Source organism: Aquimarina algiphila (genome assembly GCF_007489275.1).
GTDB classification, from domain to species: Bacteria; Bacteroidota; Bacteroidia; order Flavobacteriales; family Flavobacteriaceae; genus Aquimarina; species Aquimarina algiphila.
Genome location: NZ_VLNR01000023.1, coordinates 1 through 57,671, shown reverse-complemented (window position 1 = coordinate 57,671; position 57,671 = coordinate 1). Strand labels below are relative to the sequence as shown.

General features: G+C 33.1%; 50 protein-coding genes, 1 tRNA gene and 1 pseudogene. 19 read left to right on the top strand and 33 right to left on the bottom strand.

Annotated features, from left to right (window positions below):
* Positions 1-15: 15 nt before the first annotated feature.
* From porK to FOF46_RS12595, 4 genes are all read right to left on the bottom strand, one after another.
* Positions 16-1,389 (bottom strand): T9SS ring complex lipoprotein PorK/GldK, encoded by a 1,374-nt coding sequence (porK, locus tag FOF46_RS12610; RefSeq protein WP_109434107.1) that lies wholly within the window; start codon positions 1,387-1,389, stop codon positions 16-18.
* Between the two features lie 110 nt (positions 1,390-1,499).
* Positions 1,500-2,663, bottom strand: a complete 1,164-nt coding sequence (locus FOF46_RS12605) for a formimidoylglutamase (RefSeq protein ID WP_143916680.1) — start codon at positions 2,661-2,663, stop codon at positions 1,500-1,502.
* Positions 2,664-2,671: 8 nt separating this feature from the next.
* Positions 2,672-5,173: a type I DNA topoisomerase gene (topA, locus tag FOF46_RS12600; protein ID WP_143916679.1), complete on the bottom strand. Its 2,502-nt coding sequence runs from the start codon at positions 5,171-5,173 to the stop codon at positions 2,672-2,674.
* Between the two features lie 107 nt (positions 5,174-5,280).
* Entirely contained in the window at positions 5,281-6,072 is a 792-nt protein-coding gene (locus FOF46_RS12595; protein ID WP_109434110.1) for a hypothetical protein, read from the bottom strand.
* Between the two features lie 132 nt (positions 6,073-6,204).
* Between FOF46_RS12595 and miaB the strand changes: the two genes are divergently transcribed.
* The 7 genes from miaB (at position 6,205) to groL (ending at position 12,939) form a co-directional block, all read left to right on the top strand.
* A complete protein-coding gene (gene miaB, locus FOF46_RS12590) occupies positions 6,205-7,650 on the top strand; it encodes a tRNA (N6-isopentenyl adenosine(37)-C2)-methylthiotransferase MiaB (RefSeq protein ID WP_109434111.1) in 1,446 nt (481 codons plus the stop codon).
* A gap of 43 nt (positions 7,651-7,693) precedes the next feature.
* Positions 7,694-8,959, top strand: a complete 1,266-nt coding sequence (locus FOF46_RS12585) for a sigma-54 interaction domain-containing protein (protein WP_109434112.1) — start codon at positions 7,694-7,696, stop codon at positions 8,957-8,959.
* A 4-nt stretch (positions 8,960-8,963) separates the two neighbouring features.
* Positions 8,964-9,470, top strand: a complete 507-nt coding sequence (locus FOF46_RS12580) for an LptE family protein (protein ID WP_109434113.1) — start codon at positions 8,964-8,966, stop codon at positions 9,468-9,470.
* A gap of 21 nt (positions 9,471-9,491) precedes the next feature.
* Positions 9,492-10,445, top strand: coding sequence for a hypothetical protein (locus FOF46_RS12575; protein WP_143916678.1), 954 nt, complete (start codon positions 9,492-9,494; stop codon positions 10,443-10,445).
* Positions 10,446-10,460: 15 nt separating this feature from the next.
* A complete protein-coding gene (secG, locus tag FOF46_RS12570) occupies positions 10,461-10,790 on the top strand; it encodes a preprotein translocase subunit SecG (protein WP_109434115.1) in 330 nt (109 codons plus the stop codon).
* Positions 10,791-10,938: 148 nt separating this feature from the next.
* On the top strand, positions 10,939-11,214 hold the full coding sequence (locus FOF46_RS12565; protein WP_025663354.1) for a co-chaperone GroES: 276 nt from the start codon (positions 10,939-10,941) through the stop codon (positions 11,212-11,214).
* 87 nt (positions 11,215-11,301) lie between these two features.
* Positions 11,302-12,939, top strand: a complete 1,638-nt coding sequence (groL, locus tag FOF46_RS12560; RefSeq protein ID WP_109434116.1) for a chaperonin GroEL — start codon at positions 11,302-11,304, stop codon at positions 12,937-12,939.
* A 130-nt stretch (positions 12,940-13,069) separates the two neighbouring features.
* Here the strand turns inward: groL and FOF46_RS12555 are convergent, their stop codons facing one another.
* Positions 13,070-14,551, bottom strand: coding sequence for a helix-turn-helix domain-containing protein (locus tag FOF46_RS12555; protein WP_109434117.1), 1,482 nt, complete (start codon positions 14,549-14,551; stop codon positions 13,070-13,072).
* A 121-nt stretch (positions 14,552-14,672) separates the two neighbouring features.
* Between FOF46_RS12555 and aceB the strand changes: the two genes are divergently transcribed.
* Both aceB and FOF46_RS12545 read left to right on the top strand, forming a co-directional pair.
* Positions 14,673-16,271, top strand: coding sequence for a malate synthase A (gene aceB, locus FOF46_RS12550; protein WP_143916677.1), 1,599 nt, complete (start codon positions 14,673-14,675; stop codon positions 16,269-16,271).
* 313 nt (positions 16,272-16,584) lie between these two features.
* Positions 16,585-17,883 carry a hypothetical protein gene (locus FOF46_RS12545; RefSeq protein WP_109434119.1) on the top strand — a complete coding sequence of 433 codons (1,299 nt, stop codon included), beginning with the start codon at positions 16,585-16,587 and terminating at the stop codon, positions 17,881-17,883.
* A gap of 2 nt (positions 17,884-17,885) precedes the next feature.
* Here FOF46_RS12545 and FOF46_RS12540 read toward each other — a convergent pair whose 3' ends face one another.
* Positions 17,886-18,716: a M15 family metallopeptidase gene (locus tag FOF46_RS12540; protein WP_235010884.1), complete on the bottom strand. Its 831-nt coding sequence runs from the start codon at positions 18,714-18,716 to the stop codon at positions 17,886-17,888.
* Positions 18,717-18,893: 177 nt separating this feature from the next.
* Positions 18,894-19,460: a DUF3347 domain-containing protein gene (locus FOF46_RS12535; protein WP_143916676.1), complete on the bottom strand. Its 567-nt coding sequence runs from the start codon at positions 19,458-19,460 to the stop codon at positions 18,894-18,896.
* Between the two features lie 177 nt (positions 19,461-19,637).
* Between FOF46_RS12535 and FOF46_RS12530 the strand changes: the two genes are divergently transcribed.
* A complete protein-coding gene (locus tag FOF46_RS12530; protein ID WP_109434121.1) occupies positions 19,638-20,093 on the top strand; it encodes a GAF domain-containing protein in 456 nt (151 codons plus the stop codon).
* A 42-nt stretch (positions 20,094-20,135) separates the two neighbouring features.
* Complete coding sequence (gene galE / locus FOF46_RS12525; protein ID WP_109434122.1) at positions 20,136-21,152, top strand: UDP-glucose 4-epimerase GalE; 1,017 nt, start codon at positions 20,136-20,138, stop codon at positions 21,150-21,152.
* A 78-nt stretch (positions 21,153-21,230) separates the two neighbouring features.
* Here the strand turns inward: galE and FOF46_RS12520 are convergent, their stop codons facing one another.
* The 7 genes from FOF46_RS12520 to FOF46_RS12490 form a co-directional block, all read right to left on the bottom strand.
* Positions 21,231-23,345 carry a peptidylprolyl isomerase gene (locus tag FOF46_RS12520; RefSeq protein WP_143916675.1) on the bottom strand — a complete coding sequence of 705 codons (2,115 nt, stop codon included), beginning with the start codon at positions 23,343-23,345 and terminating at the stop codon, positions 21,231-21,233.
* A gap of 353 nt (positions 23,346-23,698) precedes the next feature.
* Positions 23,699-24,988 carry a hemolysin family protein gene (locus FOF46_RS12515; protein WP_143916674.1) on the bottom strand — a complete coding sequence of 430 codons (1,290 nt, stop codon included), beginning with the start codon at positions 24,986-24,988 and terminating at the stop codon, positions 23,699-23,701.
* 3 nt (positions 24,989-24,991) lie between these two features.
* Positions 24,992-25,186, bottom strand: a complete 195-nt coding sequence (locus tag FOF46_RS12510; protein ID WP_109434125.1) for a hypothetical protein — start codon at positions 25,184-25,186, stop codon at positions 24,992-24,994.
* Positions 25,187-25,195: 9 nt separating this feature from the next.
* The gene (lptC, locus tag FOF46_RS12505) at positions 25,196-25,726 is read right to left on the bottom strand and encodes an LPS export ABC transporter periplasmic protein LptC (protein ID WP_160114010.1); all 531 of its coding nucleotides are present in this window, start codon (positions 25,724-25,726) and stop codon (positions 25,196-25,198) included.
* A 26-nt stretch (positions 25,727-25,752) separates the two neighbouring features.
* Positions 25,753-27,123 carry a tetratricopeptide repeat protein gene (locus tag FOF46_RS12500; protein WP_109434127.1) on the bottom strand — a complete coding sequence of 457 codons (1,371 nt, stop codon included), beginning with the start codon at positions 27,121-27,123 and terminating at the stop codon, positions 25,753-25,755.
* Positions 27,124-27,143: 20 nt separating this feature from the next.
* Positions 27,144-28,388, bottom strand: coding sequence for a BamG family beta-barrel-assembly machinery protein (bamG, locus tag FOF46_RS12495; protein ID WP_109434128.1), 1,245 nt, complete (start codon positions 28,386-28,388; stop codon positions 27,144-27,146).
* A complete protein-coding gene (locus tag FOF46_RS12490; RefSeq protein WP_143916673.1) occupies positions 28,385-29,116 on the bottom strand; it encodes a type III pantothenate kinase in 732 nt (243 codons plus the stop codon). The genes bamG and FOF46_RS12490 overlap by 4 nt, the downstream gene beginning before the upstream one ends.
* Positions 29,117-29,214: 98 nt before the next feature.
* On the opposite strand from FOF46_RS12490, the gene FOF46_RS12485 reads away from it, so the two are divergent.
* The 4 genes from FOF46_RS12485 to FOF46_RS12470 all read left to right on the top strand — a co-directional run bounded on the left by FOF46_RS12485 (position 29,215) and on the right by FOF46_RS12470 (position 33,342).
* Positions 29,215-29,287 (top strand) — tRNA-Phe (locus FOF46_RS12485).
* A gap of 964 nt (positions 29,288-30,251) precedes the next feature.
* Complete coding sequence (locus tag FOF46_RS12480; protein WP_143916672.1) at positions 30,252-30,434, top strand: hypothetical protein; 183 nt, start codon at positions 30,252-30,254, stop codon at positions 30,432-30,434.
* Between the two features lie 41 nt (positions 30,435-30,475).
* Positions 30,476-31,567, top strand: a complete 1,092-nt coding sequence (locus tag FOF46_RS12475; protein WP_143916671.1) for an N-acetyltransferase DgcN family protein — start codon at positions 30,476-30,478, stop codon at positions 31,565-31,567.
* Positions 31,549-33,342 (top strand): alanine racemase, encoded by a 1,794-nt coding sequence (locus FOF46_RS12470; protein ID WP_143916670.1) that lies wholly within the window; start codon positions 31,549-31,551, stop codon positions 33,340-33,342. Before FOF46_RS12475 ends, FOF46_RS12470 begins: the two co-directional genes overlap by 19 nt.
* 25 nt (positions 33,343-33,367) lie before the next feature.
* Here FOF46_RS12470 and FOF46_RS12465 read toward each other — a convergent pair whose 3' ends face one another.
* The 8 genes from FOF46_RS12465 to FOF46_RS12435 form a co-directional block, all read right to left on the bottom strand.
* Positions 33,368-33,670 (bottom strand): co-chaperone GroES, encoded by a 303-nt coding sequence (locus FOF46_RS12465; RefSeq protein WP_143916669.1) that lies wholly within the window; start codon positions 33,668-33,670, stop codon positions 33,368-33,370.
* Between the two features lie 25 nt (positions 33,671-33,695).
* Entirely contained in the window at positions 33,696-33,890 is a 195-nt protein-coding gene (locus FOF46_RS12460) for a hypothetical protein (protein WP_143916668.1), read from the bottom strand.
* An 8-nt stretch (positions 33,891-33,898) separates the two neighbouring features.
* Positions 33,899-34,942 (bottom strand): beta-1,6-N-acetylglucosaminyltransferase, encoded by a 1,044-nt coding sequence (locus FOF46_RS12455; RefSeq protein WP_208746774.1) that lies wholly within the window; start codon positions 34,940-34,942, stop codon positions 33,899-33,901.
* A 49-nt stretch (positions 34,943-34,991) separates the two neighbouring features.
* A complete protein-coding gene (locus FOF46_RS31540) occupies positions 34,992-35,159 on the bottom strand; it encodes a hypothetical protein (protein WP_167571823.1) in 168 nt (55 codons plus the stop codon).
* An 18-nt stretch (positions 35,160-35,177) separates the two neighbouring features.
* Positions 35,178-35,528, bottom strand: coding sequence for a cupin domain-containing protein (locus tag FOF46_RS12450; protein WP_143916667.1), 351 nt, complete (start codon positions 35,526-35,528; stop codon positions 35,178-35,180).
* 366 nt (positions 35,529-35,894) lie between these two features.
* The gene (locus tag FOF46_RS12445) at positions 35,895-36,434 is read right to left on the bottom strand and encodes a helix-turn-helix domain-containing protein (protein ID WP_143916694.1); all 540 of its coding nucleotides are present in this window, start codon (positions 36,432-36,434) and stop codon (positions 35,895-35,897) included.
* 67 nt (positions 36,435-36,501) lie between these two features.
* On the bottom strand, positions 36,502-36,843 hold the full coding sequence (locus FOF46_RS12440) for a hypothetical protein (protein ID WP_143916666.1): 342 nt from the start codon (positions 36,841-36,843) through the stop codon (positions 36,502-36,504).
* A 201-nt stretch (positions 36,844-37,044) separates the two neighbouring features.
* Positions 37,045-37,239, bottom strand: a complete 195-nt coding sequence (locus FOF46_RS12435) for a cold-shock protein (protein WP_143916665.1) — start codon at positions 37,237-37,239, stop codon at positions 37,045-37,047.
* 1,351 nt (positions 37,240-38,590) lie between these two features.
* On the opposite strand from FOF46_RS12435, the gene FOF46_RS12430 reads away from it, so the two are divergent.
* The 4 genes from FOF46_RS12430 to FOF46_RS12415 are packed head-to-tail and all read left to right on the top strand — an operon-like array spanning position 38,591 to position 48,586.
* Positions 38,591-40,411 carry an AAA family ATPase gene (locus FOF46_RS12430; protein WP_143916664.1) on the top strand — a complete coding sequence of 607 codons (1,821 nt, stop codon included), beginning with the start codon at positions 38,591-38,593 and terminating at the stop codon, positions 40,409-40,411.
* Positions 40,412-40,415: 4 nt separating this feature from the next.
* Complete coding sequence (locus tag FOF46_RS12425) at positions 40,416-41,045, top strand: 4Fe-4S single cluster domain-containing protein (protein ID WP_143916663.1); 630 nt, start codon at positions 40,416-40,418, stop codon at positions 41,043-41,045.
* A 2-nt stretch (positions 41,046-41,047) separates the two neighbouring features.
* The gene (locus FOF46_RS12420) at positions 41,048-47,245 is read left to right on the top strand and encodes a protein kinase domain-containing protein (RefSeq protein ID WP_143916662.1); all 6,198 of its coding nucleotides are present in this window, start codon (positions 41,048-41,050) and stop codon (positions 47,243-47,245) included.
* A complete protein-coding gene (locus FOF46_RS12415) occupies positions 47,246-48,586 on the top strand; it encodes a coiled-coil domain-containing protein (RefSeq protein WP_143916661.1) in 1,341 nt (446 codons plus the stop codon).
* A 125-nt stretch (positions 48,587-48,711) separates the two neighbouring features.
* On the opposite strand, the gene FOF46_RS12410 is transcribed toward FOF46_RS12415, so the two are convergent.
* The 11 genes and pseudogenes from FOF46_RS12410 to FOF46_RS32525 all read right to left on the bottom strand — a co-directional run.
* Positions 48,712-51,249, bottom strand: a complete 2,538-nt coding sequence (locus tag FOF46_RS12410; RefSeq protein WP_143916660.1) for a glycoside hydrolase family 2 TIM barrel-domain containing protein — start codon at positions 51,247-51,249, stop codon at positions 48,712-48,714.
* Between the two features lie 141 nt (positions 51,250-51,390).
* Positions 51,391-51,969: a uracil-DNA glycosylase family protein gene (locus FOF46_RS12405; RefSeq protein WP_109434141.1), complete on the bottom strand. Its 579-nt coding sequence runs from the start codon at positions 51,967-51,969 to the stop codon at positions 51,391-51,393.
* A 96-nt stretch (positions 51,970-52,065) separates the two neighbouring features.
* Complete coding sequence (locus FOF46_RS12400; RefSeq protein WP_109434142.1) at positions 52,066-52,539, bottom strand: YHS domain-containing (seleno)protein; 474 nt, start codon at positions 52,537-52,539, stop codon at positions 52,066-52,068.
* A gap of 70 nt (positions 52,540-52,609) precedes the next feature.
* On the bottom strand, positions 52,610-52,963 hold the full coding sequence (locus FOF46_RS12395) for a nuclear transport factor 2 family protein (protein ID WP_109434143.1): 354 nt from the start codon (positions 52,961-52,963) through the stop codon (positions 52,610-52,612).
* Between the two features lie 108 nt (positions 52,964-53,071).
* Positions 53,072-54,109 (bottom strand): helix-turn-helix domain-containing protein, encoded by a 1,038-nt coding sequence (locus FOF46_RS12390; RefSeq protein WP_143916659.1) that lies wholly within the window; start codon positions 54,107-54,109, stop codon positions 53,072-53,074.
* A gap of 171 nt (positions 54,110-54,280) precedes the next feature.
* Positions 54,281-54,445, bottom strand: a complete 165-nt coding sequence (locus tag FOF46_RS31535; RefSeq protein WP_160114014.1) for a hypothetical protein — start codon at positions 54,443-54,445, stop codon at positions 54,281-54,283.
* 67 nt (positions 54,446-54,512) lie between these two features.
* Positions 54,513-54,689: a hypothetical protein gene (locus tag FOF46_RS31530; protein ID WP_160114015.1), complete on the bottom strand. Its 177-nt coding sequence runs from the start codon at positions 54,687-54,689 to the stop codon at positions 54,513-54,515.
* A 67-nt stretch (positions 54,690-54,756) separates the two neighbouring features.
* The gene (locus FOF46_RS12385) at positions 54,757-54,936 is read right to left on the bottom strand and encodes a hypothetical protein (RefSeq protein WP_143916658.1); all 180 of its coding nucleotides are present in this window, start codon (positions 54,934-54,936) and stop codon (positions 54,757-54,759) included.
* Positions 54,937-54,972: 36 nt separating this feature from the next.
* Positions 54,973-55,143 (bottom strand): hypothetical protein, encoded by a 171-nt coding sequence (locus FOF46_RS31525; RefSeq protein WP_160114016.1) that lies wholly within the window; start codon positions 55,141-55,143, stop codon positions 54,973-54,975.
* 79 nt (positions 55,144-55,222) lie between these two features.
* Entirely contained in the window at positions 55,223-56,926 is a 1,704-nt protein-coding gene (locus tag FOF46_RS12380) for a response regulator transcription factor (protein WP_167571821.1), read from the bottom strand.
* A 633-nt stretch (positions 56,927-57,559) separates the two neighbouring features.
* Positions 57,560-57,671: pseudogene (locus tag FOF46_RS32525) on the bottom strand (IS982 family transposase); the annotation flags it as partial.

Sequence of the window (57,671 nt, the reverse complement as noted above, 5' to 3'; positions counted from 1 at the left end):
AGAAAATTTTGGGACTTATTTTTGATTCTGAGTATTATCTTCTCCAGTAACGTCAGTACCCATATAGTCCTGAACAGTTCTAAATCCGATATAACTTCTCGCAGAATCCGCATATTCGTAATCTCTGGTACTTACCTGTAGGAAATAAGCAACATCTTTCCAAGATCCACCACGCACAACTTTACGTTTGTTTTCATCATCATTGACATTTGGGTTCATTGATGCAACGTATTCATAAGCTGAAGGATCATAGGACGACTGTACCCACTCAGAAACATTACCTGCCATATTATATAAATTATAATCGTTTGGCTCAAATGTTTTGGCTTCTACAGTATATAGAAAGTTATCTGCGGCGTAATTTCCTCTAAGAGGCTTAAAGTTAGCTAAGAAACACCCTCTATCATTTAACGCATACGGGCCTCCCCATGGATACGTTGCTGATTCGAGACCACCTCTAGCTGCATATTCCCATTCTGCCTCTGTAGGCAGTCTGAAATAGTTAACGAATTCTTTACCTTTCTTTTTCTGGAAGGTATTCTTTTCGATAGTTCTCCAACGACAGAAGGCTTTAGCTTGTTCCCAAGAAACTCCTACTACCGGGTAATCATCATATGCACTATGCCAAAAATAATCATTGTGCATAGGCTCATTATATGAATAATTAAAATCTTTTATCCATACCGTAGTATCAGGATATATTTTAATTACTTCTTCTTTTACAAAATCTTTTCTTCCTCCTTTTCGAGCTCGGGCAGCAGCCTGAATATCCATCCAAGTAAATCTAAATTCAAATTTACTCACATCAAGAGTACGTCTACCATTATATGATTCTTCTAATGGTATATAAAGAGTATCCATTACTTCAGCATAAAACTCATCTGGATAATCCTCGATATCCCATTCGATATCTACATCCTTATTTAGTCTTCTACCTTCGTAACCGGTTTCTCCAGTACCACTATAATTATCATACATGTATTTTTCGTAAACAGACATGTTTTCGGTATCTGCATCTAAGAATGCATACTCTCCAATACCATCATCACCAGGAGTTTTCCCTAGTTCATCTGCCATAATAGCGAGTTTCATTCTAACTACAGAGTCACGAACCCAGTTTACAAATTGTCGATACTCGCTGTTCGTGACTTCAGTTTCATCCATATAGAAAGAACGAACCGTTACCATCCTCGTTGGCGCATTGGCCAGTGCAGCTTTATCATCATCCGACTTACCCATAATGAATGATCCTCCGGGGATGAGGGCCATGCCATAAGGCTTCTGCGGGTGCCATTTTTTTCCTTGTGCTCCTACCAGTTCTCCACGGTTCCCACCGCCACAACTATAGAGCATTGCTAAAATAGCAAAGAGTGATACAAATTTCTTCATAACGTGTTTTAGGTTAAGATCTTCTAGATTTAAGGACGTAAACCTATTTATTTATTTCCAGAAAAACAATTTTTTTCTAAAAAAAACCTTAAATCTGCCTAATAAAAATGTTAAACTTCGTTTTTTCGTTTTGCCTTATACCATCTTTCAGGTATCTCTTGATTACAAGCACGCTCATAATCACTGTATGTGCAAGGTAATAACGTATGTCTTTTCAATTTATTATTACCAGATGAAATAAAAGGTATTTCAATCCACCATCTTCCTGTCATTGGACTCTTATAAAAAGACAATATTTCATCTTCTACAGGAACATTATAATGCAATGTGCTTTTTAAATTTTTGATATTAAGCTCATTAGACCTAAAATTAACTCCTTCAACAAAATACCATATGATTTGAGCAATTAATAATGAAGATGTTTCTTCATTTTTGAAATTTTTAAATTCATAAATCCCAAAACTTTTTACTTTATCACTAATTCCTGCATATCTGGAGATAGCGCAGATTTCTCGACCATCAAAACCATTAGGAGAAACTACCGTACCATTTAGACTTGTAGAATTCATAACCCCTAAATCAATAGATACAATATCTGCATCTCGCATAATAGGTTCTACAATGGTCACATCTGAAATAACCTCTCCTAAACGATAAGCGTCAAAGTATAATTTTTCTATAAGATCTATTTCTTCTTGAGAATTAAAATAGGTTTGATACCCTATATTACTATAATTAAACAAATTATAAGGTTGCTCTACTATAATCTTACCTACAAATGATGTATTTGTTATTGACTCTGAAGAATTTCCTAGATCAAACTTACTGTCCACGTTAGCCAAATTCACCATTCGCTCTAAAATATCAAAAGATCTATATTGAGCATAAACTAAATCCTGACTTCCTCCTATTATAATAGGTATAATATTTTTTTGAAGCAATGTAGACAACACCTCCTGTACCAAATAATAGGTATCACTAACCTCATTTCCTGGTTTAATATCACCCAGGTCCACTATATTAGAATTCCAATTTCCTGGATAGAGCTCATATAGTGCTTTACGGATAGCATCAAAATTTAATTTCTCTCCCAGAAAATTAACATCATTTCTATTCTCCTGAATACCTATAATAGCGAGATCAATTTTACTTAAATCAGGAATCCCATCATTACTTGTATGAATTTTGATCTGTTTCCCTAATGATTGATCTGAAAGTAAATTTGTATGCGCGGCTACTAAATCACTAACTGGCGCAAGAAATTCGAAAGACATATATTGATTTATTTCTTTTTAGTAGTCTTTTTTGTAGTTTTCTTCTTTGCTGCGGCTTTTTTCTTAGGAGCATTTTTCTCAATAAGATCCTTTACCTTGTCAAGAGTCAGTTTTGAAGCATCTACTGTTTTAGGCAGTTCTATTTTAACCTTACCTTTTATAATATTACTTCGACCCCATCTGGCTTTTTCTACTCGAATCCCTTCTTCTTCCCAATTATGAATTACCTTATCAATTTCTTTTTGCTTCTTTTCTTCAATAAGAGTTACAATATCATCATCAGACAGATTATCAAAGTCGTATTTCTTATTCACATTGATAAACATACCATTCCACTTTATAAAAGGGCCAAATCTACCTGTACCTTTTTGAACCGGAAGATCTTCATATGTATATATAGGAGCATCTGCTTTTTCTTTTGCATCAATTAATTCGATAGCTCTGTCCAAAGAAGTATTAAGAGGATCTTCTCCTTTTTCTAAGGAAACAAATTTTGCTCCAAACTTCACATATGGACCAAAACGACCATTATTAACTACAATCGTCTCTCCTTTATAATCTCCTAATTCTTTTGGCAATTGAAATAATTCCATTGCCTCTTCAAATGTAATACTACTTAATGTTTGCCCTGGAGGTAAACTAGCAAACTTTGGTTTATCTTCATCATCAACTGTTCCTATCTGAACCATCGGCCCAAATTTCCCTAAACGAACACTTACAGGCTTACCTGTGACAGGATCTTCTCCCAAAACACGTTCTCCGACTTCACGTTCTGCATTCTGAGCCACATCCTCTACTCTCGGATGAAATTCCTGATAAAAAGCTTTCATTACTTGAGTCCAATCTTCTTGACCTTCTGCTATTTCATCAAAATCCTGCTCTACTTTTGCTGTAAAATTATAATCAAGAATTGCAGAAAAATGATTTACTAAGAAATCATTAACTACCATCCCAACATCAGTTGGAATTAGTTTTCCTTTATCACTACCTACTTTTTCTGATAGCTTTTTCTCATCAATCACATCTCCAGAAAGCATCATCTGAATATAATCACGCGACTCACCTTCTTTAGAACCTTTCTCTATATATTTTCTATTCTGAATTGTAGAAATTGTAGGAGCATATGTAGATGGTCGTCCAATCCCTAATTCCTCAAGCTTTTTAACTAATGCTGCTTCTGTGTATCGACTTGGCGGACGAGTGAATCTTTCTGTAGCCGAAATATAGTTATTAAACAAGTTTTCTTGAACTTTCATTGCAGGAAGAATCCCTTCTTGTTCTTCATCTTCATCATCATTCCCTTCTAGATACACCTTTAAGAAACCTTCAAATTTTATCACCTCACCATTAGCCGTAAATTGTTCATTATGCGTGTTAGATTCTATCTTTACATTAGTCCTTTCTAATTGTGCATCACTCATTTGCGAAGCAATAGCTCGTTTCCAGATCAACTCATATAATCGCTGTTGATCATACTCCACGTTTACAGTATGCCTAGAAAAATCAGTTGGTCGAATTGCTTCGTGAGCTTCTTGTGCTCCTTTTGATTTTCCTTTATATTGTCTTGGATTACTATATTCATTACCATAAGCAGAATCAATTTCTGCCTTTGCACTATTTTGTGCTTCTGTTGATAAATTTACACTATCGGTTCTCATGTATGTAATCAAACCAGCTTCATACAATCGTTGAGCCATAGTCATTGTTTTACTCACTGAGAAATACAATTTCCTAGAAGCCTCCTGTTGTAAGGTTGATGTTGTAAAAGGTGGTGCTGGAGATTTTTTAGCCGGTTTTGTAGAAAGATCTGCTACTTTAAACAATGCTCCTGCGTTTTGTTTCAAAAACGACTCTGCTTCTTGCTTTGTTTTAAAATTCTTTGGAAGCTTAGCTTTGAATGATTTCCCTGCTTGATTAGAAAATTCTGCATCAATCCTATATGAACCTACAGCCTTAAAATCTAATATATTTCGCTCTCTTTCAACTATCAGTCTCACTGAAACTGACTGTACTCTTCCTGCCGATAATCCTCCTTTTACCTTACGCCATAAAACCGGAGACAATTCATACCCTACCAAACGATCCAATACACGTCTTGCCTGCTGTGCATTTACAAGATTGTAATCAATAGTACGTGGATTTTCTATGGCTTTAAGAATAGCATTTTTGGTGATCTCATGAAAAACAATACGACGAGTTCTCTCTTTGTCCAACTTTAACGTCTCAGCAAGATGCCAAGCAATAGCCTCTCCTTCTCGATCCTCATCACTAGCCAACCATACCATCTCTGCTTTCTTAGCAAGATCCTTCAGTTTTTTAACAACATCCTTTTTATCTTTGGAGACAATATATTTGGGTTTAAAATCGCCATCAACATCAACTCCCAACTCTTTTGCAGGTAAATCTGCAATATGTCCAAAACTGGATGCAACTGTATAATCTTTCCCAAGAAATTTCTCTATTGTTTTTGCCTTAGCAGGTGACTCCACAATCACTAAATTCTTAGCCATAATCCTATAATTTCTGATGACAAAAGTATATCAATTTTTTGAGATCAAGATTCTTTATTAAAAAATTAGTTTAAAAAAAACCTACTCGTCAGCAGGTTTTTAAATTTTTATTTTACAAATAACATCTCTTTATTTTGTGAATCGTCATCTCCGAAGCCAATAGTGTCTTTATACACATAATAAACCGGAAGCATGGCAAAAGATGCTGTTGCAAACACTCCTACAAAACACATAATATACCCAATGGTTGTTGCTAACATAGAAGAAATCCAAACTAACCCAAAAACTAGCAACCATTTCTTATTACCAAACTTAAAGCTGGTTTTTATTAAATCAGATACACTTAAATCTGGATTAAAAGCAAAAACAACTACTAGTAATTGCAATGGAACGATTACATAAAAAATAGGGAGATAACATAACAATGCAGCCAAAATGGTAATACCGAACTTTGCTATCGCCAAAGTAAAAACTTTTCCAAGATACTTTCCTTTAAGAAACATAAAATATGAAGACGTTTCCGGAAGACCTAAATCTACTTGTTTACAAACTCTGTAAAAATGAGCTGTAATCCCTAATTGGAATGCTGACGCCACCATTGACATCACTAATACCAAAACTATAAAAAGAAGCATGAAGCCTATTGATAATTCTTCACTAGGATATCCGTAATCTCCGTATTCACCATAATTATTTTCAAATCCGGATATTCCTGCAAGAGCAAAAATTGGAACATACATCACAAGAACCAGAGGAATAATTACAACCATTAAAAGTAAAATATGTATCATCCCTTGTAGCCAAACTTTTTTAAAAAGCTCTATACTTTTACCAAAGATTTCACCAAAATCCAAAGGCGTATTATTTTCTATTTTTTCAAGGAGGTTATTTAAAGTCATAGTTATATTTTATTGATTGAAGTGATCAAATATAGATTTTTTACAAAATAAACCCCTGCCACTTTGTCACAAATCGTATTAAAAAGTATCTTTGCACACTATTTGACCCCAATCAGTAAGGAATTATTTTTTATGGAGAAGATTATTGACGAAAGTATACAGGGACAACCACTTGCTCTTGAACAGAACAAAGAAAATCAGCGCAAGCTTTTTATAGAAAGCTACGGTTGTCAGATGAATTTTAGCGATAGTGAGATCGTTGCTTCTATCTTGGCAAAAGAAGGTTTTAACACAACACAAAATCTTGAAGATGCCGATTTGGTCTTGGTAAACACTTGTTCTATACGAGAAAAAGCCGAGCTAACTGTTAGAAAACGATTAGAAAAATATAATGCAGTAAAGAGAATCAATCCAGGAATGAAAGTGGGAGTTCTTGGATGTATGGCAGAACGTCTGAAAAGTAAATTCCTTGAAGAAGAAAAAATTGTTGATCTTGTTGTTGGACCTGATGCATACAAAGATCTTCCTAATTTAATAGAAGAAGTTGATGCCGGACGTAATGCTGTAAATGTTGTTCTTTCTAAAGAAGAAACCTATGGAGATATTTCTCCTGTAAGACTACAAAGTAATGGCGTATCTGCCTTTGTTTCTATAACCCGAGGTTGTGACAACATGTGTACATTTTGTGTTGTCCCCTTTACAAGAGGTAGAGAACGAAGCCGTGATCCGCAGAGTATTCTTGAAGAAATTGACGATCTAGTTCTTAAAAAATTTAAAGAAATTACATTATTAGGTCAGAACGTAGATAGTTATTTATGGTATGGTGGTGGTCTCAAAAAAGATTTTGAAAAGGCTAGTGATTTTCAGAAAGCGACCTCAGTAGATTTCTCAAAACTTCTTGACATGGTAGCAGAGAAATATCCTAAACTACGTATTCGCTTCTCGACTTCAAATCCGCAGGACATGACTTTAGATGTAATCAAAGTCATGGCAAAACACAAAAATATTTGCAAACACATACATCTTCCTATACAAAGTGGAAGTGATCGTATTTTAAAAGAAATGAATCGCCTCCATACTCGTCAGGAATATATGGATTTAGTTGACAATATTAAGAGAATAATTCCTGATTGTGCCATCACTCAAGATATGATTATCGGTTTTCCTACAGAAACCGAGCAAGACCACCAAGACACTTTATCCTTATTAGAACATGTAAAATATGAACATGGATACATGTATGCGTATTCTGAAAGACCAGGGACTCTTGCGGCACGCAAATTAGAGGATGATGTCCCAGAAGATGTAAAAAAACGAAGGCTTGCAGAAGTTATCGCATTACAACGAACACACTGCGCTTACAGGCACCAGAGTTATATCGGACAAACTTTTGAAGTATTAATTGAAAAAGAATCTAAAAAATCTGATCTGCATTGGAGCGGGAGAACGACAAAAAATATCGTCGCTATTTTTCCAAAGAAAGATTATAAAATTGGAGATTTTGTAATGGTAAAAATTAACGAATGTACCAGTGCAACTTTACTTGGCGAAGCTATTGGATATTCAGATAATAACTAATTCTTCAATACAAAAAATTAAAAAAAATAACAGTTTACAATAAATGGAATCAATTCAAGCCATAAAACAACGATTCGGAATTATAGGAAACGACCCTAAACTAAATCGCGCGGTAGAAAAAGCGATTCAAGTGGCTCCTACAGATATTTCTGTTTTAGTTACCGGAGAAAGCGGGGTAGGTAAAGAAAGTATTCCCAAAATCATACATTCTCTTTCTCATCGTAAACACGGCAAATACATTGCCGTAAATTGCGGAGCAATACCAGAGGGAACAATAGACAGTGAACTTTTTGGCCACGAAAAAGGAGCCTTTACAGGAGCTACTCAAACTCGAAATGGGTATTTTGAAGTAGCCGATGGCGGAACCATTTTTTTAGACGAAGTAGGAGAATTGCCTCTTACTACTCAAGTGAGATTACTTAGAGTTTTAGAAAATGGTGAATTTATTAAAGTTGGATCTTCAAAAGTTCAAAAGACAGACGTTCGTATTGTCGCCGCTACCAATGTAAACATGTTTGAAGCTATAAAAAAAGAAAAATTTAGAGAAGATTTATACTATCGCCTTAGCACAGTAGAAATTCTTCTCCCCCCTCTAAGAGATCGCAAAGATGACATCCATTTACTATTTAGAAAATTTGCTTCTGATTTTGCTACCAAATACAAAATGCCCACCATACGCTTAAGTGATGATGCCGTTGTATTATTAGAAAAATATCATTGGAGTGGTAACATTAGGCAATTGCGCAACATTGCAGAACAAATTTCAGTCCTTGAACAAAACAGGGCTATAACCGCAGTTACATTACATAGTTATCTACCTAACATTGGGAGTAATTTACCAGCGGTTATCTCTTCAGAAAAAAAGGACAGTGATTTCAGCAATGAAAGGGAAATTTTATATAAAGTCCTTTTTGACATGAAAGGTGATCTTAATGACCTTAAGAAGTTAACTATGGAGCTGATGCAAAGTGGCAATACACAACAGGTACAAAAGGATAATGAAGGGTTGATTCAAAAAATTTACCGTAAAGAAGAAGAAAAAGAAGACACTCATTTTGAAGCACCCGTACCGGCAACCTCTACAGAGGTATTGCATATAAACGCACCATCAACCCCTGTAAAAGAAGATGACAAATATCATTTTGCTGAAGAAATAGAGGAAGAAGAAACGTTATCGCTTCATGACAAAGAACTAGAATTAATAAAAAAATCACTAGAGCGTCATAGAGGAAAACGTAAAGCTGCAGCAGAAGAATTAGGAATAAGCGAACGTACTTTATACCGCAAAATCAAACAATACGATTTATAAAATAATGAGTAAACTAAAATATATCATAGCCACAGTAAGTATATTAATCTTAATACAAGGATGCGGAGTTTATTCTTTTAGCGGAATATCTCTTAATCCTGAAACCAAAACCTTTCAGGTTAATTTTTTCCAAAATCAAGCTCCCAGAGTGTTCCCGGGAGCAGATCAAGAATTCACCAATCAATTACAAGATTTAATACTAAACCAAACCAATCTTAGTTTAACAACATCTGGAGGTGATATTGTATATGAAGGCGAAATCGTACAAGATTATGTTGCACCTAATACTGCAACATCAAATATAACAGCAGCTCAAAACCGCCTTACTATTGCAGTAAACGTAAGGTTTTATGATGCAAAAGATCCCGAACAAGATTTAGAACAACGCTTTTCATTCTTCTTTGACTACCCTGCTGCTTCATCAGAAAACACAGTAAGAGCAGAAGCACTACAAATCATCTATGAAAGGATTACACAGGATATATTTAATGCTACTTTAGCGAGGTGGTAAATACATTATAACTAGAAATACTTGAATACTAAAGAACTTACATACTTGCTTCAGAATCCTGCTCAATTAAGCAAAGAGCAGACAAATTCTCTGGAAAAAATCATCAGAGCATTTCCCTATTTCCAATCGGCAAGATCTTTATTTTTAAAAGGTTTAAAAAACCAAGAAAGTTTTAGATACAATCAAGAACTCAAAACAACTGCAGCATACACAACTGATCGCAGTATATTATTTGATTTTATAACTTCTAATCTCTTTAATGAAAATTCAGAAGTGCAAGAAGAGACAAAAAAGAAGGATAGATCTGATATCCATGTTGTAGATGCTCAAGAAATAAAGACATTACCTAGAATTGCGATGGATGATGCTGTGCGAATGAAAATGAAAGAAGCTGAAGATGTATTAGATCCAGCATTATTTGCAAAAAGAAAAGAAAGCAGTACCCTTAAGGAGCTTGAGACTATAGCACCTGAAACACCTTTATCAACAGAAAAAGATCAACAGAAAAACGATAATACCAAGACTCCACAAGAGACATTACAAATTGACAAACCTCTTGACTTCAATACAAAAGAAACACATTCTTTTGCAGAATGGCTTAAACTAACTTCGATACCACCTATTGATAGAAAAACTGAGGGAGAATCTGAAACTCTAACATCCAAAACCGAGGAAAAGAAACCTATTCAAACCCTGGGGCAAAAGGATAAATTTAATCTTATTGATGAGTTTATCGCAAATAATCCAAAAATACAACCTGCCGCAAAAAATACTCCTTCACGCAATTTGGCCAAAGAAAGAACGTTACCTACAGATGAGTTGATGACCGAAACTTTGGCGAGAGTATATCTTGCTCAAAAAAACTTTAAAAAAGCAATTCAAGCATATAACATATTAATTTTGAAAAATCCCGAAAAAAGTGGTTTCTTTGCAGACCAAATTCGAGCCATCAAGAAATTACAAGAAAATAAATAACAATATATAATAGCAATGACAACGTTTTCAATCTTTTTAATATTAATCGTCATAGTATCATTTTTACTCGTTGTAGTAATTATGGTACAAAACCCTAAAGGAGGTGGATTATCTTCTTCTTTTGGAGGCGGAGGAACTCAACAATTAGGTGGGGTAAAGAAAACCACTGACTTTTTAGATAAAAGTACCTGGACTTTAGCAACATTATTATTAGTATTAATCTTATTATCTAATATTGATTTAATGGGTGATAGTGCTATTCAGGATTCAAAAGTAAATACAGATGATGTTCAGGTAGAGACACCTGTAACTCCTCCTGCTACTCAAGATGACAACAAAGAGTAACATCTTAAAAAATAATTAAAAAAAATGCCGACTTGTCATACAGTCGGCATTTTTTGTTTCAATTTGTCAGTAATGCCTTGATGGCATAATTTCTGAAATAAAAGCTTCGAATATTTCATTTTAATTTTAATAATAAAAACTAATCATAATGGGAGTAAATATTAAACCTCTTTCAGATCGCGTAGTTGTAGAACCACTTCCTGCTGAAACACAAACAGCATCTGGATTATTCATTCCTGATTCTGCCCAGGAGAAACAACAAAAAGGTAAAGTAGCTGCTGTAGGTGGTGGAAAAAAAGACCACGACATGACCGTTAAAGTTGGTGACACCGTACTTTATGGTAAATATGCAGGTACAGAATTAAAATTAGATGGAAAAGATTATCTAATTATGCGTGAGGATGATATCCTTGCCATCGTATAAAGAGAAGGTAATTAATCCTTATAAAATAATTTAAACTTTAATTCTAAAGATTTCTGTTTTCACAGAAATAAAAAATAAAATTTCATTATGGCAAAAGACATAAAATTTGACATAGAAGCACGCGATGGTATCAAACGCGGTGTAGATGCATTAGCTAATGCAGTAAAAGTAACATTAGGACCTAAAGGACGTAATGTAATTATCAGTAAATCATTTGGAGCTCCAACCGTAACTAAAGATGGAGTTTCTGTAGCAAAAGAAGTTGAATTAGAAGATGCTCTGGAAAATATGGGAGCACAAATGGTAAAAGAAGTAGCTTCTAAAACAAATGATCTTGCAGGAGACGGTACTACTACCGCAACGGTATTAGCGCAAGCTATCGTTAAAGAAGGTCTTAAAAATGTAGCTGCAGGAGCTAATCCAATGGATTTAAAGCGTGGTATTGACAAAGCCGTACAAGCAATTACAGAAGATCTTTCTAGCCAAACTAAAGAAGTAGGGGACTCTTCTGACAAAATCAAACAAGTAGCTGCTATATCTGCTAATAATGATGGAACTATTGGAGATCTTATCGCTCAAGCTTTCGAAAAAGTTGGTAAAGAAGGAGTAATTACAGTAGAAGAAGCAAAAGGAACAGATACTACTGTAGATATTGTTGAAGGAATGCAATTTGACAGAGGATATCTTTCACCATACTTTGTAACAAACAGTGAAAAAATGACAGCTGATCTTGAGACTCCATATATCTTATTATATGACAAGAAGATCTCTGCTATGAAAGATCTACTTCCGGTTTTAGAGCCTGTTGCACAAACTGGAAAACCACTATTAATCATTGCAGAAGATGTAGATGGTGAAGCGCTAGCTACTCTTGTAGTAAATAAATTACGTGGTGCACTTAAAATCGCAGCTGTAAAAGCTCCTGGTTTTGGTGATAGACGTAAGGCAATGCTAGAGGATATTGCAATTTTAACTGGTGGTACAGTAATTTCTGAAGAACGAGGATTTACATTAGAAAATACGACTATAGAACATCTAGGTACTGCAGAAAAAGTAGCTATCGATAAAGACAATACAACTGTAGTTAATGGTGCTGGTGGTGAAGATTTAATCAAAAACAGAGTAAATCAAATCAAAGCTCAGATAGAAACTACAACCTCTGACTATGATAAAGAAAAATTACAGGAACGTCTAGCAAAATTAGCTGGAGGTGTTGCTGTATTATATGTAGGAGCTGCTTCTGAAGTAGAGATGAAGGAAAAGAAAGACCGTGTTGACGATGCACTTCATGCAACTCGAGCTGCAGTAGAAGAAGGTATTGTTGCTGGTGGTGGTGTTGCCTTAGTTAGAGCTAAAGCTGTCCTTGATAATGTAAAAACTGAAAATGCTGATGAAGCAACAGGTGTACAAATCGTAAACCGTGCTATCGAATCACCACTTAGAACTATCGTAGAAAATGCCGGAGGTGAAGGATCTGTGGTGATTTCTAAAGTTCTTGAAGGGAAAGACAACTTTGGTTATGATGCAAAATCTGAAGCTTACGTAGATATGCTTAAAGCTGGAATCATTGATCCTAAAAAAGTGACTCGTATTGCTCTTGAAAACGCAGCTTCTGTTTCTGGTATGATTCTTACTACCGAATGTGCATTAATAGACATTAAAGAAGATGCTCCTGCTGGAGGCGGAATGCCACCAATGGGTGGAGGTATGCCAGGCATGATGTAATGGCAAATCGCCATAGATAATAATTAAGCCAGTTTGCGAATATAAGCAGCTGCTAGAATAATAGTAAAACCCATCTTGATTTTTCAAGATGGGTTTTCTTTTTTTAGTAGTAATTATTATACTAAAGTAATCAAGAATATTGTTTCATAATATCAGCAACTAACACTGCAGTTTTCTTATGTTTCTCCTTGGCTATTAATCGTTTTGGAGGTGCCATTCTAACTTCACAATCTAATAATGAACAAGACTCACAGGTGACTCCAACTTTCACTTTAGGAATTTTATTATCATTAACAAAACTGATCTTTTTTTCTAATGCAGAAGAAATCAAAAACCCTATTCCGATACTACGGTAATAATCTTTTCTAAATGGGTCTTTTGTTGCAGAAGTAAACACCAAATATTGCTGATCTGTATCAGCATAATCCGAAATCTGAATATTAAAAGCATAATCGATCCCTTCATTAGCTGTACGCTGCAATGTCTTTATTGCCATCCATCGTCTGCAATAATGTTCATTAACTTCATTCGCGTGTGGTTGTTGCTGATGAGTAATATGGAGTTCTTTAACCAAGTTAAATTTTTCTACACCAAGTTTATGTGTGAACCGAAGAAAGAACACATTCTGCATCCCAAAATCTTTTGGTAAGATGTTAGTCAGACGTTGATAAAAAGATTCAGGAGAAGCATTATATAAGTTTATAATTTTATGAAAAGCTTTTTCGGAAAACCGCTTCATTGCAAAAAGATTTTTGAGATGATCTTTAAGATGAGTTCTGGGAATAATTAGTGCTCCTGCAAAATAAGATGCATAAAAATTATGTAATACCTCTTCAAAATTATCATATCGTATCCATGAAAAAGTATAAGGCCTTTCTTTAATATTAAGATATTGATACCCCAATTCCTTAGCATAGATAAATGTTTTCTGCGCCTCATCTACCCGATCAGACAATAAAAGTGTTTTTGTTGACGGTACAAATACCGACCTTAAGTTATCCAATTCCTCTTCCCTGGGAATACCTTCAACATTAATAGTATACCCGTATTCTTCCTTCAGGATTTCTTCTAACTCTACAGATGATATTTTTCCGGTTAGATCTAATTGATACGAATTAGCACAACGTATAGCTTTATCTTCTAAATCTTTAAAAAAATTGTTATGCGCTTCCTGATATGATCTTAACGAAGCTAGATAAAAGCCTTCACGACTCATATTATAATGTTGAGCAATCTCTATAATTGTACTTATAAAAGCATTTACCTTAGAAGGTGCATTTGCAATGATATCAATCAAATCACTTTGTTGTATCCCAAATAACTCCAAAGGGATTTCATCTAAAATTCCAGATTGTAAAATTTCACCGATTGGAGCCAGATTTTTATCTAATTTTAAAGAAACCAAACTATCATAAGGAACATCTAATGTTTCTGCAAGCTTGATAATTTTATCTGTTTTAGGGTACTTTTTTCCTTTTTCTATCTCGTTTAAATACGACTTAGAAAGTCCACATAACTTAGATAAGCCAAAAAGTGATAAATCCTTATCTGTACGTATCTGCTTGATTTTCAGACCAAAAATCAATCTAATATATTCTTCTGCTATTGCCATAATATCAAAAGTAACAATTTTTGCGTAATTGTTAAAAAAAGGAAAAATTCACATTTAGCGAACGTTCGCTTGTTTTATAAAAAACTTTTTTTTAATATTGTTCACTCAAAACGATATAGTTATGGAAACACAGACAAACCTTAGTCAGAAAATTAGCTTCTCTAAAGAAGTTAGAAATTACCATCCTGAGATTTTAACCGATGGTGCGCTGACCTTTTTAGAAGCTTTGCAAGATCGTTTTAATGAAAAACGATTAACTCTTTTAAAAAATCGCGAGTGTCAGCAACAGTTGTTTGACCTGGGAACGTATCCTTCTTTTCCAGAAAACACAAAAGAAATTCGTAACAGTGAATGGGCCGCAGCTCCAATCCCTTCTGATCTACAAGATCGTAGAGTTGAGATCACAGGTCCTGTAGACAGAAAGATGGTCATTAACGCCTTAAACTCTGGAGCCAAAACGTTCATGGCAGATTTTGAAGACAGTAATGCTCCTCTTTGGGAAAATTGTCTTCAAGGACAAAAAAACCTTAAAGATGCCGTCAACAAAACTATTTCGTTTTATAACCCAAAAAGGGATAAAACATATCAACTAAAAGAAAAGATTGCTACATTAATTGTACGCCCCAGAGGTCTACATCTTAATGAAAAACACCTTTTAATAAAAGAACAACAAATGAGTGCTTCTCTTTTTGATTTTGCATTGTATTTGTTTCACAATAATGAGCAATTAAGAGAAAACGGCACAGGACCTTATTACTACCTTCCAAAACTAGAGCATTTTACTGAAGCTATCTGGTGGAATGATGTAATAGATTTTTCTGAAGAATATCTTGGCATCGAACATGGAGCCGTAAAAGTAACTGTACTTGTAGAGACTATAACAGCAAGTTTTCAATTAGATGAGATCATATACGCACTAAAAGACCACATTGTTGGATTGAATTGTGGAAGATGGGATTACATCTTTAGCTATATTAAAAAACTTAGAAACCACAAAGGTTTTGTGGTTCCTGATCGATCACAGGTAACCATGACCAGCCCTTTTATGGATGCTTATAGCAAACTGGTTATCCAAAGATGTCACAAAAGAAACATTCTTGCTATTGGAGGTATGGCCGCACAAATTCCCATTAAAGATGATGAAGAAAAAAATGCCATCGCTTTTACAAAAGTACGTGCAGACAAAGAACGTGAAGTAAAAAATGGTCATGATGGTACTTGGGTAGCACATCCAGGATTGGTGAAATTAGCTTTAAACGTGTTTGACACACATATGCCTAACCCCAATCAAATGGATGTGAAACGAAATGATGTGAAAATTACAGAAAGTGATCTTTTAGCTATCCCAGAAGGCACAATAACAGAAAAAGGGATTCGCGACAATATCAATGTAGGAATTCACTATATCGCTACTTGGCTAGGCGGAAATGGTGCAGTTGCACTATACAACCTCATGGAAGATGCTGCCACAGCAGAGATTAGCCGAACACAGATATGGCAATGGCTAAAAAATGAAGTGTTATTGGACGACGGAAGAACATTTGACACCATATTGTTTCAGAAGCTATTTGAAGATGAACTTAATATTATCAAAAACCAGGTGGGTGATTCACTTTTTGAAACAGAAAATTATCAAAATGCAGTGCAGATTTTCGCTAAACTAGTTACTTCAGACGAATTTGAAGAATTTCTAACCACTCAAGCATATCAATATTTATAAAGTAACATATTTCAAAATTTAAGTCATAAATACAAGACCTTGCAGAGCTCCTTACTTTGAAACATCAATTTACAAAACTACATTATTTGATGCTGCAAACATGGTAACTGTAGGTAAACCTTCTACTATCGCCAGGGAGGGAAGTACAGAAGTAGAACAGTTTTAATTTTTTCCGATTTTATAATTGTGCTCAAGAACGGCATTCACTACGGTGAGTGTCGTTTTTTTTCACATCATTAATAAGCAAAATTAGTAAATCATTCCTATATTAGTTTCTTTTTACTTCTTAAAACTATACCATTAATAAGTTTGCATGAAATCCAATCAAAATATCTCTAACACCACTTCCTGGAATCTACCCACCCTGGTCACATTCAGGTTCTTCTTCGTTTATCTTTTTCTGAATATTTTCCCATTTCCTCTATATTACATAGGAAGTATAATTGGGCAAGATGATTTATTTTCATTTTACACTAATTGGACGCAAGAGCTTTCGGTTTGGGTAGGGAAAAATATTTTAGGAATCAAGTATGAGATTATAATAGGACCTAACGGAAGCGGAGATACTACTGCGGATTATATTTTTCAATTTATTACTTTAAGCATAGCAATAATCACATCGGTTATTTGGAGTTTTTTAGATTTTAGAAGAAAAAATTACTCAACACTATTCATGTATCTAAGAGTATTTGTTAGATACTACATTGCTGCAACTATGTTTTCTTATGGGTTTTCTAAAGCATTTACCTTGCAATTCTCTGAGTTAAGTCTTATGGATCTTGTAAAAACTTATGGCAATTCCTCCCCTATGGGTTTAATGTGGAATTTCATGGAATATAGTGACACTTACACAAGATTTTCTGGTTACGCAGAAATAATAGCAGGTATATTACTAGTTTTTAGAAAGACTACTTTATTTGGAGCCTTAATGACAGTTGCTGTTATGTTCAATGTTTTTATGATGAACATGAGTTACGACATACCTGTAAAATTATATAGTGGACTACTAACCATTATGGGGCTCTTTTTATTAGCACCAGACCTAAAACGTATAATAAATTTTCTGCTTCTTAACAAGCCTGTACAACCAAAAGTATTCACACCTTATTTTACTAAACATAAAGCAAAAACTGCTACTTTAATTGCCAAAACTTTAGTTATTTGTTTTTTTCTATACACCAATATCAGCGAATCTGCCGAAGGCCAAAAAAAATGGGGTAAAGAAGCACCTAAATCCTCTTTATATGGCATCTATGAAGTCATAGAATTTATAAAAAATAACGACACTTTGCCCCCATTGACAACAGACACTATACGCTGGAAAAGAATTTTAGTGGACAAGCGTTATACGGGGCTACAAACAATGGATGAAAAGTTTATATACAAAAAAGAGAAAACTGATACTATTTCTAAAACATTAGAGCTTACTGCATATCGAGACAGTACAGATGTTCAAAAACTTCAATACCACATACAAGATAGCTTATACTTTTTTGAAGGGATTTACTATGGTGATACTCTAAAAATCAAAACTAAAAAGAAAAAGCGTAATGAGTTTTTATTAATCAACAGAGGATTTCATTGGATAAATGAATACCCATATAATCGATAATCTCAATCACATTTCCATTTAAAATCTGAGATCTTATAACCTCCATTACTTTTAAAGTTATAATGCCACCATTCTGTCCTTATGGTTTTAAACCCATGTTTTTCCATAGTTTCACGCAACAATTTGCGGTGACTGAGTATCGTTTTTGAATGACCATTATATGAATGATGTGCTTCTTTCCCGAAATGGTCAAAATCTGTTCCCATATCTACGCCACCACCTGCTGACCTTACTAAAGTGATATCTACTGCCGCACCTTTATTATGAATAGATCCCCCTTTAGGATCAGCAACATATCCAGGATTAGGAAAAATCTTCCACATCTTTTTCTGAACACTATGCGGGCGATAACAATCAAAGAGCTTTATTCTATAGCCTTGTGCAAGGAGATCATTATTTGCTTTTACGAGTGCTTCTGCAACTTCCTTTCTAACATAACACTTAGCACAGGAATATACTTTCTCTTTCAAAAAATTATTAGAAGTAGCATATCGCATATCCAAAACAAATTCACTGGACATCTCCTCTATATTCACAAAACCTTCATCATTTGTATCAACAGCATTTTCTGTATTCACAATACCATCTGCAGCGATAGTTTTTTTTGTATCATCAGTACTTTCTGCACTCGATTCACCGCCTATCAGCATGACTATTGAATCTTTTTTTCTGAGCATACTCTGCTCTACTTTTTCTCCTCGTGCCTGTAATGCTTTAGATCTCTCTAAAAGGGCAATAGTTTGAGCCGTAGGCCCAGGAATTGCTTTTACATTATCATTACAAGAAAAAAACAGTACAGAAAAAATCAATAGCATTAATTTTCTCTCTATCATATCCATTTTTGTTTTTATCCCAATTACAATAAATATCTCGCATATTCCCATTCATATAGATTTCCCTCAAAAACTATATCAATTACATGCTTGATATCTTTAAATATAGTCAATATTTTTATTTTCAGTGTTTTCGCACACTGAGCCATAAATTATTTTTCTTTTCAGTTCATTATTTTACTTAAAAACATCTTTCACACTTCCACAAACAAGCATCTTATCTCCAAAAAAAGGATTTCTAATTTCCTCAGAATCAGACAACCAATACCCTCCTTCTCCATCAAAAGCCATTGGACAAAACTGTTTATATACAGCTCCTGAAGTTATTTTTGCATCATGTATTAACTTCTCAGTTTCGTTGGTTAAAGAAACAAAAAAATTACGTTGTTCTTTTATGTCTTTGGTTAAGGAAATTAGCTTTGAAGTTGCCTTAAGAGATTTATACTCTTCTAACACACCTATGGCAGCTTCCAGCTTTTTTGCCTCTACCTGAACACCTTCACTATTTGAATTCACTAGTGCTGCTTTGATATTAAGATATAAGCCATATATTTCAAGGGTTTTTCCATCCGAAAACTTAACTTCAGACACTTCATTTGTGATATTTAGATCAACACTTCCATCTAATTCATTCTGTGTAACAGTGACTGGTTTTTTATCTTGATTACAAGAAATTGAAATCAATGTCACTATAACCAGAAGTAATCCATATCTAACATTCAATATATTTAAATTCCTTTGCATAGAATCAGAAAATTTATTCGTCTATTAATTATTCCAAAAACCACAAAGTTAATTTAATATTTAAAACAATTAACAAAAGTATTTCTCTTTGAATATTTTTTTTAACAAAACTATACCATTAAGAATTCAGGACTTTTCTAAATATTTTAGATATTTTTGCCGGTAAAATTGTAAGGAATGCCATTTGAAGAGTTAAAACCCCAAGTAATACAGCTATTAAAAAATGAAGACCAATCAGTAACAGATAGATTACATACGATTTGTCAATTACTCAAAGACAAGATTGATTATTATGATTGGGTTGGTTTTTATTTTAAAAACGAAGACAAAGAGGAACTAAAACTTCGCACATATGTTGGCGCAGAAACAGATCATGTTATTATCCCTTTCGGGAAGGGTATTTGTGGTCAGGTAGCTGTATCTAATGAAAACTTTGTAGTTCCTGATGTGCAAGCACAGGACAATTATATTGCATGCAGCTTTACTGTTAAATCAGAGATTGTAATTCCATTATTCAAAAATGGAGAAAATATCGGACAAATTGATATAGATTCTGAAACCCCAAACCCTTTCACAGAAAAAGATGAAAGATTTTTAGAATTTGTAAATCAAGAAGTTGCTAAAATCCTTTAATTATTGTTCCTTCGTTGGTTCAAACATTAAATCATTTTACATATGAAAATCTTAGTCACGGGGGGATTGGGATTTATAGGTTCTCATACCGTAGTAGAGCTACAAAACAAAGGATATGAAGTTGTTATTATAGACAATTGCTCTAATTCTTCTCCTGATGTTATCAAAGGAATACATGCCATCACAGGTAAAGATGTAATTTTTGAACAATTCGATCTTAGAGAAAAGGATAAAGTGCAGGAGTTTTTTAAACGTCATCATGATATTGAAGGCGTCATTCATTTTGCAGCCTCAAAAGCCGTTGGAGAAAGCGTAGAAAAACCCTTACTATACTATGAAAACAACTTGTCAACCTTAGTTTTCATGCTGCAGCAACTAACAGAAAAAGCTTCTGCTAATTTTATTTTCAGTTCTTCATGTACCGTATATGGGCAAGCAGATGAACTTCCGATTACCGAAGATGCACCCGTAAAAGCTGCAGAATCTCCTTATGGAAACACAAAACAAATTGGTGAAGAAATCATAAGAGATACCTGCAAAGTACACCCAGCACTAAAAGCTATATCTCTTCGCTATTTTAACCCAATTGGAGCACATCCTACAGCTGAAATTGGTGAATTACCTATTGGTGTGCCTCAGAACCTGGTTCCTTTTATTACACAGACCGCTATCGGCCTTAGAGAACAATTATCAGTTTTTGGTGATGATTACCCTACAGTAGACGGAACTTGCATCAGAGACTACATTCATGTGGTAGATCTAGCAAAAGCTCATGTAGTAGCCTTACAACGATTATTAGAAGATAATAATAAATCTAACTATGAAGTCTTTAATGTAGGCACAGGAACCGGAAGCTCTGTTTTAGAAGTAATCCATTCTTTTGAAAAAGCATCTGACAAAAAGCTGAACTATAAAATTGTCGAAAGAAGAGAAGGTGATATTACCGCAGCATATGCTGATACTACCAAAGCAAATAATGAATTAGGCTGGAAAGCAAAAAGCAGTCTGGATGATTCACTCAGTTCTGCCTGGAAATGGGAACAAAAAGTTAGAAGTTAGAAAAACTTTAATTCACTTTATAAAATAAGAAAGCCTGAAGTCTCAACTTCAGGCTTTCTTATTTATATGATTTAAATCTTAGTAAAATCTAGCTCTTTTATCTTCAATCTCTGCAGCTTCTTTAAGCGCATCAAAAACTTTAGAGTTCACTAACCCAGCTTGTGTTTTAGATGCTTGTGAAGCATAGCTCATATAAGTCTCTAAACCACTTGCAGGTGTTTTCTTCGTCACCTCTACTACATACACTCCATTGTTACCTACAATAGGACCAGAAACGTTCCCTATTTCTAAAGCAAAAGCAGTACCCACCACTTTTGGCTCTGTTCCAGCTCCACTAATAGTAGGAGTTTTCATTGTTAATGCAGAAGCTACTTTTACTGTTTGACCTTGACTTTGTGCAATTGCATCAAGAGCAGTTCCAGAAATTTTAGCTTTTAATGTTTCTGCCTTCTTCTCTTTAATTAGAATTGGCTTTACCGTAGGACTAGCATCTTCAACTGTCATAGTCCCTTTATCTGATTTTGCAGTTAATTGAACCACAGCATACCCTTCTGGGATATCAAATCGTTTTATTTCACCAATTTTAGATTCCTCATTAAATGCCCACTGCACTACTGTTCTTCTAGCACCTAATCCAGGGATATTCTCATCTAATTCTTTAATATTATTAACTGGTCGAACGGTTAATTCATTTTCTTTAGACACTTCTTCGAAATCCTTGTCTTTTGCAGAGATTTGAAATTTAGTAGTTTCTGTAAAAATTGCATTTATTGTCTTTTCACTTGGCTCTACCTTTTGTGCTACAGTTGCCACTTTTATAGCTCTTTCTTCATCTGTCTGATCTTCGATACTAATAATATGATACCCAAATTGAGTTTCTACAATACCCTGATCTCCTGTTTTATTATCAAAACAATAATCATTAAAAACAGGAACCATAGCTCCCGGAGTAAAGTATCCTAAATCTCCTCCTTTATCTTTATTAGAACTGTCAGCAGAGAATTCTGAAGCTAATGTTGCAAATTTAGCTTTATCTACTCTGGTAACACCAATGATACTATCTGCTAGAGCTTTCGCTTCTTCTTTGGTACGTTTTGTATCACCAGCAGTCCCTAATCCTACCCAAGAAATTAAAATGTGACTTGCTTTTACAGAATCTGGTATTTGCTTTTGAGCAACAACCCTAGAAACTTTAATAAAATCTCCATCCTTATATGGCCCATAGACATCACCTACTTCTAGGTTATAAATTGTATCAGCTACTGTAGCTGGTAAATCTTTTTTGAACTTAAAACGATCATCAAATTTTACAGCAGAGTTTTGATTAACATAATCCTCTACATTTTCAACATTTCTGAATCCTTTAACGGTATCTGTTTTCCCATTTTCAAATTCTGCTTTATCATCCAATAAACTTGCAACTCTTCCTTTGATTTCATCTATATCTTCCTGGCTTGCTTCTTCATTAAAAAGCACATATCGTATACTTCTTGAAGCTTCTGCTTTATACTGATCTGCATGTGCATCAACATAAGCTTTAATTTCTGCATCAGTTACATTAACTTCTGCATCTTCAATACTAGAAAATGGTAATTGCACATATTTAATATCTACATTATCATTTTCCATCTTATACACCAATTCACCTTCTTTTAATGTAGATCCCACACCAGCTTTGATCATATTAAGATACACTTGCTCACGAGCTCCTTTACTAATAGAAACCTCATACTCCAACCACTGTTGGTAAGCTTGTGGAGATGTTGCTTTTACATTTGCAACATATTCTTGCATTTTAGCCTTATCAAAAACTCCAGCCTCATTCTGAAACGTTGGATTGTTTGCTAAGGATTCTTCCAGTAATTGATTTACTTGATCTTCACCTACTATAATCCCTAACTCTTCAAATTGCTCTTCAAAAACTGTTTCACGTATTTCTTGGTTCCATACGTAATTAACAGCCTGAATGCTTGATGATCCTCCTCCAAAACTTCTAGAAGCTGTTTCTACTTTTCTAGCAAAATCAGTTCTATCAATATCTTTTCCGTTTATCGTTGCGATTACATTTTCAGCTTTTTGTGAAATTGCTCCTCCGTTACGAATCAAATCCGCCAAAACAAAAGAGAAAAGTGCTAATGCAATGATTACAATAAGAAAAACCGAACGTTGTCTGATTTTATTTAAAACTGCCATGATGTGTAATTATTTATTCAAAATATAGTGGGCGAAAGTACCATTTTATTGTAATAATACCAATTAAAATTCTGAAAGTATTATTAAGTTTTTTGCTTTTTTTATGTAAATAAGGTCAACAAAGTCTTTATGATGCATTTTCACCTAAATTAAATCATCTTTTTATTGTTTTATAACTCGATAAACAATAAAAAATTGTGTTATTTTACATGTAACAGTAAGCCATAAACTTCCTAAAAGTAAAGGCACAAAAAATAGTATACATATTAACGGTATCAGGAAACTTTTTAAAATAAGGAGCACATAAAAACCGAGAAGAATCGACTTTTATTTTAAATCAACAAGAACCAAAATCACTCCTCAGTAATCACTTGTAATTCGACAATTTCAATTTTGGTATTAGAAGTCTCTATAATTTTAATTCTAAATCCATCTATTTTTACTTCATCTCCTTGTTGTGGAATTTCTTCTGTATGATTTACAATCATCCCTCCCAGGGTTTCGTAATTTTCATCTTCAGGAAGGTCTAATTTATACAATTCATTGATATGATCTACTTCTATTCTTGCAGAAAACCTATATTGGTCATCAGCAACTTGTTCTTCAATAAGTTCTATAGAATCATGTTCGTCTTCAATCTCACCAAATAGCTCTTCCACAATATCTTCTACAGTAATAATACCACTAGTACCTCCATACTCATCGATAACAACCGCTATACTTTTATGTTTTTTTGTCAAAAGATTAAGCACATCTTTTACAAACATTGTCTCTGGCACAAAAACTACAGGAAGTAAAATTGCTCTTAGAGACTTTGGCTTTTTAAACAATTCAAAAGAGTGTACATACCCTATAATATCATCTACATTGCCGTTATATACAATTATTTTTGACAACCCGGTATCTATAAATATTTTACTAACTTCTTCTATAGATTGGGATTTCTCTACAGCAACCACCTCGGTTCTAGGAATCATTACCTCTCTTGATTTGACATCAGAAAAATCAAGAGCATTTTGAAAAATTTGAATTTCACTATCTATTTCATCATCTTTTTCAACGGTCTCCATCTGCTCACTAATATAATCCCCTAATTCTGTTTTACTAAAAGCTAGTTGAACCTGATCTCCATCAGTTTTTAGAAACTTCTTGAGCACAAAATCTGAAACCCAGATTACAAATGATGAAATTGGCGAAAAAATAATATAAAAGACATAAGCAGGAAAAGAAAATATTTTAAGCAACGTATTTGAGTAAATTTGAAAAAATACTTTTGGCAAAAACTCAGCAGTAATTAAAATAATCCCTGTAGAAATAATGGTTTGGGTCAAAAGATTTAATTCTGTAATAAAATAGTCTAATACCCAATATGGTGATGGTAGTAACGAACTAAATAGACTCATCAATACCTCTCCCATATAAAACCCATAAATCACCAAAGCCACATTATTACCAACAAGCATTGTTGCAATAAACTTAGAAGGTTTTTTGGTTAAACGAGTAAGGATATTTGATATAAACCCTCCTTGTTTTTTTTCAATTTCAATATGAATTTTATTTGAGGAAACATAAGCAATTTCCATCCCTGAAAAAAAAGCTGAAAGAATTAAACAAAGTATAATAACAATAAAATGTAATTCCATGAATTAGTTCTTGTTATTTGCTTCAAATCTTTTTCTAAAGTTTCTTTTAAAGAAAAACATAAAGATCGCTGCTATTGCAAAAAAAAGATAGAGCATACTTCTCCCTCCTTCTTGCCCCCATTCTTCATATGCCTCATATAAAAAAAAGCACATAATTACTAAATAGGCATATTCAAAAAATTTAAATACTTTCTTCATAGTAGTGGATTACTCCTCTATAAACATTACTCCGTCATTAATTCTTGAATTCAAGATAGTAAAATCCTGATTAGCATCAAAACCATCTGCTTCATTAATAGTACCATCCGGGAGATAACTTTTATACGATTGATCGGTAAATACCCAGCTAAGGTTTTGATTCCAATACAATTGTTTTGCTTGTAAATGTGTACTATCTGCTGTTAGGATATCTACATTACCTCTCATATCAATTATTCCTGTTTCCTGATAAGAAATTGCATAATCAGAGGTAACCACACTTACTTTTCCATCTTCATCTATAATATCTAATATGATTCCTTCTGGAAACTCATGATACGCAAAAGATCGATTAGAATAGTCTAAAATTCTAGATGCTTTTAATATAGCGGTAAGCCTTCCTGAATCAGTATATTTAAGATTTACTTCAAAAGCTTCTGCAATAGGAGCTTCTTCGGATTCTAAATAATCGGGAGAAGTTATTTTTTTAGATTGGCATGAAAAAAACATTGTCACAGCAAATGCTATGACAATGTTCATTAATATATATTTTTTTTTATCCTGCATTACAGTTTAGGCACCTTAACGGTTTCTCCAATCCAACATCCAACACTAACGGATGTTATTCCTGGGTTGTTAAAAATATCTGTCTTTGTCGGAGCCTTAGCGCGATAATTTGCTGCATATTTATTTGCTGTAGACTTTAAGCTTGGATCTATTTTCCCAGCTCTTCTAGCATAGTTTTCAGCCAACCAATATACCGCTCTTTTACTAAACACGTCGGTTCCACAACTATTTGCACTACTAGCAATCATACTTGCTATTCTCAAGTAACATATCCCCATAGAAGGTTTTTGTTTTAATGCTTTTCTATAGTAGCTTCTGGCTTTTCCTTTACTACCTTGCTTTTTCATTATCTCACCAATCTTGAAGTATACCTTTGCCTTATCACTTGATTTAGTTTCTAATTCTGCTGATTGATTAAAATACTTTAATGCAGTAGTAGTCTTTTTATCTTTTAAAGCTAAAAGTCCTAAATAGTAAGCTGTTTTAGCAGAAGGATCTGATTTATGTAATGCCTCTACCAACTTAAAGAATAATGGATCCTCTGTACATTCTTTTGCAGACATTCTACCTGCAGCACCTTTTAACCAATTTATATCAGCCTTCTTTGCTTCAAATTGTCCTGTATATAAAGGAATCAGGTTTTTACAATCTGCTAATTCTCCTAATTTCTGATTAATTCCAGCTTTTACTTTACTAAAAGCTGTTAAATTAATTCCTGAGTTTTTTAATGCTCTTTTCTCTTTAGAAGATAAAGCTGTACCTGCTTCTTCTTTTTCTGTAAGTTCTGCAATAATTTTTGCTAACCTATTTTCTTCATTTTCGATTTTTTCTGTAACATCATCATACAAATCAAAAACGCCCTGAAGTTCTTTTTTTCCTTCACCGTGAAGATCTACAAAAAGTGAGAAATACGTGTATAACTTTTTTGGTCTTTTAAAGTTTTTCTTATCCTCTGAATATCCTTTATCAAATTCAGCAAATTGAGTTTCTTTAGTACCAATTTTATTATCATACATGAGTTGACCTATATCAGAATGCATATCTCCAATTTTGGTCTTTCCTGGAAAATACTGAAAACGCTCTTTCCACAAGGCAATCAATTCATTTGCCAAAGTTGTTTTAGGCGCACCAGAAGCTTTTTTATATTTTGCTTCTAACAATTTTTTTCCAAATTGATACGTCGCAACACTATATGTAGGGCATTCTTTTCTTACTTTCCATAATGGCTCTTCTGCCGCATCATAGTTCTTTACCTTTGCATGTTCATAAGCAATAGAAGCTGTCGTTGCACAGTCCGTAGCTTGAGCATTTATACTTGTAGTACTCAAAACTAATCCTGTTGCTATAACAAATAAAACTTTCGTATTCATAGCTGTGTTAATTATTGTATTTAATTAAATTTTATTTTCCTGAACCATTTATCATTTAATGATAAACTCAAAGAAACGTTAAAAAACTCTTCTTTAACTAATCCAAAATCTGTTGTCCCTCGTTGACCATACTCAAAACCTATATTAGCATTAGAGAATAATCTGCCAACTGGTAGTCCTACTCCAAAAGATATGCCAAACTCATCAATCGAATTTCCATTTATATTCAATCCTGTCTCTTCATATCGAAATCCTGCCCGATAAACAACACGACTAAAATAACTCGTTAACGAGTTATACTTAGGGATATAGTATCCTCCTGCTTTAAATCTTGAAGCATTTTCATACTCAACATTATCCTGACCGGATACAATATTAGTAAATTCTCCAGAATCAAGATATGTATATTCTCCTCCAACAAACCATTTTCTTGGCTGTCCTATACCACTAGCGAATTTAAACTCGGCAGGAAGATCAATTTTTTGATCACCAACGTTTATTTCTTGTCTTTCTGCTACCGTCTCTCTACCATTATTTGCAATTACTACAGTAGCTAGTTCTCTGGTACCATCTGCTTTTAACTCAAAAGATGGTGTTGACACAATCGAAGCAACCAGTTCTAGTTTTTCAGAAACCATAGTCTTATACCTTACTCCAAAAGACAAACTAAAAGCTGATAAATCTGTACTGGTTATTTCTCTGGTATCAAACTGTACATCAGGCCTTCTTAGTATTGTTTTATTCTCAATATTTCCAAAGTTATAATTTAAATCTACACCTACGCTTAGATTCTTGTTAACTTTAACCCCAGTAGCTAAAAAAACCTTATTTAAACCACCAGTCCCTTCAAATTGAAATTCTGATCCGTCATCTACAATATTATTAATACGATATCCTACAGAAGTAAGTGGTATAACTCCAAATCCGAATCCAAATTTACCTGCCGGAACACCTATAGCAAGGTAATCTAATGATGCATTCTCTCCTGAGGACGATTCATTGGCATTACTTAATTTAAAATTACGATATGATGTTCCTACCGTATATGAGGTTAATCCAAGCTCACTAAATGATGCTGGATTCTGAAGATTTAAATGAATACTATCTGCAAGTACACTTAATCCCCCCATCGATCTATTTTCTACCGTTCCTTTAAATTTTGGTATTCCAATTCCATAAAAAGAATACGGTGAAGAGGTTCCCTCCTGAGCATAAGATATTACCGCAATATGCACTAATACAACTACTAAAATCTTCTTTATCATCTACTATTATTAAAAGCTAAAATGCAGTTTAATCCTTCCAATAAAAAATTGGAAGTGGCAAATATGCCATTTTTTAATCTTTTAGACAAAAAATGTGCATCTCCTCCGGTTAAAATAACTGTTAAATCAGGATAAATGTTGCAATATTCTTCAATTACTCCTTTAATTTCATATAAAATTCCGAAAACCACACCCGAATGTATAGCTTCTTCTGTACTTTTTCCTATGTGATTTTGGGGAGATGTCAATTCTAACAGTGGTAATTTTGCAGTAAAATTATTTAAGCTGCTATATCGTAATCGTAACCCGGGAGCTATTGCTCCACCAATATATTCTTCTTTTTCATTTTTAAAATCGTAGGTAATACAAGTTCCTGCATCAATAATCAGGGTATTCTTCTTTGGGAACTGATCTACTGCAGCCGAAACAAGAACCATACGATCAATACCCAGAGTATTTGGTGTTTTATATAAATTTTTAAATGGCATGTTAACCTTATGATCCAACATTAGAGTATTAAAAGAATTCTTGACATACAGTATTTGATCTTTATTCATATTTCCAACAGAAGAAACTATTGCTTTGGCAATCAGAGGGTATTCTTTTTTCACACGCTCTATCTCCTTTTTAAAAGAATTCTGTTTAATTGTATTTTTATAAACAATTTCAGATGTATCAAAAACTCCAATTTTAGTATACGTATTCCCTACATCAACGACAAGATTCATATCATTATTTCTAAGTTGCAAAAGTACAAAACGATTTTTTTAATTTTTTCTTTTGAGGATTAAAAAAAGCGTTCTATATTTGCATCCGCTTACAACAAGGTGCCTTAGCTCAGTTGGTAGAGCAAAGGACTGAAAATCCTTGTGTCCCTGGTTCGATTCCTGGAGGCACCACCTTAAAAGCCCAAACAATTTGTTTGGGCTTTTTTAATGATTAAAATACTAATATTCAAACGCTTATATTTTTATAAAAGCTTGATAACTTATCTTATTTTTTATCTTTTTTAAGCATTTTTCTATTGATTTTTGCCATTTATCGAACTGCTCTTTGTTATTAATAAATCCTAGCAAAACAATAGACTACACTAGTAAATTTTTTATATAAAGAATAAACCCACCCTTCTAGGAAAATGGAAGTTAAATGTTTAAAATGTGGAACCCCAATAATTTTTGCAGGAAAATCTGCCTTAAAAAGAGACAAAAGTATCCTGTCATTTTCCTAAACGGGCACTTTCTCAGATGGAACAGAGCATGTATTTACTAAAAAAGTTTGTCCTTATTGCGATTCTAAATTAAAAGACGAAAACTTTGGAAAGAAATAACTGTTAATATCCCAATGTATAAATCAGTTTTTTACAAAAAACTAAAAACCTATGATTTATGTAACATTCCATTCCTATTTGTATAACCTTGCATCGATTAATTATGGAGATCTTTGTAATAAATATTATAGAATGAGAACATAATCGTTTTCAAAAATGAATCCTGAACGCCCCGCCCTAGAATTACCAAAATGATAATAACTATGGAGTATTTGACAAATACTACAGAACATTTCAGGTAATAAAAAAGTAGAAATTAAAAACTCTGCCTTTCTTAATAAAGTTGAATAAAACCTTATAACACAAATATTCTTTAGTAAGAAAATATTAAAACAATACACAAATCAATGTTATGGATCAATTTTAATATAAAATGACGACACATAATTAGTCAAATTCTTAAAGCCATTCGAATAGATTCTTTAAAATCGTCATCTTTCTTGCTGATTCTTTTTATCCTCAGAGGTTATTTACTTATTAATTAATTCTCTGGGGGCAAAAGAAATGAAAAAAATAAACCTCTTCTAATATTAATTATGAAACTAAATAAAAATGTAATTCTAAAATATGAAGTAGGAGATACAGTATTCACTAAAATAAACCCTAATATTTCCTTGATCGTTCGGAGATATATTAGTGGAGTTTACTACTGTGGATTTCAAAATGATCCTGATAGATGGGAATTAGGTTTGACAGCAAGAGCATTGGTAGGAAGTTAAACTCTTTCTGAAATCTATTTTTATCTTAAATCACACAAATTATGAAAACATCGGCAATTGTCTACTGCGAAAATGAATTTGCCAAATTGGACGGCAAAATAGCAAACGGTCTTGTACGGCATTCTGACAAGTATAAAATCGTTGGTATTATTGATAGCACAAAATCAGGTCTGGATGCAGGAGAATATTTAGATGGAATCAAAAATGGAATACCAATATTCCAAAATTTTAATCAAGCTATCGAAATGTTGGATAGTATTCCGGAATACTTTATCTACGGAATTGCTCCTCTCCAGCCCTTACTTAGTGATGAAGAGAAAAAAATTATATACACCGCCATTAAGACTGGAATGCACATTGTAAATGGGCTTCCAGAGTTTCTTTCAGATGATGAAGTTTGTATTCATCTCTCAAAAAAATATAATGTATCTATTTTTGATGTAAGAAAACCACCTTCGAAAAAAAATCTTCACCAATTTACCGGCAAAATTAGAAATGTTCAAACACCAATAATAAAGATATCCGGAACAGATTGCGCAGTTGGCAAGCGAACCACCGCACTTAAGTTGGTAGAAGCTCTAAAGAATGAAGGTTTGAACGCCATCTTCATAACCACAGGCCAAACAGGAATACTTCAAGGTTCAAAATATGGTATTGCCATAGATGTTCTAAGTTCTGGTTTTGCTACCGGAGAAGTAGAAAATGCTATTCTGGAAGCAATTAAAGAACAACCTGATATTATTGTAGTAGAAGGTCAAGGAGCACTTAGTCATCCGGCATTTACCTCTTCAAGTGCAATCCTCCGAGGCGCTATGCCTAAGGCTATTATCCTTCAACACCCACCAAAAAGACGCACCAGGTGTGATTTTCCTAAAATTCCCATGCCAACACTAGAAAGTGAAATAAAAATGTTAGAAACCTTCTCAGGATCCAAGGTAATTGCAATAACAATCAATCATGAAGATATGAATGACCAAGAAGTTGAAAACATAACAAAAGCTTATGAAGAAAAATATCAATTACCTGTCACTGATGTCTTAAAAAATGATTGCAGCAAGCTGATAGAAAAACTTTATGAAATATTCCCTGATTTAATCCAAATCAACCCATTACTATGCCAACCCCAAGAATAGACATTAATCTTAATAAAATTGCTCATAACGCTAAGGCTTTAAGTTCTCTTTTTCAATCAAAAGGAATAAGCATAATTGCTGTTACTAAAGGAATTTGCGCACATCCACAAATTGCTAATGTTTTAGTAAAAAGCGGTGTTAAAATTCTTGCCGACTCAAGAATAGCAAATATTAAAAAAATGCGTGACGCCAAGGTGAAAGCTACCTTTTTACTAATTAGAACACCTATGATAAGTCAGGCAGAATCAGTAGTATTAGAAACCGATATGAGTTTAAATTCGGAATTATCTGTTATAAAAAAACTTTCAGAATTTGCTATCCTACATGGTAAAATCCATAAAATCATAATTATGGTCGAGTTGGGAGATCTACGAGAAGGAATAGTTCCATCACAATTGGAAAATACCATCAAAAAGGTACTAACACTTAAAGGCATTGAGCTTAAAGGGATAGGCACAAATCTTGCTTGTTTTTCTGGAGTCAAACCCACAACAGAAAAGATGGACATGCTTTCTACTATTGCTGTTAGTATTGAAAAAAAATTTCATATTAAACTATCCATAATTTCAGGAGGAAATTCGGCTAATTATAATTGGTTCAGCACTACAAAAGATGTTGGCAGGATAAATAATTTGAGATTAGGAGAATCTATATTTTTGGGTTATGAACCCTTAACAGGAAAACCGATTCCAAAACTTTATCAAGACGCTTTCATGCTAGTGGCTGAAGTTATAGAATTGAAAAACAAATCATCCGTACCCAATGGTGAAATAGGTCTGGACTCTTTTGGTAATAAACCAAAATTTAAAGACCAAGGCATGATACGAAGGGCTATCTTGGCAATGGGTGTACAAGACGTAATGGTGACCGGACTAACTCCAAAATTAGATATTGAAATCCTGGGAGCCGGCGGTGATCACATTATCATCAATGCTAAAAAAGAGGACTTAAAAGTGGGTAGTGATGTATCATTTACATTAAAGTATGGCGCATTAGTTACTGCTATGAATTCATCCTATATTTTTAAAAATATCATCGCCCCTATACGTGCAAAAGAGTATTGCGCAATAGTAGAAGAAAAAGACAGGATACACAAAAAGAAAATCGCTGTTATGACTGTAAAGGAGGATCATTCACCATTGATAAGTCTTCAGGATTCGGATTTTAATTTAATATTTGAAAAATCCATTCAAAAAAACTATCGCTATTTGGTTAGAAAAGAGGTCTATAAAAAAATAGGTCGAATTAGTAAACTTTTGGATAATCAGGGCAAAAAATTAATTATTAGATCAGCCTGGAGATCATTTGATCATCAACAAAAACTATGGGATCAAAAAGTCGGTTTTATGAAAAAGAAACATCCCGAAAAAACTATAGAAGAAATTGACGAAATAGTATCAAGTTTTATTGCTCCCAAAAGGCAATCTACACATTCAACAGGTGGTGCAGTTGATGCTCTGATTTATGATTTACAAAAGAAATGTGTGCTGGATTTTGGAACCAATGATGGACTACATATTGATTTAAATGAAAAATGTTATCCCAGACATCCTGATGTTAGTGAAGAAGCAAAGAAAAATCGTAAACTTCTGATGAAACTTTTCGAAAATGAAGATTTTGTATGTGACCATAAAGAATATTGGCATTTTGATTATGGTAATATTGGTTGGGCGGCAGAAAAGGATAAGGAATATGCTAACTATAGTGTTTTAGAGGAATCATTTGTAAAGCCATCTACTCTTAATTATCCAGATCAAATTTTCTTTTATCTTTAGACATACAGTATCTTACAAAATGTTCTTATATAAGTTCCAAAGTAGTTGGTTGAATAATACCTAAGATGTCTGACTCTTTCATAATAAGTGCATCAATATCATCAACAGTAATTTCTGTTCCAGAATATTTTCCATATAATACGACATCACCAACTTTTACAGTCATGGGTTCATCTTTTTTACCCTTTCCAACAGCTAATATGATTCCTTTTTGAGGTTTTTCTTTTGCATTATCAGGTATGATAATGCCTCCCTTTGATTTTTCTTTTGCTATATCGGCTTTTACCAATACTCGATCGGCAAGCGGTTGTATTCTAAATTTATGCATGATCTTTTTTCTTAATTATTAAAATTCAACAGGTTTGAAGTTCAGCAAAAAGTAACTCTAACTCTGCTCTGGTTTTCTTAAGTTTAATTGCAAGATTATTAAGCATCATTTCTTTTTGCTCATCTTTAAAGTCAAAATCTTTATTAGATAAAAAAATGAATCTCTGTTTGATCATTACCTTTGGTTCTCTCCAACTTCTTGTAATATTTGTTGTAGCCATTTTACTATTTATTTACTGCCATTAAGTAGTGGTTTTGGTAGTTGAATTGACGGATTTATAATTGTTTCCAGATCTAATAGATCACTTTTTTTTGCATCAATAGTAAGTGTTGAAATAAGGTTAAAATCAATACTATTAGAATTATTTGTTATTTGATCTGTGTCTAGAGCTTCCTCCAGAATATTTAATATAGATTCATCTACTCTTTCATCGAATTTTCTGGCGAATAAGTTGTCTCCTTGTATTAAGAAGTCGATATCCGCTCTTGTCAAAGTTTTTGGTTTCAATTTTATATCGCCATCAACTATCCTTACAACAGCTCTCTTATCATCGTTTATGATCGTTTCTTTGAATGAAGTATTCATTAATGCCGTTTGAAAAAATGATTTATCAGCAATTAGGATCTTACGATAGAAATCTTCAAACTTTTTCACTTCAGGACTATGACAAATAAATTCACAGCATGCTCTGGTCAAAATCATCCATTGTCCGCCGACATACCAAGTCACATTTTTCATGAAAGATCTTTTATAGGGTATGCCGGAAAAGCCAATACCTATCTCATGAAAATGGTTTTCAACGCGGTTTAGTGTATCAAATTTCTTCTTAATTTGATTGGCTATTTTTATGAAGTTTTTTTCTTTATTCCTGCTCAAAAAATCAAAAATAAAATCTTGAGATTTCAAAGGAAAATCCTGATCGCTTAGATTAATAAAAAAATCCCATTTCAGACAACGGTTTAAGAGATATTTCATTCCATTAATTTGAGACTGTACCATACTATATCCTCCCCTCTCTACATTTTCACTTTTTAATAGATAAACGCTGGAGTAATCTTCCAAAAATGTTTTAACACCTTTTTCAATGTTTATATCAACCTCTTGATCGATCTGTATTAAGTAGTGGCTTTCTGGATGGTAAATGGCTTTAAACAATCGTTTGAACTGTCCAGGAAAATGGTGAACCAATATGAAGTAGGCAATCTTAGGCTTCTTTTTTGAAATGTTAAAATGAACGATTTGCTTTTTTGGCATACCTAATTCTTGTGTCATTTTATGTATGTGTTATTTTGTTCTTAACTTTAATTATTTTAAGTAATCATTATAAAAGCTCTCTTTCAAAAAACACTACTTCCTTTTTCTTAGGATCTTCCGCAAACGTACAGTAATATATTCGGCGGTAGTATAATCGCACAATCAATTTAACTTCAGGATTTGCTTTGGCGTAAACAGTATCACCTGATTTGAATTTACCTTCTTGTCCTTCCATATACTTTATATTTAAATTCTAAATACTCACATCTTCATAACCACTTTTAATGATGATCGACATCATTTTAAATCGTTTATTAGCCTTTACTACATTTCTTGTATGAGCTGGGATAATGATTACGTGACCAGTTTCAATCGTATTTGATTCTTCATTAATAATAATCTCAGCTTCTCCGTCTATAATCTGAATAAGATTGTCAAAAGGAGATATTTTAGAGGACAATGTTTCTCCACTATCAAATGATAATATAGTTACAGTTCCTGTTTTTTTCTTCAGGATTGCTTTTATAACCACAGATCCAGGTACATAATCAATAGTATCAACCAACTTAAGTTTAAAGGATTTTTCTAATTCTTGATTTTTCATGGATAATATGATAGAAGATTAATGCTAAACTAGAATAAGATGATCATGATTTTTTACATAACGTTCATTCACCACTCCTTTTCTCCTTTCTTTTTGCAGCTTTTGCAGCCCTTTTTTCTTTCAAACTTTTTGCAGGTGATTTTTTACCTGACTTGGATTTACCTTCTTTTTCTTTTGACATGATTTTCTGTTTTAATAGATAGTATTAGTAACTCACCTGTTATGGGTAGTTTTAGTATGTATACAAAAATCAGTTAATTAATGATTTAATGCGTTACATTACGTTGAACCTACGTTACATATATCACACTTTCCATAGTACTGAGTAATATGGACATCGAACGAGCCATAATAAGACATAACCTATTATAAATCTTCCAGGTTTTGTTTACGCTTTTCTTTTAATTGCTTATAAAATGTAGGTGTCAATCCTGTCAATTTTTTGAATTGATTGGATAAATGCGCAACACTGCTGTAGTGCAGTTTATGGGAGATCTCGGTGAGATTTAGTTCATCATAAATAAGCAATTCTTTAACCCTTTCAATTTTATGGATAATAATAAATTGCTGAATGGTAATTCCTTTCACTTCAGAAAAAATATTTGCTAGATATGTATAGTTATAGCCAATTTTTTCACTTAAATAATCGGAATAATTGACTTTAGGTAATTCATCTGTATAATGAATCATTTCGATAATGACATTTCTTATTTTTTCAATTAGAATACTTTTTTTATTTTCCATTAATTCTAAGCCAGATTTACTTAGATTTTTCTTCAGTTTAATATGTTGCTCTTTAGTTATATCTTCCAAGAGTTCTATAACACCTAACTCCAAAACGACATAATGCAATCCAAGTTTTTTTAACTCTTCTTTCACCATGAGTTTGCATCGTAAACTGACCATGTATTTAATGAATAATTTTGTGCTCATGTTTCTATTTTGACGAAGTATTCGTTTTTTAAATTTTATATCATTTTCGAAGATACTGTCTAGGCACAAGCTTCTGTAAACGTAGTACGGTTGATACTTCTCTATTCTTCTTCCCCTCAATAATTATATTCTTAGTAAACGATATGATAAAATTTTCTCCGACATGTTTATCAATATGTAATGGATATTTTTCAAGTATAACGGACAAAATTTCGTTAAAAACCAATATTCTTTCAAATCCATATGCAGTTTTATAACAAAACGAATAACCACCCTCAACCTGTCCTTGATAAACCCCCTCCAATTGTCTTATCTGATTTATTTCTTGGGAAGGGGAAATAACATATGAAATTAACATCATCAGGAATAATTTTATTCTCATTGTTCTTTTTTTGTTATTTGTAAGAAGTTTTACTTTAAGAATTTATATTTAAGTATCCTCAGACAATCTAAATATTTCAACTATCCTTGAGCTTGGATTTTAGCTAATTAAAATTTAAGTATTTCATCAGTACAGGAAATAAGACATAAAAATCCATCTTCAATAGATTGATTTTCAACGGTTTTAGAAATACATGACTAATTATTTGACCAATTCAACATTGACCGCGTTCATTCCCTTTTGACCTCTTTCCATCGTAAATTTTACGTTATCGTTCTCGCGAATTTCATCTAAAATACCGCTTTGATGTACAAAGACATCCTCATCAGAATCCTTGAGTTTAATAAAGCCAAATCCTTTGACACTATTAAAAAATTTTACCGTTCCTTCTTTCATTACTTTATATTTATTATTTGTATGATATAATTATTTGCTCTATTTCTCAATATTTGTTGAGAAATTTTTAATTCTTAATACTATCGCCTTTTTGTTTTAAACCCATCCATGTGTAATTTGGGACAATGTATAAACATAAAAAGAATGAGAGACAAACAGAAGTATCTAATTGTGAAGACTTGTTCTACATTGAAAACGGAGCCCAAATGGATACTGCTACCCTTAATTTAGCTTAACTTGTTTTTTTGCATTATTGCTGAGAAAAAAGAGAGCAGAAAAAGAATATTGAATTTGAGAAAACAAGATTAAATTGGAGCTTTCAGAATTTTAACATGGTAAAGATACCTTTAATTTGAATGCTATTACCAAATCATATGTTAAATACTGGTATACCACATTTCATGATTTAAAAACAGGAACAATTAACAGTTAATATCTATTAGTTGTTGGAAATAATTATCATTATCTTTAAAATAAGACCAGTGTACAAGGAGATTGTTCACAAAATTAGAAAACTAAACCTTTCCCCTAGCATAATTTCTTTTGAAAGCCATCCTCCATAACCTTGCTTTTATATCAAGGAATCCTACTAAATATCACAAAGGGTTAATCATCATGTTTTTACAAAGAACCAAAATCAAAGTTCTTTCGGTTTCCTTAGCCTAAAGAGCAAACAACTAATAAGTATTTATTAACTAGTATAATATTATGTAAAACAAAATTTTCAATAACCAATTGGAAATCTACTAATTAACTCCCAATCTCGCATTAAAAAGTTCGATTCTATTCCTAAAGACCTCACCTTAAAAACCCAAACAATTTGTTCGGGTTTTTTGTTTGGTTTAAATTGGCTCTTCCTAATAGCAGGAATCAAGACCAGTTATTGTATTAAACACATTACATCTTGTTCCCTTTTCATCCTCATATCAATGTAATAAGCTGATATGAATGTTTTAAGGCTACCAAGAGCTGGTTCAATAAAAAGCTCAAATACACGCTCAAAAATTTTCCAATATTTTTTGCAACTATAAAACTTGTTTGACTTAGATTTGTTATTAGTTGTTAAATTAACAAGAGACTAATACACGAGTTTGGAAGCCCTATAAGGCCCAAAATAGAGAAAAATTGTTCTAGACAAATTCTATGTACAATTGGATATAGAAATCACTCTACTGAATAAATAGAAAGGATAAACGAACTGTAAAGCATGAACATGTTTGTAAGTTTATTGAGATTTTTTATGTTAAAAGATTCTGGAGTAATAGCTATTTGGTTAGCAAATCAAGTATCTCTCGTAGCGGTTAATTAAGAGCTTTAAAGATTATTGAAAAAGAGCAAAACAAAGTAAAAAATGAAAGACGCCAAGGTAAGATGGTTACAAGATTTTCGAAGATTTCTTCCTTTAAAAAGTCAATTCATCCTTTCTGGAAATATTAAAGATTTTCAGCTTATCAAAAATGATTTCGGAAGCTACAGCTGGCATAGATTAGAAAATGCAATTGATGCCGAACTTAAAAGTACAGGCTATAAGCATGTGGTTTATTACAATCCTATGAGTGGTTTTGATATTCCTTTTTTTCTTGGAAATCCTGAAGAAAAAAAAGCCTTGTTCCAAAAGCTTCATATTCCGCTTCAGCAAGATGACATATACCATAATTTACAAACTTTTAATATTGTATTACAAACCATAGTCAACTATCCTAATGAGCCCATAGCCTTAGTTGTTGATTTCGCTTCTCAATTTTTGATGAATGCTGAAAATCTAATAAAGGCCGAGCATGACACCTTTAGTTTGACACATATACTATCCCAAACTACAGAAACAAAACCTTATGGGCAACCACCTAAACCATTTTACAACACTGTTATTTGGATAGTAGACAAAGAAGGGGATTTACCCGATTGGATGGTAGTTAACAATCCCAAAATAAGACATATCCCGATAGGTAAACCGGACCATATTGCTCGAAGAAGATTAGTAGATCCTATTGTAGAAAGCTTATGTGAAACTAAAACAGAAGCTAAAAGAATAGCCACAGATTTTGTTGATGAGACTGAAGGGTTACTTCTCTTGGATTTAGTAGCCATTATAGAATTGGCTCGATCAGAATCTATTCATATTTCCCTTATTGCCGACGCAGTAAGGAGATATAAAGTAGGGGTAACTGAAGATCCCTGGGTTAAAATTGATAGAGAGAAAATTGAAAATGGCGAAGCTTTTATTAGAAAAAGAGTAAAAGGGCAAGACCATTCTGTACAGCACATGGTGGATATTGTAAAAAGAGCTATAACAGGTGTTGGCAGTTCCAAAAGAAATAATCGCCCTAGAGGTGTTGTATTTTTGGCTGGCCCAACGGGCGTTGGAAAAACGGAATTAGCCAAAACCTTAACTAGTCTTTTATTTGGTGACGAAAGTGCCTATATTAGATTTGACATGTCCGAGTTTAGTGCAGAACATTCTGACCAAAGACTCATTGGTGCACCTCCAGGCTATGTGGGTTATGATTTAGGAGGCGAATTGACCAATGCAGTTAGAGAAAAGCCTTTTAGCGTGGTGTTGTTTGATGAAATTGAAAAAGCTCATCCTAGAATTTTAGACAAGTTTCTTCAAATTCTAGATGATGGGGTACTTACAAGTGGCCGAGGTGATAAAGTTTATTTTTCTGAAACGCTAATAGTTTTCACTTCCAACCTGGGGATTTATAAAAAATCAGCTACCGGAGAGCGTTTTCCAAACGTGACTTATGAAGATAATTTTGAAACGGTAGAAAAGAAAGTAAGAAATGAGATTGAACGCTATTTCAAATTCGATTTGAATCGACCTGAACTTTTGAATCGAATTGGGGATAACATCATTGTTTTTGATTACATCAGAAAAGATGTTGGCAAAATGATATTCAATATGATGATCGAAAATCACATCAACGCTATTCAGAAACAATTAGGCATTTCGCTTCATATTCAAGAAGATGTAATTCATACACTCGAAGAACTGTCTATTAAAGATTTAAATAACGGTGGTAGAGGCATCAGAAATAAGATAGAATATCATTTTATTACTCCTATTTCGAGAGCTTTGTTTTCAATAAATCCTGTCAAAGGCGATGTTGTCGAGTCCAAAGGTATTTCATTTGAAAACAAAGGGACTACCATCAATTTAATTAAAAAGTAGATCAATGGAAATTGGGATTTCACGTTTACATTTTCCAGTTACAACTCTTGGCCCCGGAAAACGAATAGGTATCTGGTTTCAAGGTTGTTCAATACATTGTGAAGGTTGTATTTCAGCAGACACTTGGCAATTTAACACCAAAATGGTTGATATAAATGAATTGAAAAGAGTTTTGAAAAAGTGGTTACCTAGCTGTGATGGAATAACTATTACAGGAGGTGAACCTTTTGATCAACAAGCTGCACTGTTTGAATTGCTTACTTTCTTAAGACCTTACAATCTATCTGTTTTAGTATATAGTGGTTATTCTTATCAAAAACTTAAACAGAAAAAAGAAATCTTCGAAGGGCTTATTGATGTTCTCATCTCTGAACCTTATGATTATAAAGAAACTCAAACCAAGGCTTTGTTAGGTAGCGATAATCAAAAAATTCATTTACTAACATCATTAGGAGAACATACATTTTCGGACTATGTAAAATGTATTCCAGAAAAAAAATTGGATGTACAATTTGATGATAATAAAGTATGGATGGCGGGTATTCCTATACAGGGAATGAAGGAAATAACAAAAACGTTGCAACAAGAAGGAGTTGATATAAAAAGCACTCAAGCTGTGATAAAGAAAAAATAAAAATGGAGTATATAAGACTTTGCCCAGCATGCAATAGTGAAAGACCGGTTAACGAGATGTATTGTCAAAATACTATTGAAAGCGTTACATGTAGTTGGTTATTGATGAATGTTAAACAAACACCTATTGGTGGAAGCGTAGAAATTCAGAAAACACCTCCAGAGCAAAAAACGCGATATTGCGAAAACGGACATGAAGTAGGAGAGCAAGATTTTATGTGTATGGAATGCGGAGCAGATATCCAAGAAACTGCCATTGCTCCAGAAGAAGAAATAATACAATCTATAGGTGAGTATACAGTAATAGAAATTGTAAAGACCACACAAGCAACCAAAGAATGTTTTTTAGTTAAGAATGACAAGGAAGAGATTTGTTTTTTAACCTTGTACCATGAAAATTATGAACCAGATAAAGCTATCTATAATGTTTTGCAAAAGGCTGACATTGATCATGTAGCAGCATTGATTGAAACAGGGTATTGGGATAATCGCTTTTTTGAAGTTACCGAACAAATAAAAGGAGGTGCTTTAGACACCCTTGATTATGTTGATGAAAATCAAATAGAGAAATTGGTTGACGAAATAGGAAGAGCTCTTCGAGATTTTTCTGAAGCTGGGATGCGACACCGAGACCTTAGTCCGCAGAATATACTTATCCGAAATCAAGAGTGTTTTGATCTAGTAATTATTGATTTTAGCTCTGCTCGTTTGTCAGATTATGATTTAGATACCGATACCCCCTTAGAACTCACAAGATATACTGCTCCAGAAGCTATTATTGGTGGCATAAGCCCTGCTTCAGACTGGTGGAGTTTGGGAATGATTGTTTTAGAACAGATTACCAAAGGAGCTTTTTTTGAAAATATCAATGATAAAGCCTTTATGATTCATCTGGTAACTAGAGGTGTTGAGTTACCAACTAATATAGATGAAAGATTATTGTTATTACTTAAAGGCCTTTTATGCAGAGACCCTTTAAAACGTTGGCATTGGGAAGAGGTCGATAAATGGTTGAAAAAAGAATATGTAACTCCCCCAATAGAGTCTTCAACAAGCTTAAAACAAGAGAAAGAGAAAAAAATTATACTTGGTGACGAGACCTACATCAATCTAAGTTATTTTGCCCTCGCTGCAGCTGAAGAAAAAAACTGGAAAGAGGGGTTAGAGTTATTTACCTCTGGAAAAATTTCAAATTGGGTAAAAGAGATACAAGGAGAAGATATCATATGTTCTTCTATAAGAAACCTTCGTTCTAAAGAAGATATTGATTTAGAATGGCGGTTTTCATTGGCATTGATGCATTTAAATGACGCTTTACCATTAACTTGGAGAGGTCAAATCATCATCCCTGCTTGGTTGCTTAGCAATCCTATTATTGCATCACAATTGATAGAAGGAGAAATCCCTGATTATCTAGACAACATCAATCGCGAAAAATGGTTGGTTCATTTAAAAAGAAGAAGACAAAATGTAGTACAGAAAGCAAAAAGTCTTGAAATTGCTATTGACAAGGATAAGTTTAAAATAAATACTCTTAGCACTTCAAAAGTAAGGTTGAAATCTGAAATGGATTTACTCCGTCAAATTTATCCCGACGCAAAGAATATTGCTTTGTCTGATCTAATGGGAGATATTAGATTAAGTGAAGAAGATTTAATCCTCATGGTAAGTGCAGAGCATCAACAATTTGTTCCTATAGATCAACTTGTTAAAGACTGTATAGATTTAGCCGAAAAAATTGGTATCGATCCAGATGTATCATTTTACAGAGATATACTAGTAAAACCTAGAATAGAGATTTATGAATTGTTAAACAATCATCTAGAAGGTTTCTCTAAGAGTAATAATGAATCATTGAACCGCTGGGCGGATCGATTTAGAATACAAAAGAGACTTTCTTTATTACAATCTGTATTGTGCCTATCAATTCCAAAAAGCGAATGGATAACACCTCCAAAGCATGAGTACGCTTCTAGTTTACTACGCTTTTTCGAAAAGAAAATAATATATGCATCTTCCAGAGGGCCTTTGGTAAGACTGATCATCTCTAAAAATTCTGCTCGTATAGACATCAATGAATTAGGTACTTCATTAAAATCTTCAGAAAAGTTAATGAATAGTATTCTCAATAGGTCTTCTGGCACAGAAACGGTTGATCCGATGAGTTTTAGTAAAAACCCACTCTTACACTATAGAACAAGGCGTATGCTTCTAAAAGTGGCCAATTATAAAAGAGATACGGGTTTAGAGTCCTTATATATGGGGTTTCCATTTTTAATTAGTCAAGTAAAAACAACTCATAGACCACGCGTACTTCCCATTCTTCTATGGCCTGTGGCCTTAGAGTTAAAAAACAGAGCTGCCCCAACACTCGAAGTGGGCTTCGATAAAATTCGTGAAGAAGTTAGGTTAAATCCAGCACTTTCGAGCTCATTAGAGGAAGATCAATACAAAAGAATAAAAGAAATCTACCAAGAAATTCTTGGCAGACAAACACTAAGTATCTCAGAGGTAATTGACGCATTTGGTTCTTATATTCAATCTAACAGCATACAACTTACTTCACACCCAGAAGTTAATTACAAACTAAAACAAGTGGGACTACAACTGTATTGTTCTGCTGTATTCTTTAATGCAAATTTCACTGGACAAGCCATCAGTGAAGACCTTCGTTTGCTTCAGAAGCTACCGCATACGGATATTGCAATGGAGCCTATTTTGAAAATAACTACGCCAGAAATTCCGGCTTATGATCCGATTATTTCAGAAAGCGATCGATACACCGTGGTCCCTGTAGACCCTTCACAGGAAAAAGCAGTCATGCAAAGTCGCTCAAATCCAGGCATTGTTATAGAAGGCCCACCAGGAACTGGTAAAAGTCAAACGATTGTAAATATCATTTCTGATTGTATAGGCAGAAAAGAGAAGGTATTGGTGGTATCTCAAAAAAGAGCAGCTATTCAGGTGATAATGAAACGACTCGAAGCTGCAGAAATAGAAAATAGGGCACTGACCATAACAGATATCACAAAAGATAGGCAACCTATTATTCAGAGTATTAGAGAACAAGTATCTCATCATCTCAATAAAACCAAACATCAAAATTCTTTTGAAGAAATTAAACACCAAAGGGCTAATCTAACTCAACAAATAGACAGAATAGAAGCTGAACTGAATGTTTTATCACAACAAATACATAAGTTAGATGATATTTCGGGGATAAGTTATCGCAACATATTATCCGAGCTCATTGAAATTCAATCAAAAAATTATATTGATGTCCCAGAAGTTAGAAATCACCTAGAAAACAATACAGTCAACGAGTTGAATGTTCTAGAAGAACAAATTAGTGGATTAATAAATGATTGGATACCTTCAAAATATGAAGGAAATAGCTTGATTAACCTTCAAATAACACAATATGATGAGGCTACTCAAGGTACTATTTACACAGGTTTAAAAAACTTTTATGAAGTTGAAGAGAAAAGAGTAGCTTGTATAAAACAAACCTCTGGAATTTATGATAATGCAGAGGCACAATTTTACGAATCATGGCTAAGAGAAAATGAAGACAAACTTCTAAAAATAACCAATGTAGAAGCTGAAAATGCTAAAAACTGGTTTGATTTAATTTATGATGAATTCAATGAAAAATCAATAGCAGAAGATATATCAAGTGCTCTAAGTAAACTTTTAATATCTGTACAAAAACTGATTGCCGATCAAAGAAACGAGCAATTCACAGAATGGTTAAAACAAGCTTTGGACAAACAGTTAGACAAAACCATCAGAGGTTGTGATTCTTATTTGAGAAAATCAAAATTTAAGATACTCAATCCATTATCATGGATACACAATTTCAGGTTAAAAAAAATATTGAGTATACACCAACTTCAATTAAAAGATGAACACGTAAAGCAATTAAAAATAGCATCTGTTAACGAAGTAACTTTTCGAGATTATCAAGGGCAATATCAGGCACAAATGAAAAAACTAAATGTTGGGTTTGAGCCAATTCTCGAAGATAAATTGCTTGCAGTAAAAATAGGTAGTAAATTAAGTGAATTATTGCAAACCATCGCTTTGGCCCAAGCTCTAAAAAGCTGTCCTCTTAAAAACGAAGCTCGAAACTTATTAAGGACCGGAGACAAGAAAGAATACAAGGTATTTATTCAGCATTTAAGAGATTCTAACTCGCGATATCAAATTAGAAAAGAATCCTATAAAAAGTTAAATCCCCTAGCACAATGGTTAGAACCTACCAGTTATAAAAAATTCGAAGAACGTATTAAAAATAATGATGTTGATGTATCAATTCTGGAAAAAATGCAAGCTGATATGGCTTATTTTATTCCGTATCAAAAATTTAGGATAAGATTAGGGGACAAAAAAAACTTTGACAACACCTTAAAGTTATTAGCACTATTTAGAAAATATGACCAGCAAATTCAGGATTTCCCTTCTGATAGCAGAAGTCAACTTATCAGGAAAACTATTAGACGTGAAGGATTACTGGGTTGGAAACAACGCATAGAAAAGCGATCACCTGCTCTGCTCATGGCAGAAAGCGACATAGAACAAGGTGTTAAGTCATTAGATAAATTTTTATCAAATGTTAAAGAACAAAATAAAAAACTACTAAATCTCAATTACGATTTCGAAAAAATAGGTACGAAGCTCCAATGGAATTCTATTACCAAGCTACGAGGAAAGAATTATAAAAAACTTAGAGAATTCATCCATTTAGGAGAGGAAATAGGGTTAATGGATGTGCGCCCTATATGGCTTATGAGCCCAGAGGTTGTTTCTCAATCACTACCGTTACAAGCAGGTATGTTTGACGTGGTTATTTTTGATGAAGCCTCTCAAATGCTAATAGAACATGCTATTCCATCCTTGTATCGAGCCAAAAGAGCAATCATAAGCGGGGATGAAAAACAGATGCCTCCAGCTGGCTTCTTTGCTCATAAAATAGCTACGGACGATGATGACGATATAATTAATGTTGAATTAAGTGAAGATAATTCTGAAGAAGAATTGGCTAGTTATGAAGACGCATGGAATAAAAAGGAAGTAAAAGATTGCCCAGACCTATTAACCTTAGCTAAGACGGTATTGCCAACAACTACACTCCAAATCCACTATCGTTCACAGTATAAAGCGTTGATTAATTTTTCTAATCATGCTTTTTATAGTGGGCAATTACACGTTCCGGCGTATCATCCTATAGATGAAATAGAAAAAATTAAACCCTTGGAAGTAATTCGGGTAGATGGTATTTATAATGAACAAACAAATAGTGATGAAGCAGACGCTTTAATCCAATACTTGTCTGATCATTGGCAATTACCAGAAAACAAAAGATTAAGCACTGGTATTGTTACTTTCAACAAAAAGCAATCTGAACTTATTGAAGGAAAAATTGAAGAAAAGGCACTAAACGATCAAGATTTCATGGCAAGGTTACTACAAGAGCGAAATAAGCAGCAAGAAGGAGAGGACATGGGATTCTTTATAAAAAATGTAGAAAATGTGCAGGGCGATGAGCGAGATATGATTTTGTTTAGCACTACATTTGGGCATAATAAGCATGGTGTTTTTCGTCGAAACTTTGGTGCCCTGGGACATCGTGGAGGTGAAAGACGGCTAAATGTAGCGATTACCAGAGCTCGATATAAAGTAATTATTGCGACTTCAATGCCCATTAATGATATTTCGGATATGCTATCTATAGGAAGATCACCTTCCAAACCAAGAGATTACATACAGGCCTATTTGAACTTTGCCGAAACCCATTCTAATACCCAGATTCAGGTTGCAAATAAGAGTATCCGTAAACTTTCGTTAGCTAATAGCTATGAAGACATCATCCTTAAAAATGATGGATTCAAGAATACAGTTAAAAATTACATCAAAGGCCTGGGTTATGATACTGTGGAAAATAGTGATTACAATGTTTTCTATGTAGACTTGGCTATACAGGATCAGGAAAGTGGCAGATTTGTTATTGGTATTGAGTGTGACGCGCCAAATAATGAGTTGTTAAAAAATGCCCGATATAGAGAATTGTGGCGCCCGCAAGTTCTCAAAAAATCAATCCCTGTTATACATAGAACAACATCATACCGATGGTTTCAAGATACAGAAGGTGAAAAAAAGAGATTGGAAGAAGCTATAAAAAATGCCCTAAATTCAATATAAATGAGTGGTCCCAAAGTAGTAAGAATAGTTACGCCCGAAGAGAGGAGAATAATAAAACAAAAATGGCTTACTAGCCTAAGAAGTAAAATTGAAGATATTAAAGAATATGCTTTAAAACATGGTGTTTTGGATGAAGACTTAAGCATGTCTCTAGAAGAAACATTACAACATTATCAAAGCATTTCAGAGGACGATTACTCAAAAATAGAGCGTGAAGTACCCGGTCAAATACAATACCTAGAAAAGGAAAAGAAGAACCTAGTCCAAAAAGTTGTTAAACAAAGAGCTTCTAAATGGGAAACTTATAAAAACCTGAAGAGCACGCATAATGAATTAAGATTTCTATTACAAAAAAAGAAAATTGAATTTGAAGATTTTAAAGAACCTTTAGTAATTTCGGAAGCAGAAATAGAACAATACAGTCAAAAAATAGATGGCTTGTATAAAACCTTAAAGGACGTTGCTTTTAATGAACAAAAATTAACTGATGAGCAAATAGAGATACAAAAACGGCTGTCTGCTGGAAATAGTTTACTTTCTGTTAAAGAATGGGGTTCAAATCTCCCAAAAGTTTTATCCAGGCTTAAAAAACTAGAAAACACTTTAAAGGAAATGTATGTGCAGGGATTTTCTCAAGATAAAACACAAGAGTTTATACAGCGATGCAATGCTCTTAATGACAAAGATGTTAATTATCCTCTTTTAATAGATTCGCTCATTATAGAAGCAGCTGCGTTTACTAAAACGCAGTTGGAGCTAAACGATATAAAAGAAGCTCTAAAAAATGCCATTGCACAATTGGAAACATTAGCATTAGAAATTAAATTTATTAAAAAATGGAAAGAATTACTCAAATCAGATAATCTTGTTAAGTTACAGGAGGCATTAGAAAGAGCAACCCATTTGTATAAAGAAGAATCACAGAAAATTATTGTCGAAACAAGACGGGTAGCTATTAAAAAAGCATTAAAAAGTGCTGGTTATGAAGTTAATGATTCTATGGAAACCGCTTGGGTAGAAAATGGTCGTTTAGTGGTAAAAAAAGCAAAAAATTCTCTTTATGGAGTAGAATTTATGAGCCCCAAAAATCTAAGTCGCATACAAGCACGTATTGTTGCAGATGAGAACAGAAAAAATGAAAGAACGCCGAATCTTGATAAAAATCAAGAAGAAATTTGGTGTGATGAATTTGATGAGATCAAAGAGATTTTAGAAAGTGAAGATTTATCCATTATAATTGATAAAATGCAAGAACCTGGGGCCATCAAACTCAAGGAAGTTAATTTAGATGATGGTTATCATCAAAGCTCAAGAAGCGTAAGAAGAGGGAAACAATTATGAATACACTGCTTGATCTTACAAAACGGAGTTTTTTAATAACCTACTAAATACCTGTTAATTAGCCCATGATCTTGTATCAAAAAGCTCGATTGTATTCCTAAAGTAAAGACACCATTTTAAAAACTCTATAATTTTTTAACCTCTATCTCAATAGTATTACTTTCTATAGTATCGCAAGTCGCTTTTATTTTTATCGTAGATGCTCTTGTATTGGATTGTAGTATTAATAATGCTTTTCCTTTTAATGTTCGCACATGGTTGGTCTGATATTTTTCTATTACTTCTCTACCACCATTATCAACTCCTAACACTCTTGTATCTCCTTCTATATAAAATACTACTTCTCTATCATTATTATGTATTGGGTTTCCGTTTATATCTTCCAACTGTATAGTAACATGGGCTACATCATACCCATCTGTGGATAAGTATTGTTTATCTGTATGTATTGCTACTTGCTCAAATTTTGCAGCAGTTTGTATTGATGATTCAACCGAACCCCCTAAAGCTTTTGCTGTTAATTTACCATCTGAATAAGGGACTAGCCATTTTAAAATATGATCATTTTGATCTTCCAATTTTTGAGTCCCCAGTGATTTTCCATCTAAAAATAATGTCACTTGGGGTTGATTAGTATACACTTCTACTGCAATTTCTTGCTCTTTTTTATAGTTCCAATGTTCATTTACATTATGCCACCCCCATTTTTGATGAGCTGCCCAATTTGACTCTTTTTCGACTAATTGTTGTTTAGATGAGTCCCATACATAAGGTGATTGATCTATCAACTGTGTTGTAATATATATATGTGGCTCATCTGACCATAAAGTTTTAAACATATGAAATGCTGGTTTTTTAAATCCTGCAAAATCCAACAATCCACTGCTGGAACCTCTAATTGGCCATGCTCTCGATTCGCCCATATAATTAATTCCAGTCCACAAAAACATTCCTGCTATAAACTCCTTGTCCAGTACTTGTTTCCATTCATGATACTTTGCCCAATTTTCTGTTCCTAAAAACGTTTTTTCAGGATAATTGCGATGTACATAGTCATATACCGATTGACGATAGCTTAAACCAACGATATCCAAAGCATCTGCGTAACCAGAAAAATTACTTACCGAGGGTATGGTAATATTTGCAGTAACAAAACGAGTAGTATCTTCTTCTTTAACCCATTTTGATAGTTGTTTTGCTGTATTAGCTAAATTAAATTTCCCTTGTCCTTCGGTATTAAAATTTTCTTTTATTTGATCTATTGATAAAAGAGGTTCATCCCAATAATAGCTTACATCACCTACTCTGTTTTTACCCCAATATCCTGTTGCGCTCATATATCTGGGATACGTCCATTCGATTTCATTACCGATACTCCACATGATAATAGATGGATGATTGCGATCCCGTAATACCATACTTTTTATATCCCGAGCAGACCACTCGGTAAAATGCTCAGTATACCCTTTTGTCAATGGGCTAGCTTCTTTTTGATTATAATTATGTCTTTTATCTTTTGGATTATTCCATTCATCAAAAGCTTCATCTTGTACCAGAAACCCCATTTGATCACATAAATCCAAGAATTCTTCTGAGGGAGGATTATGGGCAGTTCGAATTGCATTACACCCAGCTTCTTTTAACGCTTTCAATCTACGTTTCCAAACACCTTTGGGCACCGCACTTCCTACCAAACCTCCATCATGATGCAGACAAACACCTTTGATCAAAGTATTTTTTCCATTTAAGAAAAACCCTTTGTCTTTATCAAAAGCAATAGAACGAATTCCAAAAGGAGTTTCAGATCTATCTACAACAACATCATTAACGATAATTTCAGAAACAAGTCTATACATATTTGGAGTTTCTATATCCCAGATATTTGGATTTTGAATAGTAATTTCTTGTAATTGTGGTACTGATGCATTCGGTTCAATATCTATTTTATTTTGAATACTGGTTATTTTAATATCCTGATTATAGATTACAGTACGGACAATGGCTTTTTGTTTTTCTGAAGATTGATTTGCTATTGTTGATGTAATCGCTACAGTCGCTTTCTTTTCTGAAACTTTGGGAGTACTAACAAAAACTCCCCATTGTGGTATATGTACTTTACTTTTGGTTACTAATTTTACATTACGATAAATCCCTGAACCTGGGTACCATCGACTGTCTATATAAGCAGAACGGTCTACCTTTACAGCAATCTGATTGGGTTGATCATAGTTTAAATATTTCGTCAATTCATAGGTAAAAGGTGTATATCCATAAGGATGTTTTCCCAAATAGTGCCCATTAATCCATACTTCTGAGTTAGAATACACGCCATCAAACTCGATCCAAGTGAGCTTATCTTTTGTGCTTGAAGGCACTGTAAAAGTTTTACGATACCAACCTATGCCTCCTGGTAAAAATCCTGTTGCACCTGCTGTCTCTTCCTGAGAAAATTCTTGTGTAACACTCCAATCATGTGGCAATCGAATCTCTTCCCAATTGGTATCTGTTAAGGTTATACTTTGTCCGTTTTTAACATCTCCTAAATGAAATTTCCAATCAAAATTGAAGTCTTCTATACTTCTGGTAAATTCTGATTCGCTAGAATTACATGCGAGTAGTAAAACACTTGTAAGTATTATATAAAGAAAGGGTTTTAGATTCATGATCATAATTTTGCAATAAGTATAATTTCAAAGCATACTACGCTTAAAAATCTATAGAGATATTTGCAAATTTATATTGAACCATTCCTAAGCAATACAACGAATAGATAAAATGTTATCACATTTAGTCTATTTGCTGCTTTATGAACTCAGTCCCAAACGATTAATTTCTTCTTTTAACCGAGGCAATACCTCTTTCCCAAACCATTCATTCTTAGCTTGCCAGATATTATTTCTTGGGGAAGGGTGTGGCAAAACAAAGTATTTGGGGAGGTAGCTTTCAAAACTATGAACAGTTTCTGTTAATGTTCGTTTTGATTTTTCTTTTAGGTAATAATCCTGAGCATATTTACCTACTAATATCGTGAGTTCTACATTTTTCATTTGCTTCAGTAGTTGATTATGCCATAATGGAGCACATTCTTTCCTCGGGGGTAAATCTCCCGACTTACCTTTTCCTGGATAACAAAACCCCATAGGTACTAATCCTACTTTTGTAGCATTATGAAATGTATCATTATCTACTCCCATCCAACTCCTCAAATTATCTCCACTTTTATCATCCCAAGGAATACCTGTTCTATGTACTACTGTTCCGGGTGCCTGACCAATAATTACAACCTTACTCTCTATTGTTCCCGATACTATAGGTCTCGGCCCCAGTTCTAAATGCTCAGAACATACGGTACACCTGGATATTTCTTGTAATAATTCTTTCATCCTTCTAAAATAAAAAACTAAAGCATACCAATCAATACAAATTATTAATCAATATGCTTTAGCCATCATAAAAATCAATCTTAAAACTAGTCTTTTTTAATTATGTGTTTTACTAAGTTTTTCCCAATTTTTATTTGCTGTCGAAACAAGTTTGTTATGATCTTTTTCTGCTAACCATAATTGCTGAGCATCTAATTCTAAATTGTACAGGTACAGGAAGTATTTTCCATCTTTTACTATAAATTTATTTGGATCTGGTCTAAACTTTGCGCCAGCGTATACTCCAAAAGCGCAAAAACCGCCATATTCAGGAATATATTTTTTAGGATTCTTATCAAAGGTTGCTTTTTGTTCTGCTGATGTAAAATAATACACCACTTTTTGATATTCAGATTTATGTTGTTTTACTCCTTTTTGAGCAATTTTTAAATCCAAATAGGACACTGGACTATACCCTTCTAAAGCAATATTACTATTATCAATATTATTTGCTTTGTTATCCTGAGCAGATAGCGTTGTACTTATTACTAAAGCAAATAGGACAACTATTGTTTTTACTATGTTTTTCATTATTACTATTCTTTATATTTTATTATTATTTTAAATTCGTTGTGTTGGTCAAATACATCAAAATATGACCTTATTGTGCGTTAAAATATTCTTCTTGTATTACCTTTCCTTCGTTATTCCAAACTCTGCGAATAATCTCATGCCAATAAATCTTACTCTCGTCTTTCATGTTAAAGTCAAAGGTAAATTCTGAAGCAGATACATTACCATCTACAATAGTATGATGATGTGTAATACCATTAACTTCTGCAATTGCTCCGGCAAAACCTTCCATTTTTTCAACCATCTGTTGCTTATTGGTAGTTGCCAATCCATTATAATCTGAAGTTGTTGCGTCTTCTGCAAAAAATTGCTTTACAGCATCTACGATAGCTCCTTGAGTTACTATGCTGTCCATTTGGGTTGCTTGTTCTTTAATATTCATTTTGTATATTTTAAGTAGTTAAACAAATTGTGTGTTGTAATTACATTGCAAATATGAAAATGATTAGCCTCGCAGAGGCTACAAAAAACACGCTATAAATTGTACTTTTTATTTTTTGTACTTTGTAGGCGAAGTGCCTACATAGTTAGTGAAGAATGAAGAAAAATGATTAGCCTCTTCAAAACCTAAAGCATAAGCTACATCTTTTACATTTTCATTTTCTTCTAACATCATCTTTGCAGATGAAATGATCTGTAAACGAATTAATTGCCCCAGAGAAGTATTCATTTTTTGTTTTACCTTTTTTGATAATGTTTTTACACTAATATTCATTTCTTCGGCATAGAACCCAAGAGCATGTTCTTCTTTATGAAATTCCTGAATAAGTGCTATAATATCCTGTGAGAAAGTATCTCTGTTTTGGTAATCAAAATTATCTCTGAACTGCCTAGGGGTTTGCCCTACTTTGTTCTTAAAAAAACGATTAAAATATGCTGCATCTTTAAACCCTTGATCGTATGCAATTTCCTGAATACTTTTATCTGTAAATGCTATATCCTTTTTGCTTTCTGTAAGTTGTTTTTTATGTATTAGTTTATGGATAGAAATTCCAATTTTATCCTTAACCAAATGCTGAACATCATATCGGGTATTCACCATAAAATCGATTAAAGATTTTGTATTGATCTGATTTGCAAATTCTGCATCTATTACATCTTTTACATCAAATATAACCTGGTATTCTTCTTTATTGGCTTGAAAAGGGTTTTGCCAATACCACTGTTCGGTAGAAACATCAATAAGATTACTCATCTTATCATTAAAGACAGTAGTATTTAGAAAAGACTGACAATCTTCACATTCATTAAAATTGATATACCCTAATGAAATAAGATGCTTAAACAGAATTCGTACGTCTTTGGATTTAAATAGTATTTCATCAGGAAAATCGATAAACCGAACTACAAAATCGTCTGACATGAATTTGATATATTGTCCTTTTTCCAGGTAAATGGCTTTATCCTCCCAATCCTGATAACTCTTAAAGTCAACCTGGATATTACCGGTTCCCTCAAGAATATGAACCAGCGTATATTTTGTAATAAAATATACTTTGTTGATTTCGGCATTGATTTTCTTTACCATTACAAAAGGGTTGACTTTATCTTAGTCGAAATTTATTCTTAAAAGTAGTATATGTTATTCTGTATTGCAAATTTATAAGCTTGATCAATATATCTGTAAAAAAACCCGAACTAATGTCCGGGTTTGTTTTTACAGTAACAAAATTGTCTTAATCAAGATATATTTCTTACATTAAATCAATCCACCACTTAAAGGATCCGTTTTAATACCGCATATCTTAGTGTCTGTGTCTGGTGGAATTGAAATAGATCCCCCCATAACATTTTGAGCGTTTTCTAGCTTAGTAATTTTAATCTTCTCTAAGCTCAGTATTCTTTTATTTTTACTTGTTTTCATGTGATTATAATTTTTATGACTCATACTGTTAAACCCCTGTTTCTTAAATAAATATATAAAACATTGGCTAACCGCCGTTTCCTGTCGCCTGAATTGGAAGCGTTTTAATTATCGGACCGCATTTCCAAATATCAGTACTTTCAGGAGATGTAATAGATCCCCCTCTAACACGTTGAGGGCTTTCTAGCTTAGTAATTTTAATCTTGTCTAAACTTAGTATCCTTTTACTTTTCTTTGTTTTCATGTGATTATAATTTTTGTGATTCATACCATTAAAACCCTAGTTTTTAAGCAGGTATCTAAAATACTAATTAACCTCCATTTCCTGTCCCTTGAATCGGATTTGTTTTTGTTGTATCTACACATCCTGGAGCATCCCTTGTAAGAGGTAGATTACCACACCCCTTACCATTAATTACATGTATATTCTCTAATTTACTGATTTGAATCTTGTCTAAACTGAGCACCCTTTTATTCTTACTTGTTTTCATAACATTTTTATAAAAATTAATAGTATTTTTTTAGATCTATATGGTCCCTAGCGGACTTGTTTTTGTTATAACTGTACATCCAAAATCATCCCTTGTAATAGGTACAGGGTTACCGTCTCCTTTACCGCTAATTACATGTATATTCTCTAATTTATTAATTTGGATTTTATCTAAACTGAGAACCCTTTTCCTTTTGTTTGTTTTCATAATAGTCAATTTATAGATTAAATTTTATTATTTATTTGAAGAGTATTCAAATAGTATTCCAAAATGTATATATAACTTATTATCCGTTATTTAATTGTTTAATAAAATAGGATGGATAAATCCCTGTTCTCTTATGAAAAGCAGAAGAAAATGACTGTGCGTTTTTAAATCCGACTTCTTCTGCAATGGCCTTAATAGTGTAGGAACGCAATGCTTTATCAGTAGTAAGCTCACCAACAGCAAAATCAACTCGTAAATTATTAAGATAATTTGCAAAATTCATGTTCTTATGTACATTGATAATTTTGGATAAATATGCGCTATTGGTTTGTAATTCTTTGGCCAATGAATTAAGTGTGTACTGTTTTTTAGAAAATCTAACTGATTCCTCAAAGCCATGAAGCTTCTTTAATACTGTTGCTATAACTTCTTCTGGAATATCAATCTCTTCTTTTTTTGAAATAGTATTGCTAATAGCATTGAATTCTGGTTGACTTCGATCTTTATTTTTTTGTTCTTCGAGCAAATTCAAAAAACGCCTTTTATTAGCATAACTTCTATAAAAAAAGTACACTACGAGAATAACTAATGTAATTAAAAATAGAATGAGTACTGCTATTGTTTCTTCTTTTAAAAATGTTTCTTCCTGCAGTTCATTAATTAATTTTTCTTTTTCAGCAATTAATTCTGCCGTGTCATATCGTTCATTAATATTTTTGGTCAAATAAATCTGATTTGCATGCCGAATACTATCCAATCTTAACAACGTATTGATATATTCAATTTGTTTCTCGAGATCATTTTTTGATTTGGAATCTGCTATTAGATAATCATATGTATCTATTAATTCTGGAATAACATCTTCAGTTTTCTTAAGAATATGATCTACATTCTTAAAATATGATATACTGCTTTCATTGTTTCCCAAGGCCCTATATGATCTAGCTATATAGTAATCACAAATAGCCATTCTTGTGTTTACCTCATCAAAATCTTTAATGATATCTTTTCCTTTTTCTAAACTATCAATTGCTGTTTTATAGTTTTTAGAAAAATACTCATACATCCCTGAGTACATTACAAAATGAGAATATATAGATGTATCGTTCACTTTTAATGTTTGACGAATTCCCTGGTCAATATAACTTTTAGCCTTACTAAATTGATTACTGTAAACATATGAATCGGTTAAAGCAAAAAGCACTCTATTATAATCGGATGGGCTTTTAAATTTAGGATTCTGATCTAAAAAGTTTAAGTGTTCCAAGAATATAGTTTGGGCTTCTTCTCTTTCTCCTGCATTGTTTTTTAATAGTCCTATATTAAATTTTATAGATCGGTATAAATATTGGTTCCCATTTTTTTTTGCAGCTTCTGAAGCTATTAAATAGAGCTCAAGAGCTTCTTTATAATTCCCCAATTCATATTGTCTATTACCTTGTAACAAATACCCTTTAGCAGGGTAATTCATATACTTTTTATCTTTTGTGATCTCAATCAAGCTATCTGCATATTGTAATTTAACCTCTGTTACTAAGAGTTCTAAAAAGAAATATGCATTTGCCATGCCTAGAGTATCGGCACGGGATTTGGACTCAGATAAATACGATTGTAGTGTTTTGACCTTAAGACTATCTGTTTTTTGATTTGCAATTAAGGCTTTGAGTTGAGTATAACCCAGATCACTCTGATTCTTATCTTCTTTTTCATTTTGGCCATATACCTGATTCGCATAAACAAACAGTATCAACAGGTAACCTAAAAATGTATACTTTTTAATCATAAGCATAATTTTTTACAAAATTTCATTTATCTGCTCCATGGAAACCAAAAACCATACCTTTTAAATAAACAATTAAAAATCAATGATTTACATATCGTAAATTGTATTACATGTATGAAGTCACCTCATTAAATTCTAACCAAATAGATTTTATGAGTACCAAGATAATTAATTTGATTACAAAAGTTAATATTATCTAAATATAACCGACCTTTTGATCATAAAATTAAAACCCTGTGGTATTTATAAATTTGTGGTTTAAATTTATAAATACCAAGAACATTGTTTTGTATTTCACATATGTTTTGATCTAATTTTGGATATATAAAAACTAATAGTTTAAAACTATTTGATAATATAAAACTGATTTGTTGGGGGTAATGCGTATCAGCTATTAATACCAATTCAACCATAAAACATGATATATAATTCGTTTATTTTTTACAATTTCTTCGTTTTAAAATTTAACAATAGCTATGGCTATTCTGAAATTTTATGCCTTGAACTAACAAAAACTAATTCAAATTATCCATATCTCATTTTATAATCGATTTGGTATAATTATCAAAGTGTTTAAATTAAAAACCTGAACAAATGTTCAGGTTTTTTTTATGTATTTAACCCGTTGTGCATTTAGTTAATATTAATTTTTAGGTTGTTTATATTTCTGTTGAATTCAAACCTATTGATATATTGAATAATGGTCATTGCTGTGATCTTTGATAAGATTCTATTTTTAAATCCC

Coding starts and splice junctions, on each gene's coding strand:
- FOF46_RS12385 (WP_143916658.1), bottom strand. CDS start 54,936: ATGAAAACAAGTAAGAATAAAAGGGTGCTCAGTTTAGACAAGATTCAA.
- FOF46_RS12455 (WP_208746774.1), bottom strand. CDS start 34,942: ATGACACAAGAATTAGGTATGCCAAAAAAGCAAATCGTTCATTTTAAC.
- FOF46_RS12380 (WP_167571821.1), bottom strand. CDS start 56,926: ATGATTAAAAAGTATACATTTTTAGGTTACCTGTTGATACTGTTTGTT.
- miaB (WP_109434111.1), top strand. CDS start 6,205: ATGGAGAAGATTATTGACGAAAGTATACAGGGACAACCACTTGCTCTT.
- FOF46_RS12555 (WP_109434117.1), bottom strand. CDS start 14,551: ATGGCAATAGCAGAAGAATATATTAGATTGATTTTTGGTCTGAAAATC.
- FOF46_RS12415 (WP_143916661.1), top strand. CDS start 47,246: ATGAGTGGTCCCAAAGTAGTAAGAATAGTTACGCCCGAAGAGAGGAGA.
- FOF46_RS12400 (WP_109434142.1), bottom strand. CDS start 52,539: ATGAAAAACATAGTAAAAACAATAGTTGTCCTATTTGCTTTAGTAATA.
- FOF46_RS12595 (WP_109434110.1), bottom strand. CDS start 6,072: ATGACTTTAAATAACCTCCTTGAAAAAATAGAAAATAATACGCCTTTG.
- FOF46_RS12425 (WP_143916663.1), top strand. CDS start 40,416: ATGGAAATTGGGATTTCACGTTTACATTTTCCAGTTACAACTCTTGGC.
- secG (WP_109434115.1), top strand. CDS start 10,461: ATGACAACGTTTTCAATCTTTTTAATATTAATCGTCATAGTATCATTT.
- aceB (WP_143916677.1), top strand. CDS start 14,673: ATGGAAACACAGACAAACCTTAGTCAGAAAATTAGCTTCTCTAAAGAA.
- topA (WP_143916679.1), bottom strand. CDS start 5,173: ATGGCTAAGAATTTAGTGATTGTGGAGTCACCTGCTAAGGCAAAAACA.
- FOF46_RS12585 (WP_109434112.1), top strand. CDS start 7,694: ATGGAATCAATTCAAGCCATAAAACAACGATTCGGAATTATAGGAAAC.
- FOF46_RS12480 (WP_143916672.1), top strand. CDS start 30,252: ATGAAACTAAATAAAAATGTAATTCTAAAATATGAAGTAGGAGATACA.
- FOF46_RS12435 (WP_143916665.1), bottom strand. CDS start 37,239: ATGAAAGAAGGAACGGTAAAATTTTTTAATAGTGTCAAAGGATTTGGC.
- FOF46_RS31530 (WP_160114015.1), bottom strand. CDS start 54,689: ATGAAAACAAAGAAAAGTAAAAGGATACTAAGTTTAGACAAGATTAAA.
- FOF46_RS31535 (WP_160114014.1), bottom strand. CDS start 54,445: ATGAAAACAAGTAAAAATAAAAGAATACTGAGCTTAGAGAAGATTAAA.
- FOF46_RS12530 (WP_109434121.1), top strand. CDS start 19,638: ATGCCATTTGAAGAGTTAAAACCCCAAGTAATACAGCTATTAAAAAAT.
- porK (WP_109434107.1), bottom strand. CDS start 1,389: ATGAAGAAATTTGTATCACTCTTTGCTATTTTAGCAATGCTCTATAGT.
- FOF46_RS12430 (WP_143916664.1), top strand. CDS start 38,591: ATGAAAGACGCCAAGGTAAGATGGTTACAAGATTTTCGAAGATTTCTT.
- FOF46_RS12420 (WP_143916662.1), top strand. CDS start 41,048: ATGGAGTATATAAGACTTTGCCCAGCATGCAATAGTGAAAGACCGGTT.
- bamG (WP_109434128.1), bottom strand. CDS start 28,388: ATGATAAAGAAGATTTTAGTAGTTGTATTAGTGCATATTGCGGTAATA.
- FOF46_RS12475 (WP_143916671.1), top strand. CDS start 30,476: ATGAAAACATCGGCAATTGTCTACTGCGAAAATGAATTTGCCAAATTG.
- FOF46_RS12450 (WP_143916667.1), bottom strand. CDS start 35,528: ATGAAAAATCAAGAATTAGAAAAATCCTTTAAACTTAAGTTGGTTGAT.
- FOF46_RS12565 (WP_025663354.1), top strand. CDS start 10,939: ATGGGAGTAAATATTAAACCTCTTTCAGATCGCGTAGTTGTAGAACCA.
- FOF46_RS12500 (WP_109434127.1), bottom strand. CDS start 27,123: ATGAATACGAAAGTTTTATTTGTTATAGCAACAGGATTAGTTTTGAGT.
- FOF46_RS12540 (WP_235010884.1), bottom strand. CDS start 18,716: ATGATAGAGAGAAAATTAATGCTATTGATTTTTTCTGTACTGTTTTTT.
- FOF46_RS12580 (WP_109434113.1), top strand. CDS start 8,964: ATGAGTAAACTAAAATATATCATAGCCACAGTAAGTATATTAATCTTA.
- FOF46_RS12535 (WP_143916676.1), bottom strand. CDS start 19,460: ATGCAAAGGAATTTAAATATATTGAATGTTAGATATGGATTACTTCTG.
- FOF46_RS31540 (WP_167571823.1), bottom strand. CDS start 35,159: ATGGAAGGACAAGAAGGTAAATTCAAATCAGGTGATACTGTTTACGCC.
- FOF46_RS12460 (WP_143916668.1), bottom strand. CDS start 33,890: ATGGCTACAACAAATATTACAAGAAGTTGGAGAGAACCAAAGGTAATG.
- FOF46_RS12405 (WP_109434141.1), bottom strand. CDS start 51,969: ATGAAAGAATTATTACAAGAAATATCCAGGTGTACCGTATGTTCTGAG.
- FOF46_RS12390 (WP_143916659.1), bottom strand. CDS start 54,109: ATGGTAAAGAAAATCAATGCCGAAATCAACAAAGTATATTTTATTACA.
- FOF46_RS12395 (WP_109434143.1), bottom strand. CDS start 52,963: ATGAATATTAAAGAACAAGCAACCCAAATGGACAGCATAGTAACTCAA.
- lptC (WP_160114010.1), bottom strand. CDS start 25,726: ATGAACATTGTCATAGCATTTGCTGTGACAATGTTTTTTTCATGCCAA.
- FOF46_RS12545 (WP_109434119.1), top strand. CDS start 16,585: ATGAAATCCAATCAAAATATCTCTAACACCACTTCCTGGAATCTACCC.
- galE (WP_109434122.1), top strand. CDS start 20,136: ATGAAAATCTTAGTCACGGGGGGATTGGGATTTATAGGTTCTCATACC.
- FOF46_RS12445 (WP_143916694.1), bottom strand. CDS start 36,434: ATGGTCAGTTTACGATGCAAACTCATGGTGAAAGAAGAGTTAAAAAAA.
- FOF46_RS12605 (WP_143916680.1), bottom strand. CDS start 2,663: ATGTCTTTCGAATTTCTTGCGCCAGTTAGTGATTTAGTAGCCGCGCAT.
- FOF46_RS12520 (WP_143916675.1), bottom strand. CDS start 23,345: ATGGCAGTTTTAAATAAAATCAGACAACGTTCGGTTTTTCTTATTGTA.
- FOF46_RS12510 (WP_109434125.1), bottom strand. CDS start 25,186: ATGAAGAAAGTATTTAAATTTTTTGAATATGCCTATTTAGTAATTATG.
- FOF46_RS12470 (WP_143916670.1), top strand. CDS start 31,549: ATGCCAACCCCAAGAATAGACATTAATCTTAATAAAATTGCTCATAAC.
- FOF46_RS12465 (WP_143916669.1), bottom strand. CDS start 33,670: ATGCATAAATTTAGAATACAACCGCTTGCCGATCGAGTATTGGTAAAA.
- groL (WP_109434116.1), top strand. CDS start 11,302: ATGGCAAAAGACATAAAATTTGACATAGAAGCACGCGATGGTATCAAA.
- FOF46_RS31525 (WP_160114016.1), bottom strand. CDS start 55,143: ATGAAAACAAACAAAAGGAAAAGGGTTCTCAGTTTAGATAAAATCCAA.
- FOF46_RS12515 (WP_143916674.1), bottom strand. CDS start 24,988: ATGGAATTACATTTTATTGTTATTATACTTTGTTTAATTCTTTCAGCT.
- FOF46_RS12410 (WP_143916660.1), bottom strand. CDS start 51,249: ATGAATCTAAAACCCTTTCTTTATATAATACTTACAAGTGTTTTACTA.
- FOF46_RS12490 (WP_143916673.1), bottom strand. CDS start 29,116: ATGAATCTTGTCGTTGATGTAGGGAATACGTATACTAAAATTGGAGTT.
- FOF46_RS12440 (WP_143916666.1), bottom strand. CDS start 36,843: ATGAGAATAAAATTATTCCTGATGATGTTAATTTCATATGTTATTTCC.